This window comes from Variovorax sp. Soil_C_39, from assembly GCF_057656815.1.
The window spans coordinates 110,471-166,722 of sequence record NZ_JBDGJQ010000004.1 but is presented as its reverse complement, the minus strand read 5'-3'; the positions used below and the strand labels follow the sequence as shown (position 1 = coordinate 166,722).

At 68.9% G+C, this 56,252-nt stretch carries 52 protein-coding genes and 1 pseudogene (2 of these 53 running past the window's edge); 39 read left to right on the top strand and 14 right to left on the bottom strand.

Annotated features, from left to right (window positions below; translation table 11 throughout):
* The 13 genes from AC3A6J_RS12255 to AC3A6J_RS12195 all read left to right on the top strand — a co-directional run.
* Positions 1-566, top strand: partial view of a tannase/feruloyl esterase family alpha/beta hydrolase gene (locus AC3A6J_RS12255; protein ID WP_487860214.1) — the 3' end only. 1,006 nt of this gene lie to the left of the window's left edge; 566 of the gene's 1,572 nt are visible here — the last part of the coding sequence; its start codon lies beyond the left edge, outside the window; it ends in the stop codon at positions 564-566.
* A gap of 143 nt (positions 567-709) precedes the next feature.
* A complete protein-coding gene (locus tag AC3A6J_RS12250) occupies positions 710-2,632 on the top strand; it encodes a sensor histidine kinase (RefSeq protein ID WP_487860213.1) in 1,923 nt (640 codons plus the stop codon).
* A gap of 283 nt (positions 2,633-2,915) precedes the next feature.
* On the top strand, positions 2,916-3,671 hold the full coding sequence (gene aztA, locus AC3A6J_RS12245; RefSeq protein WP_487860212.1) for a zinc ABC transporter ATP-binding protein AztA: 756 nt from the start codon (positions 2,916-2,918) through the stop codon (positions 3,669-3,671).
* Positions 3,668-4,540 carry a metal ABC transporter permease gene (locus AC3A6J_RS12240; protein ID WP_487860211.1) on the top strand — a complete coding sequence of 291 codons (873 nt, stop codon included), beginning with the start codon at positions 3,668-3,670 and terminating at the stop codon, positions 4,538-4,540. Before aztA ends, AC3A6J_RS12240 begins: the two co-directional genes overlap by 4 nt.
* A 6-nt stretch (positions 4,541-4,546) precedes the next feature.
* Positions 4,547-5,443, top strand: coding sequence for a metal ABC transporter solute-binding protein, Zn/Mn family (locus AC3A6J_RS12235; RefSeq protein ID WP_487860210.1), 897 nt, complete (start codon positions 4,547-4,549; stop codon positions 5,441-5,443).
* A 74-nt stretch (positions 5,444-5,517) separates the two neighbouring features.
* Positions 5,518-7,614, top strand: a complete 2,097-nt coding sequence (locus tag AC3A6J_RS12230; protein ID WP_487860209.1) for a TonB-dependent siderophore receptor — start codon at positions 5,518-5,520, stop codon at positions 7,612-7,614.
* A complete protein-coding gene (locus tag AC3A6J_RS12225; RefSeq protein ID WP_487860208.1) occupies positions 7,614-8,600 on the top strand; it encodes an ABC transporter ATP-binding protein in 987 nt (328 codons plus the stop codon). Before AC3A6J_RS12230 ends, AC3A6J_RS12225 begins: the two co-directional genes overlap by 1 nt.
* A complete protein-coding gene (locus AC3A6J_RS12220) occupies positions 8,597-9,838 on the top strand; it encodes an ABC transporter substrate-binding protein (RefSeq protein ID WP_487860207.1) in 1,242 nt (413 codons plus the stop codon). Before AC3A6J_RS12225 ends, AC3A6J_RS12220 begins: the two co-directional genes overlap by 4 nt.
* Positions 9,835-10,923, top strand: coding sequence for a FecCD family ABC transporter permease (locus AC3A6J_RS12215; RefSeq protein ID WP_487860206.1), 1,089 nt, complete (start codon positions 9,835-9,837; stop codon positions 10,921-10,923). The genes AC3A6J_RS12220 and AC3A6J_RS12215 overlap by 4 nt, the downstream gene beginning before the upstream one ends.
* A gap of 71 nt (positions 10,924-10,994) precedes the next feature.
* Positions 10,995-11,912 carry a LysR substrate-binding domain-containing protein gene (locus tag AC3A6J_RS12210; protein ID WP_487860205.1) on the top strand — a complete coding sequence of 306 codons (918 nt, stop codon included), beginning with the start codon at positions 10,995-10,997 and terminating at the stop codon, positions 11,910-11,912.
* An 85-nt stretch (positions 11,913-11,997) separates the two neighbouring features.
* Positions 11,998-13,035: a Gfo/Idh/MocA family protein gene (locus AC3A6J_RS12205; protein WP_487860204.1), complete on the top strand. Its 1,038-nt coding sequence runs from the start codon at positions 11,998-12,000 to the stop codon at positions 13,033-13,035.
* The gene (locus AC3A6J_RS12200) at positions 13,032-14,072 is read left to right on the top strand and encodes a Gfo/Idh/MocA family protein (protein WP_487860203.1); all 1,041 of its coding nucleotides are present in this window, start codon (positions 13,032-13,034) and stop codon (positions 14,070-14,072) included. Before AC3A6J_RS12205 ends, AC3A6J_RS12200 begins: the two co-directional genes overlap by 4 nt.
* Positions 14,069-15,040: a Bug family tripartite tricarboxylate transporter substrate binding protein gene (locus tag AC3A6J_RS12195; protein WP_487860202.1), complete on the top strand. Its 972-nt coding sequence runs from the start codon at positions 14,069-14,071 to the stop codon at positions 15,038-15,040. The genes AC3A6J_RS12200 and AC3A6J_RS12195 overlap by 4 nt, the downstream gene beginning before the upstream one ends.
* Before the next feature lie 76 nt (positions 15,041-15,116).
* Here the strand turns inward: AC3A6J_RS12195 and AC3A6J_RS12190 are convergent, their stop codons facing one another.
* Together AC3A6J_RS12190 and AC3A6J_RS12185 are read right to left on the bottom strand one after the other, a co-directional pair.
* A complete protein-coding gene (locus tag AC3A6J_RS12190; protein ID WP_487860201.1) occupies positions 15,117-17,261 on the bottom strand; it encodes an amylo-alpha-1,6-glucosidase in 2,145 nt (714 codons plus the stop codon).
* 2 nt (positions 17,262-17,263) lie between these two features.
* A complete protein-coding gene (locus AC3A6J_RS12185; RefSeq protein WP_487860602.1) occupies positions 17,264-18,334 on the bottom strand; it encodes a glycosyltransferase family 4 protein in 1,071 nt (356 codons plus the stop codon).
* A gap of 207 nt (positions 18,335-18,541) precedes the next feature.
* Here AC3A6J_RS12185 and AC3A6J_RS12180 point away from each other — a divergent pair, with 207 nt between their 5' ends.
* From AC3A6J_RS12180 to AC3A6J_RS12165, 4 genes are all read left to right on the top strand, one after another.
* Entirely contained in the window at positions 18,542-19,213 is a 672-nt protein-coding gene (locus tag AC3A6J_RS12180; protein ID WP_487860200.1) for a diguanylate cyclase, read from the top strand.
* Between the two features lie 173 nt (positions 19,214-19,386).
* Entirely contained in the window at positions 19,387-19,713 is a 327-nt protein-coding gene (locus AC3A6J_RS12175) for a co-chaperone GroES (RefSeq protein WP_487860199.1), read from the top strand.
* A gap of 44 nt (positions 19,714-19,757) precedes the next feature.
* Entirely contained in the window at positions 19,758-21,386 is a 1,629-nt protein-coding gene (groL, locus tag AC3A6J_RS12170) for a chaperonin GroEL (protein ID WP_487860198.1), read from the top strand.
* A gap of 122 nt (positions 21,387-21,508) precedes the next feature.
* On the top strand, positions 21,509-22,312 hold the full coding sequence (locus AC3A6J_RS12165; RefSeq protein WP_487860197.1) for an SDR family NAD(P)-dependent oxidoreductase: 804 nt from the start codon (positions 21,509-21,511) through the stop codon (positions 22,310-22,312).
* 16 nt (positions 22,313-22,328) lie between these two features.
* Here AC3A6J_RS12165 and chrA read toward each other — a convergent pair whose 3' ends face one another.
* Entirely contained in the window at positions 22,329-23,570 is a 1,242-nt protein-coding gene (gene chrA / locus AC3A6J_RS12160) for a chromate efflux transporter (RefSeq protein WP_487860196.1), read from the bottom strand.
* Between the two features lie 94 nt (positions 23,571-23,664).
* A complete protein-coding gene (locus AC3A6J_RS12155) occupies positions 23,665-23,862 on the bottom strand; it encodes a hypothetical protein (RefSeq protein WP_487860195.1) in 198 nt (65 codons plus the stop codon).
* A gap of 399 nt (positions 23,863-24,261) precedes the next feature.
* Here AC3A6J_RS12155 and pabB point away from each other — a divergent pair, with 399 nt between their 5' ends.
* Together pabB and AC3A6J_RS12145 are read left to right on the top strand one after the other, a co-directional pair.
* Positions 24,262-26,457 carry an aminodeoxychorismate synthase component I gene (gene pabB / locus AC3A6J_RS12150; RefSeq protein ID WP_487860194.1) on the top strand — a complete coding sequence of 732 codons (2,196 nt, stop codon included), beginning with the start codon at positions 24,262-24,264 and terminating at the stop codon, positions 26,455-26,457.
* Positions 26,458-26,479: 22 nt separating this feature from the next.
* Positions 26,480-27,322, top strand: a complete 843-nt coding sequence (locus tag AC3A6J_RS12145; RefSeq protein WP_487860193.1) for a DMT family transporter — start codon at positions 26,480-26,482, stop codon at positions 27,320-27,322.
* 190 nt (positions 27,323-27,512) lie between these two features.
* Here AC3A6J_RS12145 and AC3A6J_RS12140 read toward each other — a convergent pair whose 3' ends face one another.
* A complete protein-coding gene (locus tag AC3A6J_RS12140; RefSeq protein WP_487860192.1) occupies positions 27,513-28,118 on the bottom strand; it encodes a helix-turn-helix domain-containing protein in 606 nt (201 codons plus the stop codon).
* A gap of 145 nt (positions 28,119-28,263) precedes the next feature.
* Positions 28,264-28,707 carry a chorismate mutase gene (locus AC3A6J_RS12135; protein WP_487860191.1) on the bottom strand — a complete coding sequence of 148 codons (444 nt, stop codon included), beginning with the start codon at positions 28,705-28,707 and terminating at the stop codon, positions 28,264-28,266.
* 387 nt (positions 28,708-29,094) lie between these two features.
* Here AC3A6J_RS12135 and AC3A6J_RS12130 point away from each other — a divergent pair, with 387 nt between their 5' ends.
* Positions 29,095-29,820: an acyl-homoserine-lactone synthase gene (locus tag AC3A6J_RS12130; RefSeq protein ID WP_487860190.1), complete on the top strand. Its 726-nt coding sequence runs from the start codon at positions 29,095-29,097 to the stop codon at positions 29,818-29,820.
* Here the strand turns inward: AC3A6J_RS12130 and AC3A6J_RS12125 are convergent.
* A complete protein-coding gene (locus AC3A6J_RS12125; protein WP_487860189.1) occupies positions 29,741-30,448 on the bottom strand; it encodes an autoinducer binding domain-containing protein in 708 nt (235 codons plus the stop codon). The two genes, AC3A6J_RS12130 and AC3A6J_RS12125, sit on opposite strands and share 80 nt — an antisense overlap.
* Positions 30,449-30,757: 309 nt before the next feature.
* On the opposite strand from AC3A6J_RS12125, the gene AC3A6J_RS12120 reads away from it, so the two are divergent.
* Positions 30,758-31,732 carry a GlxA family transcriptional regulator gene (locus AC3A6J_RS12120; RefSeq protein WP_487860188.1) on the top strand — a complete coding sequence of 325 codons (975 nt, stop codon included), beginning with the start codon at positions 30,758-30,760 and terminating at the stop codon, positions 31,730-31,732.
* Positions 31,733-31,798: 66 nt separating this feature from the next.
* Here AC3A6J_RS12120 and AC3A6J_RS12115 read toward each other — a convergent pair whose 3' ends face one another.
* The 5 genes and pseudogenes from AC3A6J_RS12115 to AC3A6J_RS12095 all read right to left on the bottom strand — a co-directional run bounded on the left by AC3A6J_RS12115 (position 31,799) and on the right by AC3A6J_RS12095 (position 37,194).
* Positions 31,799-32,200, bottom strand: a complete 402-nt coding sequence (locus AC3A6J_RS12115) for a DUF6194 family protein (RefSeq protein WP_487860187.1) — start codon at positions 32,198-32,200, stop codon at positions 31,799-31,801.
* Between the two features lie 333 nt (positions 32,201-32,533).
* Entirely contained in the window at positions 32,534-33,550 is a 1,017-nt protein-coding gene (locus AC3A6J_RS12110) for a hypothetical protein (RefSeq protein WP_487860186.1), read from the bottom strand.
* A gap of 275 nt (positions 33,551-33,825) precedes the next feature.
* The gene (locus AC3A6J_RS12105; protein WP_487860185.1) at positions 33,826-34,944 is read right to left on the bottom strand and encodes a Fic family protein; all 1,119 of its coding nucleotides are present in this window, start codon (positions 34,942-34,944) and stop codon (positions 33,826-33,828) included.
* Between the two features lie 871 nt (positions 34,945-35,815).
* Positions 35,816-36,292 (bottom strand): annotated as a pseudogene (locus tag AC3A6J_RS12100) (ParB/RepB/Spo0J family partition protein); the annotation flags it as partial.
* Positions 36,293-36,384: 92 nt separating this feature from the next.
* Positions 36,385-37,194 (bottom strand): ParA family protein, encoded by an 810-nt coding sequence (locus tag AC3A6J_RS12095; RefSeq protein WP_487860184.1) that lies wholly within the window; start codon positions 37,192-37,194, stop codon positions 36,385-36,387.
* 401 nt (positions 37,195-37,595) lie between these two features.
* On the opposite strand from AC3A6J_RS12095, the gene AC3A6J_RS12090 reads away from it, so the two are divergent.
* The 17 genes from AC3A6J_RS12090 (at position 37,596) to AC3A6J_RS12010 (ending at position 53,356) form a co-directional block, all read left to right on the top strand.
* Positions 37,596-37,946, top strand: coding sequence for a hypothetical protein (locus tag AC3A6J_RS12090; protein ID WP_487860183.1), 351 nt, complete (start codon positions 37,596-37,598; stop codon positions 37,944-37,946).
* A gap of 6 nt (positions 37,947-37,952) precedes the next feature.
* Positions 37,953-38,423, top strand: coding sequence for a TrbC/VirB2 family protein (locus tag AC3A6J_RS12085; RefSeq protein ID WP_487860182.1), 471 nt, complete (start codon positions 37,953-37,955; stop codon positions 38,421-38,423).
* Positions 38,424-38,439: 16 nt separating this feature from the next.
* Positions 38,440-38,805, top strand: coding sequence for a VirB3 family type IV secretion system protein (locus tag AC3A6J_RS12080; RefSeq protein WP_487860181.1), 366 nt, complete (start codon positions 38,440-38,442; stop codon positions 38,803-38,805).
* Positions 38,806-38,819: 14 nt separating this feature from the next.
* The gene (locus tag AC3A6J_RS12075) at positions 38,820-41,339 is read left to right on the top strand and encodes a VirB4 family type IV secretion/conjugal transfer ATPase (RefSeq protein ID WP_487860180.1); all 2,520 of its coding nucleotides are present in this window, start codon (positions 38,820-38,822) and stop codon (positions 41,337-41,339) included.
* Positions 41,324-42,058, top strand: a complete 735-nt coding sequence (locus AC3A6J_RS12070; RefSeq protein WP_487860179.1) for a TrbJ/VirB5 family protein — start codon at positions 41,324-41,326, stop codon at positions 42,056-42,058. The genes AC3A6J_RS12075 and AC3A6J_RS12070 overlap by 16 nt, the downstream gene beginning before the upstream one ends.
* 16 nt (positions 42,059-42,074) lie before the next feature.
* The gene (locus AC3A6J_RS12065; protein WP_487860178.1) at positions 42,075-42,317 is read left to right on the top strand and encodes a hypothetical protein; all 243 of its coding nucleotides are present in this window, start codon (positions 42,075-42,077) and stop codon (positions 42,315-42,317) included.
* A gap of 10 nt (positions 42,318-42,327) precedes the next feature.
* On the top strand, positions 42,328-43,383 hold the full coding sequence (locus AC3A6J_RS12060) for a TrbL/VirB6 family protein (protein ID WP_487860177.1): 1,056 nt from the start codon (positions 42,328-42,330) through the stop codon (positions 43,381-43,383).
* Between the two features lie 142 nt (positions 43,384-43,525).
* The gene (locus AC3A6J_RS12055) at positions 43,526-44,248 is read left to right on the top strand and encodes a VirB8 family type IV secretion system protein (RefSeq protein WP_487860176.1); all 723 of its coding nucleotides are present in this window, start codon (positions 43,526-43,528) and stop codon (positions 44,246-44,248) included.
* The gene (locus AC3A6J_RS12050; protein WP_487860175.1) at positions 44,245-45,081 is read left to right on the top strand and encodes a TrbG/VirB9 family P-type conjugative transfer protein; all 837 of its coding nucleotides are present in this window, start codon (positions 44,245-44,247) and stop codon (positions 45,079-45,081) included. The genes AC3A6J_RS12055 and AC3A6J_RS12050 overlap by 4 nt, the downstream gene beginning before the upstream one ends.
* On the top strand, positions 45,078-46,388 hold the full coding sequence (gene virB10, locus AC3A6J_RS12045; protein WP_487860174.1) for a type IV secretion system protein VirB10: 1,311 nt from the start codon (positions 45,078-45,080) through the stop codon (positions 46,386-46,388). Before AC3A6J_RS12050 ends, virB10 begins: the two co-directional genes overlap by 4 nt.
* A gap of 1 nt (position 46,389) precedes the next feature.
* Positions 46,390-47,427, top strand: a complete 1,038-nt coding sequence (virB11, locus tag AC3A6J_RS12040) for a P-type DNA transfer ATPase VirB11 (RefSeq protein ID WP_487860173.1) — start codon at positions 46,390-46,392, stop codon at positions 47,425-47,427.
* On the top strand, positions 47,396-49,285 hold the full coding sequence (locus AC3A6J_RS12035) for a type IV secretory system conjugative DNA transfer family protein (RefSeq protein ID WP_487860172.1): 1,890 nt from the start codon (positions 47,396-47,398) through the stop codon (positions 49,283-49,285). The genes virB11 and AC3A6J_RS12035 overlap by 32 nt, the downstream gene beginning before the upstream one ends.
* A gap of 19 nt (positions 49,286-49,304) precedes the next feature.
* Positions 49,305-50,384: an LPD7 domain-containing protein gene (locus AC3A6J_RS12030; RefSeq protein WP_487860171.1), complete on the top strand. Its 1,080-nt coding sequence runs from the start codon at positions 49,305-49,307 to the stop codon at positions 50,382-50,384.
* Positions 50,377-51,111, top strand: a complete 735-nt coding sequence (locus AC3A6J_RS12025; RefSeq protein WP_487860170.1) for a TraX family protein — start codon at positions 50,377-50,379, stop codon at positions 51,109-51,111. Before AC3A6J_RS12030 ends, AC3A6J_RS12025 begins: the two co-directional genes overlap by 8 nt.
* 360 nt (positions 51,112-51,471) lie before the next feature.
* On the top strand, positions 51,472-51,726 hold the full coding sequence (locus AC3A6J_RS12020) for a DUF1488 family protein (RefSeq protein ID WP_487860169.1): 255 nt from the start codon (positions 51,472-51,474) through the stop codon (positions 51,724-51,726).
* A 62-nt stretch (positions 51,727-51,788) separates the two neighbouring features.
* Positions 51,789-52,214 carry a CopG family transcriptional regulator gene (locus AC3A6J_RS12015; protein WP_487860168.1) on the top strand — a complete coding sequence of 142 codons (426 nt, stop codon included), beginning with the start codon at positions 51,789-51,791 and terminating at the stop codon, positions 52,212-52,214.
* 32 nt (positions 52,215-52,246) lie between these two features.
* Positions 52,247-53,356 (top strand): extracellular catalytic domain type 1 short-chain-length polyhydroxyalkanoate depolymerase, encoded by a 1,110-nt coding sequence (locus AC3A6J_RS12010; RefSeq protein WP_487860167.1) that lies wholly within the window; start codon positions 52,247-52,249, stop codon positions 53,354-53,356.
* A 28-nt stretch (positions 53,357-53,384) separates the two neighbouring features.
* Here the strand turns inward: AC3A6J_RS12010 and AC3A6J_RS12005 are convergent, their stop codons facing one another.
* Positions 53,385-54,362, bottom strand: coding sequence for a ferritin-like domain-containing protein (locus AC3A6J_RS12005; RefSeq protein WP_487860166.1), 978 nt, complete (start codon positions 54,360-54,362; stop codon positions 53,385-53,387).
* 89 nt (positions 54,363-54,451) lie between these two features.
* On the bottom strand, positions 54,452-55,315 hold the full coding sequence (locus tag AC3A6J_RS12000) for a helix-turn-helix domain-containing protein (RefSeq protein WP_487860165.1): 864 nt from the start codon (positions 55,313-55,315) through the stop codon (positions 54,452-54,454).
* A 115-nt stretch (positions 55,316-55,430) separates the two neighbouring features.
* On the opposite strand from AC3A6J_RS12000, the gene AC3A6J_RS11995 reads away from it, so the two are divergent.
* On the top strand, positions 55,431-56,252 hold the 5' portion of the coding sequence (locus AC3A6J_RS11995) for an FAD-dependent oxidoreductase (RefSeq protein ID WP_487860164.1). 591 nt of this gene lie beyond the right edge of the window; the window shows 822 of its 1,413 coding nt (coding positions 1-822); its start codon is at positions 55,431-55,433; the stop codon falls past the right edge of the window.

Here is a 56,252-nt window from a genome sequence, read left to right as displayed (position 1 = left end):
CCGGCTCCGCGATCGGCGGCACCGGGCTGCAGTTCCAGTTCGGCAGCGGCCTGGTGAAGTACTGGGTCACCGGCGATCCGGCCTTCGACGTGCTGGCCTTCGATCCCGAGATCTACACCGCGGGGCTACGCCTGGCCGCCACCACGCTCGACGCCACGCCCGACCTGCGTTCGTTCTTCGGCCGCGGCGGCAAGATGATCCTCGTGCACGGCACGCACGACTGGGCGATCAGCTACAAGGGTTCGATCAAGTACTTCGACGACGTGGCGACGGCAGTGGGCGGCGCATCGACGCGCGATGCGTCGATGGAGTTCTTCCTCCAGCCCGGCGTCCAGCATTGCGCGGGCGGCGTGGGCCCGGACACCGTCGACCTGGTCGACGCCGTGGTGAAGTGGCGCGAGAGCGGCACCCGCCCGTCGACGCAGGGCATCGTCGCGAAGAAGCTCGATCCCGCGACCCAGGCCGTGGTGCAGGCACGGCCGCTCTGCAGGCACCCCGCCTTCCCGAAGTACAAGGGCAGCGGCGACCTGAACCTAGCCGAGAGCTACAGCTGCCAGGCCTCGTGACGCGCTGAAGAAGCCAGTGCGCGGGGCGCGGCCGCATAGACTCGGCCGATGCACAGCGCCCCCGCCCTCGACATTCATTCAGCTGCCTCGCTGTCCGAGGCGCAGGCTGAAGGCCGCGTCGATGGCGCCAGGATGGCCGACAGATGAACCCGTGGATCGCGGCGCTGGGGCTGGCCTTGCTGCTGGCCGGTCTGCCGGCCGCAGCAGCGCCGGCGCAGAACGCGGAGGCGGTCCACATCACGCGGGCCGCGCTGCTGTCCGTTCCGGGCACGGGCTATTCGGCTGCGCCGAGGCGCGCCGAGGAAGCCGGGCTTCCCACTGACGGATGGCAGCAGGTCGACCTGCCGCACACGGCGAAGCGCGAGCTGGTGCCCACCTCGGCGGGCGGCGTGCACACCGTCACCGACTGGTACCGCATCGACCTGGCCGAGCTCGCCCCCTCGGCGTCGCAGCAGCCACGGCTTCTCTACCTTCCGCGCTGGAAGACGCTGGGTCGCATCGCGGTGTACGGCGACGGCATGCTGCTCTACCAGTCGCAAGGCAGCGCCGTGCACAACGGCTACAACCACCCGCTGCTGCTGCCGCTCAACGCGGCCGCCGACACGCCTGCGCCGACGACGGTGCTGATCCGCGTCGACCGCCTGCGCAGCAGCGGCAGCGGCTTCTCGACGGTGTGGGTGGGCGACCAGGCCGCGCTGAATTGGCGCTACCAGGTTCGGCAGCTGCTGCAGGTGCACCTGCCTTTCGTGGGCGGTGCCGCGTTCCTGGCGGTGGGAATCTTCGCGCTCGCGGTGTGGCTGGGACGGCGGCGCGAGACGCTCTACCTGCTGTTCTTCGCGATCTCGGCGCTGGCCTTCGCGCGCATGCTTCACTACTTCGTGAGCGGCGACTACCTGCCGGTATCGGACGAATGGTTCGAATGGATCACGGTCGCCTCGCTGCTCTGGCTGATCATCCTCATCCACCTGTTCCTCGAGCGCCTGCACCATCAGCCGTCGGCCTGGCTGACGCGCGCGTCGGTCGCGCTGGCGCTGGCCTGCAGCGTCGCGACGCTGCCGGGCGTGTCGGCCGCGGTGCCGAGCCTCTACCTGTTCACGCCCCTGCTCAATCTGTCTGTGCTGCCGGTGGCGGTGCTGATCTTCGCCGTGAACCTGCGCAAGGCGCTGCGCGCCAGGTTGCCCGAGGGGCGGCTGGTCGCGGGCTGGGCCGGCATGGCGGTCGCATTCACCGCCTCCGACGGGCTGCTGCAGAACAACCTGGTCAGCCCCGAGAGCGTGTACACCTCTCCCTACGCGATCATCGGCCTGTTCTTCATCTTCTCGTACATCATGTTCCGGCGCTACACGGGTGCGTTCGACGAGATCGCGCGCTTGAACGAAGGCTTGGCCGAACGCCTCGAGGCGCGCGAAACCGAGCTCGCGCAAAGCTACCAACGACTGCGCGCGGTCGAGAACGAGCAGATGCTCGCGGCCGAGCGGCGGCGCCTGATGCAGGACATGCACGACGGGCTCGGCTCGTCGCTGATCGGCGCGATCCGCTCGGTCGAGCACGGCGCCATGACCAGCGCCGAGATCTCCGGCGTGCTCAGGGGCTGCATGGACGACCTGAAACTCGCCATCGATTCGATGGAGAGCGTGGATGCCGATCTGCTGCTGTTGCTGGCGACCTTGCGCTTTCGGCTGGCGCCTCGCATCGAGAGCGCCGGCCTTGCGCTGCGTTGGGAAGTGCAGCCCGTGCCCCCTTTGCATTGGCTGAACCCCGGCAGCGCGCTGCACATTCTGCGCATCATGCAGGAGTGCGTGGCCAATGTGCTGCGCCACACGCGGGCCAGCACCATCCGCTTCAGCACCGCGGCCGATGCCGAGGGCGTGCGCGTGGTGATCGAGGACGACGGCGAGGGCTTCGCCGTGGCCGAGGCGCTGCAGCGCAGCGGCCGCGGCCTGCGCAACCAGCAGCAGCGCGCAGCAGCCATCGGCGGTACCGCGACCTGGGAGTCCGGCAGCGCCGGCACGCGCTTCACGCTCTGGTTGCCGCTTCGCCAAGAGACCGGCACCGAGACGGCCTGAGTACCGCCTGAGCGTTTGCGCCGGGTGCGGCAGCCTGCTCGCGCACGCCCGGCCGGCGCAGATCATCCGCTTTACTGCGATTGCGTTCGCAATTGCAATAAGATAGTGGCCATGAACCGCTTGACACGCCAACAACGCATCGCCGCACCGAATGCTCCGGTCATGCGCCGGCAGACGCTGGCCCGATGAGCAGCCTGCTGACATCCGGCGCCTGGGCAAGGGTGCTTGGCGCATTGGCGATCGTCGCGCTCCTCTGGCTGGCGGCCGCCTGGGCGCTTGCGCGATGAGTCCGCAATCAGCCACGGCGGCGATCCGGCTGCGCAAACTCACCGTCGCCTACCGCGGCCATCCCGCCGTGCACCACCTGTCGGGCACGTTCGCCGCCGGGTCGCTGACCGCGATCGTCGGGCCGAACGGCGCGGGCAAGACCAGCCTGCTCTCGGCCATGATGGGCCGCATGCCGCCGGCCGAGGGAGACGTGACGTTCGATGTCGGCTGTGCGGGCCGCATCGCCTGGCTACCCCAGCAGTCCGAGATCGACCGCAGCTTTCCGATCCGGGTGTTCGATCTGGTCGCGCTCGGCCACTGGGCCCGCAGCGGGAGCTTCCGCAGGCTCGATGCGGCGCAACGCGACGCCGTGCACCGGGCCATCGCCGCGGTGGGGCTCGAGGGTTTCGAGCGGCGCGGCATCTCGGAACTCTCGGCCGGCCAGTTCCAGCGCGTGCTGTTCGCGCGCGTGCTGCTGCAGGACGCGCCGGTGATCCTGCTGGACGAGCCCTTCAACGCCATCGACGCGCGCACCACGGCCGACCTGCTGGCGCTGGTGCGGCGCTGGCACACCGAGCAGCGCACCGTGGTCGCGGTGCTGCACGACCTCGATCAGGTGCGCGCACACTTCGACTGCACGCTCCTGCTCGCGCGTCGCTGCATCGCCTGGGGCCCGACACCCGAGGCGCTGAGCGCCGGCAATCTGCTGCGCGCGCGCCAGGTGGCCGAGGCCTGGGACGAACGGGCGCCGGTCTGCAGGAAAGCGGCATGACGCTGTCGGCGCTCCTCCTCGAACCCTTCGCCGAGTACGGTTTCATGCGCCGCGCACTCGTTTCTTCGCTCGCGCTCGCCCTCGGCAGCGCACCGATGGGGACGCTGCTGGTGCTGCGCCGCATGAGCCTGGTGGGCGACGCGATGGGCCACGCGCTGCTGCCGGGTGCCGCCGTCGGCTTCGTGCTTGCGGGGCTCTCGCTGCCGGCGATGAGCATCGGCGGCTTCTTCGCGGCGCTGGCTGTGGCGCTGGCCGCGGGCTGGGTCGCGCGGGCCACGTCGCAGCGCGAGGACGCGAGCTTCGCCGCTTTCTACCTGATCGCGCTGGCGCTCGGGGTGCTGCTGGTGTCGGTACACGGCAGCAGCGTCGACCTGATGCACCTGCTGTTCGGCAGCGTGCTGGCCGTGGACGACGCGGCGCTGCTGCTCGTCGTGAGCGTGGCCAGCGTCACCCTCGTCGTGCTCGCCGCGATCTACCGCCCGTTGGTGGTCGAGTGCCTCGACCCGGGCTTCCTGCGCAGCGTCGGCGGACGCGGCGCGCTCGTGCATGGCGCCTTCCTGGTGCTGACCGTCGCGAACCTGGTGGCAGGCTTCCAGGCGCTCGGCACCCTGATGGCGGTCGGCCTGATGATGCTGCCCGCCACGGCCGCGCGCTTCTGGGCCGCCGAGGTCTGGAGCCTGGCGCTCGTCGCGGCGCTGATCGCCGCCTTCTCCGGCTTTGCCGGCCTGCTGCTCTCCTACCACGCCCAGTGGCCCTCGGGCCCCGCGATCGTGCTGGTGGCCGGCGGCGCCTACCTGGTTTCCGTCGCCGCGGGTCCGCGCGACGGCGTTCTCTGGCGCCTCTGGCGCCGCTCCCACCTCAGTCACTGAAGAAACATGAATCCTTCCCGCCGATCCTCGATCGCCGCGCTGCTCGCGCTGGCCACCACCGTTCCCGCATGGGCGCAGAAGCCGCCACGGCCCCTGCGCGTGGTGGCGAGCTTCTCGATCCTGGCCGACATGGTGCGCGAGGTCGGCGGCGATGCGGTCGAGGTCAGCGCGCTGGTCGGGCCCGATGCCGACGCCCATGTGTTCAGGCCCAGTCCGGCCGATGCACGCCGCATCGCAGCCGCGGATCTCGTCGTGGTCAACGGCCTGGGCTTCGAAGGCTGGCTCGATCGGCTGGTCCGGGCCTCCGGATACCGCGGCCCCACCGTGGTGGCGAGCGAAGGCATCGCCACGCGCAAGCTCGGTCGCGGCATCGACCCGCACGCCTGGCAAGACCTCGCGAACGCGCGGCGCTACGTGGAGAACCTGCAACAGGCCCTGGCGCAGGCGCGGCCCGAGCAGTCACCACAGTTCGAGCGGCGCGCTGCCGAGTACATCGGGCGCCTCGATGCGCTGGGGCGCGAGATTCGCGCGCGCTTCGACGGCATCTCGGTGCACTCGCGCCGCGCCATCACGTCACACGATGCCTTCGGCTATTTCGGCGCTGCGTACGACGTCCGCTTTTTCGCACCGCGGGGCATGAGCACCGAGAGCGAGGCCTCGGCCGCCGCCGTGGCCCGGCTGATCGACCAGATACGCAAGGAGAAGGTGCGCGCGGTGTTCGTGGAGAACATCTCCGATCCACGTCTCGTCGAGCGCGTGGCGCGCGAAGGCGGCGTTCACTTGGGCGGTCGCCTCTATTCCGATGCACTCTCGTCGCCCGGCACCGAGGCCGACACGTACCTGAAGCTCTTCGCGCACAACGCGCGGACCATCGCCGACGCGCTCTCGCGAGGCCAGCAATGAGCCGTTCGTTCCACCTCCGCGACGACGCCCCATCTCGCGCTGCAGGCCAGGCAAGCAGGCCGCAGCCCATTGCCATGCTGGCTGCCACGATGTGCCTGTGCATGACCCAGGCCCAGGCGCAGACGGAAGACACGCCAGCGGCGCTCGGCACGGTCACGGTCACCGGCACCCGCGAGCGCGCCTACCGTTCGGTGGTCGCGCCGACCGCGAACAAGAGCGACACCACGGTCAAGGAAACGCCCTTCTCGATCCAGACGGTCACGCGCGAGTTGATCGAGGACCGCGGCATCACCACCTTCGGTGAAGCCGTGCGCACGGTGCCGGGCGTGACGCCGCAGGTCGGCTGGGGCGGCAGCAACGATCGCTTCAGGTTGCGTGGCTTCGCGACTACGGCCAACCTCAAGAACGGGTTTCGCCGCAGCGTGTTCGCGCCCGTCGACGAGCTCGCCAACATCGAGCAGATCGAGGTGCTCAAGGGTCCGGCTTCGGCGCTGTACGGCCGCTTCGAGCCCGGCGGCGTGGTCAACCTCGTCACCAAGAAACCGCAGGACCGGGCCCGCACCGGCTTCGAGCTCACCGCTGGCAGCGACGACTTCTACCGCGCCACCTTCGACAGCACCGGCCCGCTGAGCGACACGTTGCGCTATCGGCTGACGGGATCGTGGCAGGACAACAAGAGCTTTCGCGACTTCGTGGGCGCGCGCACGGCCTTCGTGTCGCCGGTCTTCCAGTGGCAGCTCGGCGCCCGCACGCGCCTGACCGCCGAACTCGAACTCGGCCGGCGCAATGGTTCCTTCGACCGCGGCTTCGGCAACAGCCCGCAGTTCCTGCGGGTGCCGATCCACACCAACTACGCGGAGGCCGACGCGCGCCTGAAGAACGAAAGCGCGCTCGGCTCGGTGGTGCTCGAACACCGCTTCGACAGCGGCTGGGACCTGCGCACGGGCGTGCAGGCCTCGTCCGCCAAGACCGACGCGCTCTGGTATCCGTATGGCTTTCAGGCGCTCAGCGGCGAAGATGGCCTCGATCCCCAGGTCAACCGCCGCAAGCAGCGCAGCATCGACGAGCAGACCGACGTGACGCTGATGGCCGAGATCTCACGGCGCTTCGAAACCGGCGCGCTGAAGCACCGCGTGCTGCTGGGCATCGACGCGAATCGCGACCGATGGGATTTCACGGCGGACGCGAACCTCGGTCCGTTCGGCTTTCCCACGAACCTGCCGATCAGCCTGTACCGGCCGGTCCACGGCACCACGGTGGGGGGCCCGCTGCAGCCCTACGACGCGTCGAACTACAAGAGCCGCAACGTGGGGCTCTACGCCCAGGACGAACTGCAGCTCGGTTCGCAGTGGCGGCTGCTGCTGGGGCTGCGCTACGACCGCTCGCGCACCCAGGCCCGTGCGCAGTACCTGCCGGTGTCCGGCACGCTCGTGCGCTCCGACGACGCGGTGTCCCCGCGCGCGGGCCTGACCTGGACGCCTTCGGCGGCAGCTTCGTTCTATGCGAGCTGGTCGAAGTCGTACCTGACCGAGCCTTTCAACGGCATGCTGCGCGACGGCGCCCTGCCCGCGCCTTCGCGCGGCAGCCAGGTCGAGATCGGCACCAAGCTGAGCCTGCTCGACGGCCGGCTCGAGCCGACGCTCGCGGTGTTCGACATCCGCCGCCGCAACGGCGTGGTGTCGGACCCCGACGACTTCAACTACGTCGTCCAGGTCGGCGAGCAGCGCAGCCGCGGCTGGGAGCTCGACGTGCCGTTCACCGTCACGCCGCAATGGCGGCTGCTGGCGAGCTACACCCAGCTCAAGGCCGAGATCAGCAAGGACAGCGACCCCGACATGATCGGCAAGCTGCTGGCCAACGCACCGCGCCGCAGCGCCAGCTTCTGGTCGACCTACGACTTCCGCGGTGCGGCCACGGGCCTGAGCGCGGGACTCGGCGCGATCTACGTCGGTGCACGCCAAGCCAACACCGGCAACACCTTCGTGCTGCCTTCCTATGTGCGCTGGGACGCCAACCTCGCCTACCGGTTCGGTGCGGCGCAGCGCTACAAGCTGCAGCTGACGGTCCAGAACATCGGCAACAAGCGCTACTACGACTCCGGCGGCGCCTTCGTGCCGACGTTCCCGGGCGCACCGCGCAGCATCATGGCCACCTTCGGCATGACGCTCTGATGGCGCTGCTTGCGCGAGGCCTGGCGGCCGGCTACGGGCGCACGACCTTGCTCGGCCCGCTGGACCTTAGCCTTCCGGCGGGTCGGCTGGTCTGCCTCATCGGTGCCAACGGCGCAGGCAAGTCCACGCTCATCCGCACGCTGTGCGGCATGCAGCCGGCACTCGCGGGCGAGGTCTGCATCGACGGCACGCCGCTTGCGGTGCTCTCGCCGGCCGCGCGGGCACGCAGCCTGTCCGTCGTCCTCACCGAGCGGGTGCAGGTCACGCTCATGACCGGCTACGAGCTCGCAAGCCTCGGCCGCTATCCGCACCTGGGCTGGAGCGGCCGCCTCGGCGCGCAGGACCATGACGCCGTGCGCGCGGCCCTGGCACAGGCCGGCGCTGTAGCGCTCGCGGATCGGCTGGTGTCCGAGCTGTCCGACGGCGAGCGCCAGAAGCTCATGATCGCGCGGGCGCTCGCACAGGAGCCCCGGCTGCTGGTGCTCGACGAGGCCACCGCCTTCCTCGACCTGCCGCGCCGCATCGAGACGATGCAGTTGCTGCTCGACCTGGCGCGCCGGCAACAAATCGCCGTGCTGCTGTCGACGCACGACCTCGAACTGGCGCTGCGCTATGCCGATACGCTCTGGCTCATCGACGGGCAGCGGCAGGTCCACGCGGGGGCGCCGGAGGACCTGGCGCTGAGCGGACTGCTCGGCGCCACCTTCGCGGCCGAGGGACTGGCTTTCGACCTGGAGCGCGGCGAACTGGTGGTCGGGCGCGGCGGCGATCGGCCCATCCGGCTCGAGGGCGACGGCATCCCGGCCGCATGGGCGCGCCGCGCGTTGCAGCGCGCGGGCTTCGTGATCGACGCGCAGGCACTGGACGCGGTGCATGCCATTGCCGAGCGCTACACGCTGCGGCCGGCCAAGGGCGAGCCCCGCCACTACCGCACGCTGGGTGCCCTGGTGGAAGGGCTGACGTTGCACACGCAGGCATCCGCATGAGAACTGCACGTGCGTCTGCGGCGTTCGGCTGCGCGGCGCTGCTGTCGGCCTGCATGCAGATCGCGCCGCCACCGCGCGCGCCCTGGCCATCGGTCGAGGTCGGCGAAGACGGCCCGGCCCGGAACCTGGACGCGGCCTGCGTCGCCGACTACCGCCCCGGCGTCGACTACTTTCCGCAGAAGACGCGCTTCACCCATTCGACCCAGCTGCAGGTCGAGTACGCGCCGCACTACAAGCGCGTGCGCTTCACGCCCAGCGTCGCGACCGGCGAAGTGATCGAGTTTCTCCTCGTGCAGTGCGGCACGCCCACGCCGCCGCACGGACCGCATGTGCCGGTGGTGGAGGTGCCGGTGCGGCGTTTGGTGACCGGCAACTCCGCCATGCTGGGCGCGCTCGACGAACTCGGCCTGGTGGATCGGCTGCACGGCTCGGAAAGCACGCGCGGCGCCACCGTGCCCGCCGTGCGCGAGCGCATCGCGCAAGGGCTGGTGCACGAGATGTCGGGCTACGGCCACGCGTCGATCGAACCGGTGATGGCCGTGCAGGCCGACGTCTACCTGAGCTTCTACTCGGCCTACCCGCAAGGCAATATGCACCCGCGCCTGTGGGAGCTCGGCGTGCGCGCCATCCCGCAGGCGGATCACCACGAACCGCATCCGCTCGGGCGCGCCGAATGGCTCAAGCTGCTGGCGCTGCTTTCGAACCGCGAGGCGCGCGGCGACGCGAGCTTCGCCGAGATCGCGGCGCAGTACGCGCATTGGAAGGCGGTCGCCGCGCAGGCGCGTTCGCGTCCGCGCGTGATGGCCGGGTTCGCGAGCAGCCGCGACACGATCGAGGCCTTCGGCGGGCGCAATCACCGCGCGCAACTGATCCGCGATGCCGGCAGCGAGTATGTGCTCGGCGACGATCCCCGAACCAGCAGCCTGGTCTACGAGCCGTTCGAGAAGGTGTATGCCCAGGGCGCGGATGCCCCGGTCTGGCTCGGCACGCTCGGCGGCCAGGCCGACCGCGAGACATTGGTGGCAGCGAATGCGCTGCACGGCTGGTTCGATGCCGTCGGCGCAGGGCGGGTGTACGCCTGGGACCGCGGCTACACGGGGGCATGGGCCTATCCGTACCAGGACCAGGGCATGACCCGGCCCCACATCCAGCTCGCCGAAGCCATCGGCGCCTTGCACCCGGAACTCGTCGACGACCAAGCCCCGGCCCCGGCCCAGTTCCTTCGCCGCCTGCCATGACCCCATCCTCTCTCGCACCCTCCCCCGCCGCGTCCCCGCGTGCGGCCTCGCCCGGCCGGCGCGCCCGGCGCTGGTTCCCCGCACTCGCGGTGCTGCTGGTCCTGCTGTTCGTGGCCGAGCTGTCGCTGGGCTCGGTCGCGATCCCTGTCGGTGCCATCCTCGAAATGCTCACCACCGGTTCGAACGGGCAGCAGGTCTGGCAGAACATCGTGCTGGGCTTCCGGCTGCCGCGCGCGCTCAATGCGCTGTTCTCCGGCGCCGCGCTGGGTGTGGCCGGACTGCTGCTGCAGACGCTGTTCCGCAATCCGCTGGCAGACCCGTTCGTGCTGGGCATCGTGCATGGCGCGCGGCTCGGCAGCGCGCTGCTCGTCACCTTCGCCGGCGTGGTCGGCAATGCCTTCCTGCTGCGCTACGGGCTGATCGGCGACGTCGGGCTGGCCGTGGCGTCGGTCTGCGGCTCCGCGGCCGTGCTGGGCCTGCTGGCCGTGCTGTCGCGCCGCGTGGGCACGGTCACGCTGCTGATCATCGGCCTGATGCTCGGCTACCTCGCCGTCGGACTGATCAGCGTGCTGATGCACTTCATCGACGAGACCCAGGCGCGGGCGTTCAAGGCCTGGGACGATGCGAGCTTCGCGGGTGCGACCTGGCAGCAGCTGCGCATCCTGATGCCCGGCATCGGCATCGGCCTCGGGGCCTGTGCATTCCTGGTCAAGCCGCTGAACGGGCTGCTGCTCGGCGAAAGCTACGCGGCGTCCATGGGCATGCCGGTCGCGCGCGTCAAGCGCAGCGCGCTCATCACCACCGCCTGGCTCAGTGGTCTGGTCGCGGCCTTCTGCGGTCCGGTCGCCTTTCTGGGCCTGGTGGCGGCGCAGCTCGCGCGAACGCTGATGCGCTGCGCGGACCACCGCGTCCTGCTGCCCGCGGCCGGGCTCGTCGGCGCCGTGCTGGGCCTGGCCGCCGACCTGGTGCTGCACCTGCCGTGGAGCCGCCACGTGTTCCACCTGAACGCGGTCATCGGCCTTGTGGGCGCGCCGTTGGCGCTGTACATGCTGTACCGCACCCGCGCACTGCACAAGGTCGACTAGAAGCGTTTCGCTTTCCGGACTTCGTGGGCGGCAGACAATACACGCGCACGTAACCCGACCCGAGGCGCATCATGGATCTACGTCAGCTCAGCTACTTCATCGCCGCGGCCGAGGAGCGCAACCTTGGCCGAGCGGCAGAGCGACTGCACATGTCGCAGCCACCGCTGACACGGCAGATCAAGGCACTCGAGGAACAGGTTGGCGCGCCGCTGTTCGAGCGCACGCCGCGAGGCATGTTGCTGACGCAGGCCGGCGAAGCGTTGCTGCAGGACGCGCGCGACATCTTCTCGCTGGTCGACCAGGCCACCGATCGCGCACGGCGCGCGGGCGACGGCACCACAGGACGCATCGACGTGGGGCTGCACGGCTCGGCGATGTTCGGCGTCGTGCCCCAAGTACTGACCCGCTTTTCGGACATGCACCCCGGGGTCGAGGTGTCGCTGCACCAGGGACAGACTCACCAGCAGGTCACCGCGATTCGCCAGCGCCGCATCCTGATCGGCTTCGAGCGCATGGTGCCAATGGACGATGACCTGGCCGTCGAACTCGTGGCGCGCGAACGCCTGCTGGTGGCCATGAGCAGCGCGCATCCGTTCGCCCAGCGCAGCGCCATCCCGGTGGCGCTGCTGCGCAACCAGCCGATACTGACCGCATCGTCGCGCTCGGCGCCGGCGATCACACTGCGCCTGTGCCGGGCGGCGGGTTTTGAACCGCGTTTTGCCGCTCAAGCCGGCGATCTCATCATGGCCACCATGATGGCAGGCATCAGTCGCCAACTCGCACTGGTGCCGGAGTCCATGACCAACCTGCGGCTGCCGGGCGTGACCTACCTGCCGCTCGAAACCGCAGGCGAGCCGGCGCACATGGAAGTGCACTGCTTCTATCGCAAGGAGGAGGCATCTCCGGTGCTGCAACGCATGCTGGAGGTCGTGCGCGCGTTCGCTGGCGACGCCGTGCCTTTGGCCGATCGAAGCGCGGTAAACCCTTAGCCGGCAGCCCCCGATACCGCCAAGGTATCGCTCCGATCCAATTTGGAATTGGACAGCGCGGCCGTACGACTCGAGACTCCGCCGCATGATCACGTTCGCAGTTATCGGCATCGACCACCGGCACGTCTTCCACCTCATCGAGGGCCTGCTCCAGGCCGGTGCAACTTGCGCAGGCTACCTGTCCGCTACCTCAGACCCGCGCGTTCTCGACGGCGTGCGCAGGCGCTTTCCTCAGCTCGAAGAATGCGAAAGTGCCGATGAACTGCTGCAGAACCCGGCCATCGACCTGATCGTCACCGCCGGCGTGCCTTCGGAGCGTGCCCAGATCGCGATCACCGCGATGAAGCATGGCAAAGACGTACTCACCGACAAGCCTGGCGTGGTCAGCGCCGAGCAGTTGGCGCAGGTCGAAGCCACCGTGCGCGACACCGGACGGCTCTACGCGATCTGCTTTTCGGAGCGGATGATCGTGCCCTCGGTCGCGACGGCACAGCGGCTGATTGCAGACGGCGCCATCGGCCGAGTCATCCACACGCTGGGCATGGGCCCGCATCGGCTCAACCAGGGCATCCGCCCCGCGTGGTTCTTCGACAAAGCCAGCAGCGGTGGCATCCTGGCCGACATCGCGTCGCACCAGATCGACCAGTTCCTGGTGCTGACTGGATCGAGCGACGCCGAGGTCAGCTTGGCCAGCGTGGCGCACTTCGGCCGCACGACGACGGCGGACTTCGAGGACTTTGGCGAAGTCGCGCTGGTTTCGCGCGACAACGGCGCGCGAGGCTACGTGCGCGTCGACTGGTTCACGCCCGACGGCATGCCGGCCTGGGGCGATGGCAGGCTCTTCATCACGGGCACCGAAGGCTCGATCGAACTGCGCAAGTACATGGACATCGAGGGCCGCGCCGGGACCGACCATCTCTTTCTGGGCGACCGCACCGGCACCCGCCACATCGACTGCACGAGCGAGCCGATCACCTTCTTCACCAAGCTGGTCGAAGACATCGAGCGCCGTACACAAACCGCCATCCCACATGCACACAGCTTCACGGTGAGCCGGCTGGCGCTCGAGGCGCAAGCCAAAGCCGAAGGCAGAGCCGGCGCACAGGTGGAGAGTGCGCGATGACGCGACTCGGCGTTGGCCTGATCGGCCTTGGTCCGGGCTCGGAACCGCACCTGGCCGCCTTGCGCGAGCTGCAAGATCGCGTCGACCTGCGTTGGGCCTTTTCGCACAGCGACCCGGCGAAGGCCGAAGGCAAGGTGCCCGCCCACACGCGGTTGACCAACGACCTCGCGCAGGTGCTGCAAGATCCCGAGGTGCGGCTCGTGATCGTCTCCACGCCCGCGCACACCCACCTGACCATCGCGGGTCAGGCCCTTGCGGCGGGCAAGCACACCTTGGTCGAGAAGCCGCTGGACGTGAGCCTGGCCAAGGCCGAAGCGCTGGTCCGCCTCGCAGCAGCCACGGACCTGTGCTTCGGCGTGGTGCTGCAGCACCGCTTCCGGCCCGGCGCAATCCGGCTGCGGGAGTTGATCGCGTCATCGGCACTCGGCGTGCTGCAGGCAGGCGTGCTGCAGATCCCCTGGTGGCGCTCGCAGGCCGGCTACTACGACCAGCCCGGGCGCGGCTCGGTCGCACGCGATGGCGGTGGCGTGCTGTTGACGCAGGCCGTGCATGCACTGGACCTGTTCCGCAGCCTGGTCGGTGTGCGCGACGTGATCGCCTCGCAGGTGCGCACGACCGACATCCACCGCATGGAAACCGAAGATTTCGCGGCGGCGCTGCTCACCCTGGGCAACGGCGCACCCGGCGTGCTGATGGCCACGACCGCGATGTACCCGGGGCGGGCCGAGTCGCTCGAACTCATCTTTGCCCGGGCCACAGCATCGCTGGTGGGCGGAACCCTGCGCGTGCAGTACCACGATGGGCGCACCGAGCTCGTCGAAGGCGAGGCCAAGTCGGGCAGCGGCGACTCGATCATGGATTTTTCGCCAGCGGCGCATTTGGCGCTGCACAGGGATTTTCTTGACTCAATCGCCGAAGGCCGGGCCCCCGCCGTCAACGGCGACGAGGCGTTGCTGACGCACCGGCTCATCGACAAGATCATCGTGGCCGCCGCCTTCGAACCCAGTTCCCCCAACCATAAGCAGAGGCAAATATGAAGACATGGACAACGTTGGCACTCGTGTTCGCGACTTTCGCGTGCACCACTGGCGCGGCAACCGCGGCGGACGACTTTCCGAACAAGCCGATCAAGATCGTGGTGCCCTATGCGCCCGGTGGCACCACCGACGTGCTGGCCCGGCTGCTGGGCCAGCGTATGGCAGCTGACCTGGGGCAGGCCGTCGTCATCGACAACCGGCCGGGCGCAGGCGAAGCGATCGGCGCCGGCGTCGCAGCCAAGTCCCCGGCCGACGGCTACACACTGTTGCTGTCGACCATGACGACGCAGGCCATCAATCCCGTCCTGTACCCAAAACTCAGCTTCGACGCATCGAAAGAGCTGACCGCCGTGGGTCGCGTGGCCGACGTGCCCGCCATGATTGCGGCGAACCCTTCTGTGCCGGCCACCAACATGGCCGAGTTCTTGGGCTACCTCAAAGCCAATCCGGGGCGCAACTTCGCGTCCCCCGGCGCGGGCACGCCGAACCATCTGGCGACTGAGCTGTTCAAACGGGCCGCGGGCGTGAACGTCACGCACATTCCTTACAAGGGTGGCGCGCCGGCCGTGCAGGACCTGATGGCGGGGCAAGTGGATTTCATGCTCATCCTCGCACCGGAAGCCATGCCGTACGTGAAGTCCGGAAAGCTGAAGAGCATTGCAATGACGACACTACAGCGCTCGCCCATGTTCCCCGGCTTGCCGACCGTGGCCGAATCGGGCATCAAGGACTTTGAGCTTGTTGTCTGGTACATCCTCCTTGCACCCACCGGCACGCCAAAGGACGTCGTCGCTCGCTTGAACAAGAGCCTGAACACCACGCTGAACGACAGCGCGATGAAGACCAAGCTCGCCGAACTGAGCATTCAGCCGACCGGCGGGACCACGGAAGACGCAACGGCCTTTGCGAACAAGGAGGCGGCGAAATGGAAACGGGTCATCGAGGAGTCGAACATCAAGATCGACTAAGAGCAGGCGCAGTTGCGACGCGTTGAACGGCGAAGGTATCGCCGCGAGCAGCATCATCCGACGGGGTTCGAGTTTCTCAGATCTGCAGGTTCACCTGCACCTTCGGCCCGCCGGCCGACGACTGCGCGACCGTGACCGCGCGCCCGTCGATGCGCTGGAAATGCAGCTCCACGCGCGCATCGCCCACGCGCAAATGCCTCAGATGCAGGTGGTCGATGTCGCTCGGCAGCCGCGGCTGCACGATGTTCACCTGGCCGCGGATGCCGTCGACCTCGAGTCCGAGGCAGGCCTGCAGCAGCATGAACACCGACCCCGCCGCCCAGGCCTGCGGCAGGCACGCCACCGGGTACGCAATCGGCGGATCGCCGGGCTGGCGATCGAAGCCGCAGAACAGTTCGGGCAGCCGCATGCCGAAGTGGGCGGCCGACTCGAACAGGTTGTCGAGGATGCGCACCGCCCCCTCGCGCTCGCCGTAGCGCGCCATGCCGGCCGCGCACAGCGCCACGTCGTGCGGCCACACCGAGCCGTTGTGGTACGACATCGGATTGAAGCGCACGGCCTCGTTGGGCAGCGTGCGGATGCCCCAGCCCGACGCGAAGGCCGGCGAGAGCAACTCGCGGCCGACGGCGCGCGCCCGCTCGCCGGCCGGGAGCCCCGCGAACAGCAGGTGCCCTGCATTGGAGGCTCGCACGCGGCAGGGCTGGTTCGCACCGTCGATGGCGAGCGCATAGAACTGCGGCCCGTCGAGCCAGAAGCGGCGCTCGACGGCTTCGCGCAGGGCCTCGGCACGTTCGCGCCAGCGCGCAACGCCGGGGTCGTCGCGCCACTCGGCAATGAAGGCCATGCCAAGCAAAGCCGAATAGGCATAGCCCTGCACCTCGACCAGCGCGATCGGGCCTTCGGGGGTGCGGCCGTCGGCATGGAAGATCGAATCGTGGCTGTCCTTCCAGCCCTGGTTGACGAGGCCGCTGGCCTCGCCGCGCTGATAGGCGAGCAGGCCGTCGGGATGGCGCGCCATGTTGCGCTCCATCCATTCGCAGGCGGCGCACAGCGCACCCCAGATGCGGTCGATGGTCGCGCGGTCGCCGGTGCGCTGCGCATAGGCGCCGGCCAGCGCCACGAAGAGCGGCGTGGTGTCGACGCCGCCGTAGTACTGGCCGAACGGCAGTTCATCGACCGCGGCCATCTCGCCCTTGCGGGTCTCGTGCATGATCTTGCCGGGCTCGGCATCGCGAAAGCTCGACGTCTGCTGCGCCTGGCGCGCCGCGAGAAACTCGAGCACGCCCTGCGCGAGCCGCGGATCGATCCACAGCGTCTGCAATGCCGTGACGATCGCATCGCGGCCGAAGGGCGTCGAGAACCACGGGATGCCCGCATACGGATAGGGCCCGGTCGGAAGGTCCGTCGTGAGCAGCGCGAGGTCGGCACGCGAGCGGTCGAGCCAAGCCTGGAACAGGCGCCCCGAGGCCTCGAGCCGGGCGCCGCGCCGCTGGCGCGCGCGCATGCGCCAGCGGGCGAGCACCCCGGCCTCCCTGAAGCGCTCGGCGCTCGGCGTGGCGGGTTCTGCGCCCACCTCGACGAACAGCGTCCAGTGGCCATGCGCGGCGAGCGGCACACCGAACTCGGCGCTGCCCGCATCGAGGCGCCGCGGCAGTTGCGAGAAGTCGATGCAGGCACGGCGCAGCACGCCGTCGAGCCCCTGGTAGCGCAGCGCCACGCCCTGCGCGCGCAGTTCGGGCGTGCCGAACTCGCCGCGCCGCGCGCGCTGTTGTCCGCGCACCTCGAACATGTCGCGGAAGTCGGCGCCGAACTGCAACGCGAGCGGCGCCTCGGCCGGTTGGTCGCCGTAGTTGACGAGCCGGATGCGCTCGAACAGCCGCGCGTTCCAGAGAAAGCGCTTGCGCTCGATGTGGATCACGCCCTGCGGCATCGAGGTCGATCCGAGCACCGGCAGCGGCCGGTTGGTGAGATTAGCGGTGAAGAAGACATTGTCGGCGCCCACGCCGCTCGACAGCAGCGACGGCCTCGCGCCGTCGAGCCGCAGCACGAAGCTCGAGAGCATGCGCATGTCGTCGTGGAACAGGCCGTCGACACCACCGCCGACATCGCCGTGCGCATCCATCACGAAGTAGGTGTCGCCCTCCTTGAGCACGAAGGCATGGTGCACGGCGCGCTCGGGCGCGGCTTCGGCCTGTTCGGTGGCAGCCACTTCGGCATTCATCGCTAGGCGGCCTCCTTGTAGAGCCGGTGCTGCGGCGGCAGCACGCCGCCGCCCACGAGCCGCAGGTACTGCTCGACGTAGGCGCTCGCCATCGCGCGGGCCGAGAAGCGTTGCTCGAAGGCCTGGCGCACGCGCCTGCGGTCGAGCCCGCCGATCGCATGCACCGCCTCGACGGCCTCCGCTTCGCTCTCGACGATCCGGCCGCTGATGCGCTCCTCGATCACCTCGGGCACCGAGCCGCAGCGCCAGCCGATCACCGGCGTGCCGCAGGCCATCGCCTCGATCATCACCAGGCCGAAGGGCTCGGGCCAGTCGATCGGGAACAACAGCGCGCGCGCACCGCCGAGGAACGCGGCCTTGTCCGCATCGCCGATCTCGCCGACAAACTCGATCAGCGGATGGTTCAGCAGCGGGCGGATCACCTGCTCGAAATAGCGCGCGTCGGCCGCATCGACCTTGGCCGCGATCTTGATCGGCAGGCCCGCGCGCCTCGCGATCTCGATCGCGCGGTCGGGCCGCTTCTCGGGCGAGATGCGACCGAGGAACGCGAGGTAGCCGGCGGGCTCGGGCGAGAAGGCGTAGGGCGTCTCGTCGAGCCCGTGCGGAATGGTCGCGAGCCAGTTCGCAAACGGCAGCGGCTTGCGCTGGTGCCTCGAGATCGAGACCAGCGGATAGCGGTTCCAGCGCATGTAGGCGCCGGGCAGGTCGGCGATATCGAGGCGACCGTGCAAGGTGGTGAGCGTGCGTTCCGCCATGTCCTCGAAGAACGGGAAATGCAGCAGGTCGACATGGAAATGCAGCACGTCGAACTCGTGCGCACGTCGTCGCACCTCGTGCAGCATGCTCAGGTGGCTGGCCAGATCGGACTTGAGCGGGGCCGGATCGAGCCGCAGGGCCTGGGCACGCATCGGCGCGAGCCTGGCCCGGGTCTCGGTGTCGGCCGAGGCGAACAGCGTCACCTCGTGGCCCTGATCGACCAGGGCATTGGCCAGGTGGGCGACGACCCGTTCGGTGCCGCCGTAGAGCCGCGGCGGCACGGCTTCGTAGAGAGGGGCGATCTGCGCGATCTTCATCGTCAAGACAATCTCCTCGCAAGGGAATGAATGGACAAGAAACAAGGCGGAGAAAGGAGGCGTGCGACGCCACGCGCCGAGCTTCCGGGCGGCTATTTTGCGACGGCCGCGCGGGATTTCAAGAGCCGCTTTTCGGCCGTGCGCCGCTTGCGCGCAGCGCGCGCTTGCCCTAGATTTTTTATGGCAAGTGCAAGGAGGCTTTCTCGAATGAACATTCTCGAAACCGTGGCCGACCAGTCCGATGCGATGGGGCTGCCGCTCTATGCGGTGACCGTCACCGCCGTGGCGCGCGAAGAGGCGCCCGCATTGCTGTCGCTGCACTGGCACGGCTTCTTCCGCCAGACCCCGCTGCGCCTGCCAGGCGTCGAACTGCCGGTGCGTCCGGTGCCGCAGTCGATGGCGCAGGTCGACCTGTCACCGGGGCCGCCGGGCCTGTTCGACGAACTCGAGCGCTCGCTGCTCGAGGCCGCATGGCAACTCGGCGCCTGGGACGTCGAACGCATCGAGCGGCCGGCTTGGTGGCGGCTGGGCGCGCCCGCGACCGAAGTCAGCGACGGCCGGCGCGCGTTCGGCTACTACGACGACGACGGCGCGAACGATTCAAGCAGCAGCAGTGCACATGTGATTGCCGAGGCGCCCGACCGCGAGGCGCTGATGCGCCTGGCCGCGCACCGCGGCTACCTGCGCTGGCTGTTCCGTCCGCGCAAGCACGGCCTCTGGGCTGCCGTGGCAGACGATGACGACGCCACGCTCGACGACAGCGGCGGCCGTCCGCTGCCCTGCCCGGTCATGCCGCAGCCGCCGCATGCCGACGCGGCGTCGCACCGCACCGTCTACCGGCTCGGCCGCGCGGACCGCATCGTGCTCGGCGGTCGCTGAAAAAAATCGTCACAAAAATTTTTGGCGCGCGGGGCCTTGAAGCGCCGCGAAGGCGCCCATAGCTCTCGCGCGCCGGCACTTCGGTGCCGGGGGAACGAACCCATTGCCGCACCGGCCGCACGCCGGCGCGGGGTTCTCTTTTTTGATGACCTGCATCGCTTAGGAGATTGAACATGAAACTTCATCCTCTCTACGACCGGGTGATCGTCAAGCGGATCGAACAGCAGCGCAAGACGGCTTCCGGCATCGTGATTCCCGACTCGGCGGCGGAGAAGCCCGAACAGGGCGAGGTGCTCTCGGTGGGCCAGGGCAAGCTGCTCGCGGACGGCACGCTGCGCCCCCTGCACCTGAAGGCCGGCGACCAGGTGCTGTTCGGCAAGTACGCCGGGCAGACGGTCAAGGTCGACGACGAGGAACTGCTGGTGCTGCGCGAGGACGACGTCCTTGCCGTCGTCGAGAGCAGCAGCAGCGACCGCGGCGGCCTCAAGCGCGTCGCCTGACATCCCGAAAAACCTATCGTTGTGACACGAGGAGTGATGAACACATGACTGCCAAGGACGTCCGATTCCATGACAACGCCCGCCAGCGCATCGTCGCGGGCGTGAACATCCTGGCCGACGCGGTGAAGGTGACGCTCGGCCCGAAGGGTCGCAATGTGCTGCTCGAGCGCAGCTTCGGCGCGCCGACCATCACCAAGGACGGCGTGTCGGTGGCCAAGGAGATCGAACTCGCCGACAAGTTCGAGAACATGGGCGCGCAGATCGTGAAGCAGGTGGCCTCGAAAACGGCCGACGTGGCCGGCGACGGCACCACCACTGCCACCGTGCTCGCACAGGCCATCGTGCAGGAGGGCATGAAGCACGTGGCCTCGGGCATGAACCCGATGGACCTCAAGCGCGGCATCGACAAGGCCACGGCCGCCGTGTTGGAGGAACTGCGCAAGCTCTCCAAGCCGATCTCCACGGGCCGCGAGATCGCGCAGGTGGCCGCGCTCTCGGCCAATGCCGACGAGGCGATCGGCAAGATCATTGCCGACGCGATGGAGAAGGTCGGCAAGGAAGGCGTGATCACGGTCGAGGACGGCAAGTCGCTCGACAACGAGCTCGACGTGGTCGAGGGCATGCAGTTCGACCGCGGCTACATCAGCCCTTACTTCATCAACGACCCCGAGAAGCAGGTCGCGCACCTCGACGATCCGCTCGTGCTGCTGCACGACAAGAAGATCTCCAACATCCGCGAACTGCTGCCGGTGCTCGAGGCCGCGGCCAAGGCCGGCAAGCCGCTCCTGATCGTGGCCGAGGAGGTCGAGGGCGAAGCGCTCGCGACGCTGGTGGTCAACTCGATGCGCGGCGTGCTCAAGGTCGCGGCCGTGAAGGCGCCGGGCTTCGGTGACCGCCGCAAGGCGATGCTCGAGGACATCGCGGTGCTCACGGGCGCCACGGTCATCTCGGAAGAGACCGGCAAACAGCTCGACAAGGCCACGCTCGAGGACCTGGGTCGCGCCAAGCGCGTCGAGGTGCACAAGGAGAACACCATCATCATCGACGGCGCGGGCGACCAGGCGCACATCGACGCACGCGTGAAGTCGATCCAGGCGCAGATCGAGCAGGCCACGAGCGACTACGACCGCGAGAAGCTGCAGGAGCGCGTGGCCAAGCTCGCGGGCGGCGTGGCCGTGATCCGCGTCGGCGCCGCAACCGAGGTCGAGATGAAGGAAAAGAAAGACCGCGTCGACGATGCGCTGCATGCCACGCGCGCGGCCGTCGAGGAAGGCATCGTGCCAGGCGGCGGCGTGGCGCTGCTGCGTGCGCGCGCTGCGCTCGCCGAGCTGAAGGGCGCCAACGCCGACCAGGATGCGGGCATCCGCATCGCGCTGCGCGCGCTCGAGGCGCCGCTGCGCGCGATCGTCGCGAACGCCGGCGTCGAACCCTCGGTGGTGGTGGCCAAGGTGCTCGAGGGCAAGGGCAACCACGGCTACGACGCGTCGACCGGCGAGTACGGCGACCTGGTCGCGCTCGGCGTGGTCGACCCGACGAAGGTCACGCGCACCGCGCTGCAGAATGCTGCGTCGATCGCAGGCCTCATCCTCACGACGGACGCGACGGTGGCCGAGCTGCCGAAGCCCGCCGAAAAGGCGCCGGCAATGCCGCCGGGCGGTGGCATGGACTTCTGAGTCCGCTTCGTCGCGTCGCTCTTTTTCTCCAAGGGCCAAGCGGCGTCCCGGCAGGGGCGCCGTTTTTTTTCAGCTTGCCGCCTTCGGCATCCACGTATCCAATCCGCTTTTTGGGAGACGCCATGACAGACACATCGAACGACACCGGCCCGTCCGGCGGCCGGCTGCACGGCAGGACCGCGCTGGTCACCGGCGCGGCACAGGGCATCGGCAAGGCCATTGCGCTGCGGCTGGCGCAGGAAGGCGCCGACATCGTGCTGCACGTGCGCAGCGACGACGACCGCGCGCGCGAAGCGGCGCGAGAGATCGAGGCGCTGGGGCGCGCCTGCGAAGTGGTGGCCGCCGACATGGCCGACACGGCGGCCGTGCGCCAAGTGATGCCGCGCGCACTCGCGCGCTTCGCGGCCGTCGACATTCTCGTCAACAACGCCGGCATCGAGCGGCATGCGAGCTTTCTGGAGGCGAGCGAAGAAGACTACGACGCGGTGCTCGACGTGAACCTCAAGGGCCCGTTCTTCCTGATGCAGGCGTTGGCGAAAGCCCTGGCAGCCGCAGGCCGCCCGGGTCGCGTGATCCACATCAGCTCGGTGCACGAGGAGCTGCCCTTTCCCAACTTCACGGCCTACTGCGCAAGCAAGGGCGGCCTGAAGATGCTGATGCGCAATGCCGCGATCGAACTCGCGCCGCTCGGCATCACGGTGAACAACGTGGCGCCCGGTGCGATCCGCACGCCGATCAATGCGAAGCTGCTCGACGATCCCGCGAAGCTGCAGCGCCTGCTGGGCCAGATTCCGCTCGGGCGCATGGGCGAGCCGGTCGATGTGGCGGGCGCGGTGGCGTTCCTCGCCTCGGACGACGCGCGCTACATCACGGGCAGCAGCATCGTCGTCGATGGCGGACTGCTGTGGAACTACCAGGAGCAGTAGCAGCAGCCTGGGGCCGTCAGCCGAAGAACAGCCACCCGGCGGCCGCCGCAAGCCCCACCACGAGCACCGGCGAGAGGCGCGCATAGACGAGCAGGCCGAAGGCGGCCAGCGCCAGCGCGAAGTCGGCGCGGCCGTGAATGGCGCCGGTCCACACCGGGTCGTAGAGCGCCGACAGCAGGATGCCGACCACGCCCGCATTGACGCCGGCCATGGCCGACTGGACGGACGTGCGCTGGCGCAGCGCATCCCAGAACGGCAAGGCGCCCACGACCATCAGGAAGCCCGGCAGGAAGATCGCCACCAGGAACAGCATTCCGCTGGCCCAGCCCGGAACCGGCCCCTGCATCACGGCCCCGAGGTAGGCCGCGAAGGTGAAGAGCGGGCCAGGCACCGCCTGCGCCGCGCCGTAGCCCGCGAGGAAGTCGGCATTGCTCACCGCACCGGCGGGCACGAGCGTGGACTGCAGCAGCGGCAGCACCACATGCCCGCCGCCGAAGACCAGCGCACCAGCGCGGTAGACGCCGTCGACCAGCGCCCAGAGTGAGGAGCCGCTGGCCGCGGCCAGCAGCGGCAGCCCCACGAGCAGCACGGCGAACAGTGCCAGCGCGACGACGCCGGCGCGCCGCGTCACGCCATAGCCGATGTGGCTCGGCGCCTGCGACTGCGACTGCTTCAACAACCACCAGCCGATCAGGCCGCAGACGAGGATCGCGCCGACCTGGGCGAGCGCCGACGGCAGCAGCAGCGTGAGCAGCGCGGCGAAGATCGCGAGGCCGGCGCGCGGCCGGTCGGGGCACAGCGATTTCGCCATGCCCCAGACCGCCTGCGCGACCACCGCCACGGCCACCACCTTGAGCCCGTGCACGGCACCCGAGGCGGCGACGTTGCCGTAGCGCGAGATGCCGTAAGCGAACGCGATCAACGCAAAGGCCGAAGGCAGCGTGAAACCGGCCCAGGCCATCAGCGCGCCGAGCCACCCGGCGCGCGAGAGGCCGAGCGCCATGCCCACCTGGCTGCTTGCGGGTCCGGGCAGGAACTGGCACAGCGCCACCAGGTCGGAATAGCTGCGGTCGTCGAGCCAGCGGCGCCGCTCGACGAACTCGGTGCGAAAGTAGCCGAGGTGCGCGATCGGCCCGCCGAACGAAGTCAGGCCGAGCCGAAAGAAAACCCACAGCACTTCGAACGGCCCGCCGGGGCGGCGGGCGGTACGAGCGGGTTCGGGAAGTGAAGAGGAAGAGGTTGGATCGGGGAGTTTCATTGCAGCTGGCACGTTCTTCGCGGGCAGCGCACCCTGCTGTCCGCCCGGCCCTGCGCATTGTGAGCGCGAATCGCCCGTCCCGGTCCCTGCCGGATCAGCCGGGATCCCGGCCGCCGTTTCGCTCTGCCTCTTCCTCGAGCGCACTGCCGCCGGTCGACTCCGACACGTCGATGTCCTCGCTGTCCTCGCGCGTCGGAGATCGCCTCTCGGTCTTTGGGGGCGCGGGTGCCGGCGAATGTGGCTGCGAAGCGGCCCCATCGCTCGGCTGGGTCGAAAGCGGATCGTTGTTCATGTCGCAGCTCCTGATTGCGGCAAGCTACGTCGGTCGGCGATGGGCGCGTGTAGGTCTGCGCCTCGCCGTGGCTGCGCTCCAGGCACGCATACCGCATCTCCCTCGGCCTCGCCTGCGCCTGCGCCTTCGGTTCGGGCTAGCACTTGCCCGGCCCGGTGGTCATCCAGGTCCTCGGATCTGTTCGACGCGTCCGGGCAGTCCGGCGCTGCGATCCGGCTGTCTCGACACTGGACCGAAGCTGCAAGCCGGCGCAAGCGCATCAAAGCGTGCTCCCATGCTGCCGATCTGCCGTGCTCCCCCGTTCTGACGGCCGGGCTGCGCCTCGCACCTATCAACACTGCCAGTTGCCCGGGACCACGCCGCAACGAACCATGTGACGTTTCGGCGGAAGGACCCATCATGCGCACGCTGCTGATCGACAATCACGACTCGTTCACCTACAACCTCTTCCAGTACCTGGCCGCGTGCAGCGGGCAAGTTCCGCTGGTCGTGAAGAACGACCAGATGAGCTGGGACGAAGTCGAACGGCTGGAATTCGACAACATCGTGATCTCGCCGGGTCCGGGACGCCCGCAGCGGCCCGCCGACCTGGGCATCTCCGCGGATGCGCTGCAGCGCTCGTGCAAGCCCGTGCTCGGCGTCTGCCTCGGCCACCAGGCCATTGCCCACCACTGTGGCGCCACGGTCGACCTCGCGGCCCGCCCTATGCACGGGCGACTCGACCGCGTCTCCCATGCCCAACGTGACCTGTTTCGCGGCATTCCCGACCGCTTCGAGGCGGTGCGCTACCACTCGCTCGCCGTCACGCAGCTGCCCGCGTCGCTGCAGCCATTGGCCTGGACCGCGGACGGCACGCTCATGGCGCTGCGCCATATCTCCCGCCCCTGGTGGGGCGTGCAGTTCCACCCGGAGTCGATCTGCACGGAATTCGGTGCCAGGCTGCTGCGGAACTTCCTCGAGCTGAGCGAAGAGTGGTGTGCCGAACTCGCGCGGCGCGAGGCAGTAGGCCATGTCGCGCCCGGTTCGCGCGCCGGCCTGTCACGACCTTTCTCGCTGCACGCGGACTGCATCGACAGTGCGGCGCGCGCGGAAAGCGTGTTCATTGCCGCGTTCTCCCAAAGCGAGACCTCGTTCTGGCTCGACAGCAGCCTGGCCGAGCCAGGACGGGCGCGCTTTTCGTTCATGGGCGATGCGTCGGGACCTCATGCCCAGGTGCTGACCTACTGGACCGCTCCACGCGAACTCCTGATACGCCGGGGAGCCGTCGTGCAGACGCGCAACGAAAGCATCTTCGACTATCTGCGTGACCATCTGCCGAACTCCCCGCCCGTGGGACCGAGTCTGCCATTCGAGTTCGCCGGCGGCTACGTGGGCTTTTTCGGCTACGAGCTCAAACGTGAACTCGAAGGTCAGTACCGGCATGACGCCACGACGCCGGACGCGGTGTGGCTCATGGCCGACCGGTTCCTCGCGTTCGACCATGCCGAGCAGCAGATCTGGATCGTCTGTCTCGACGAAGGCACGCCGTGCGAGGACAACCTCAGGTGGATGCACACCATGCACGAACTGCTCACGCGTGCGTCGCCCGCGGACATGCAGGAGGCCGCTCGGCAGGCGCCGCCGACGGGTGGTGCACAGGGATTGAAGCAGCTTCGGTGGCAGGTGGAACTACCCTCGTACCGCGACCTGATCCTGCGGTGCCAGCACGAGATCCTCCAAGGCGAGACGTACGAGGTCTGCCTGACCAATCAGCTCGTCGGCGAAGGTCGCATCGACTCGCTCGCGGTTTACCGCGTCCTGCGCGCACGCAATCCCGCGCCTTATGCGGCCTACCTGCGCACGGGCGGCTACGTTGTGCTCTGCGCCTCGCCCGAACTCTTCCTGCGCATCGGCAGCGACAGGACGGTCGACTCCAGGCCCATCAAGGGTACCGCGGCGCGCGGCGCGACGCCCGAGGATGACCTCGCCCTCGCCGAGGCGCTTCTCGCCGACGAGAAGACGCGCGCGGAAAACCTGATGATCGTCGACCTGCTGCGCAACGACCTCAACCGCGTCTGCGAGATCAACAGCGTGCACGTGCCCGGCCTGTTCGAAGTGGAGACCTACGCCACGGTCCACCAACTGGTCAGCACGATCAGGGGACGGCTGCACGAAGACCTCGGTGCAGTGGAATGCGTGCGTGCCGTGTTCCCGGGCGGCTCGATGACAGGTGCGCCCAAGGTACGCACGATGAAGATCCTCGATGAGCTGGAGGGCGCCGCGCGCGGCATCTACTCCGGCAGCCTCGGTTATCTTTCGCTCAACGGCACCGCCCAGCTCAACATCGTGATCCGCACGATCGTGGTTGCGAACGGCCTCGTCTCCATCGGCGCGGGCGGCGCGATCGTCGCGATGTCCGATCCGGACGAGGAGGTCGACGAGATCGTCCTCAAGGCCCGCGCGCCCTGGGACGCACTTCGGGAATGCGGCGCCCCGCTGGGGCCGACGCCGGGCACATCCCCACCCGACGAACGCGCGGGGGGTCCGTCGCTCGGTCCGGCCCCTCCGGACGACGCGGAACAGGCCGGAAACGACCCGCCATCCGGCCGTGGCTAGCGCGGCGGCGAACCGCCGGGGCGTGGCCCTCATGCTTGTAGCGATGGCGTGCTACATATCGAACGACACCTTCGTCAAGCTCATCGCCGACCGGCTTCCTCCGGGGCAGATCCTTGCCGTACGTGGCGCATTTGCGAGCGTCCTGGTGATTTCCGCCACTGCCCGCGCGTGGGGCGGCTGGCATCACCTCCTGCAGCCTGTCATGGGCGTGCGGTGCGCGCTGGAGGTGGCGACGGCGCTCGCCTCCGTCGTCGCGCTCTCGCTGGTGCCGCTGGCCGTCGTGACATCGCTCATGATGACCGCACCATTGCTCATTGCCATGGCCGCGATGGCGCTGCGATGGGAGCCATGGCGCAAATGGCGCGTGCTCGCCGCAGGAACCGGTCTTGCGGGAACCCTGCTTGTCGTCAGGCCATCGCTGGAGGTCGACGTTCCGACCGTCGGCATCGTCTGCGCGCTCCTGTGCGCCGTCTCCCTCGCCGCTCGGGACCTTGTGACCCGGCGCATGGCCGCCTCTATCCCCTCGGCGGCGATCGCGAGCGCCACCACGCTGGCGGTCGCGATCGTCGGCGGCCTCATGGGCCTCGGGGAGCACTGGCGCGCGCTGGAACCTCATGAGCTTGCGGCGCTCGCTGCCGCCGCGGCATGCGCCGCAGCAGGCAACTACGCGCTCATTGCAGCCTGCCGTGGCGTGGACCTGTCGATCGTCACGCCATTTCGCTACAGCATCATCGTCTGGGCCGTGCTGCTGGGCTACTTCGTCTGGGGCGAAGTGCCGGACCTGGGCGCGATCGGCGGCATCGTGCTGATCGCGGTGGCAGGCGCCTGTGCGGCATTCTGGAGCCATCATGACCGGGGGAATTGAGCCAGCGGGTACCTGCGGGGCCCCGCTCGTGATCCCTGACCTCGTCGTCCACGACGGAGCCAATCGCCACGAGACACTGCACGCAACCTGAGGCGCGTCGCTTGGCTGCGCGCGCAGCGACACCGCTGCAACCCTCTTGGAGCGACAGTGCAGCGGCACGATCCAGGGGCTTTCCAAAGCCGACGGAAGGTCAGTCGCGCAGCGAGAACACGACACTGAGGTAGGCGACGGGCGGTTCATGGATGGCCTCGATGCCGTGCAGCGCACTCGCCTCGAACAGCAGCGAGTCGCCGCTGCCGAGCTCGACCACCTTGGCGCCATAGCGATAGCTCACTCGCCCCGAAACCATGTACAGGAACTTGAGCCCGGGATGCTGGAAGCTCACGTAAGGCTCGGCCTCCTCTTCGAGACGCACGAGGTACGGTTCGACGAAGAGGTTGCCCGACAGCAGATGCCCGAGCAGCTCGTAGCCGTAGCCGGCGACGGCGCCGATGCGGTCGATCCGAATGCCCGTGCCTGCCGGCACATGGCAGAAGTCGGTGCGGTCGAACTGGTCGGAGAAAAAGCGCGACATCGACACGTCGAGGCCACCCGCGATGCGATCGAGCGTCTCGACCGAAGGCGACACCAGGCCGCGCTCGATGCGAGAAAGCATGGACCGGGAGATGCCGGCGTTCTGCGCGAGTTCGCCGCCAGAGGCACCCGAGGCGATCCGCAGGGCCTTGATCTGTGCGCCGATGCGCGACGCCGGGGCGCTGCGTGCAGGCAGCGCTGGCGCACGAGCGCGTTGAAGCAACGACGCCGGTAGCCTGAGGGGCCGGGCGGTGGGAAAGGGCGATGCCACCTGCTTGCGTGCCATCGGATTCAATGCGTCCCTGCGTCGCTTGGCCTGCGCGAGTGGCGTGCGAAGGTAGCGTGAGCCTTTTGTCGGACCGGCGCCATCAGGCACTCCGCCGCGCGCGGCAGATCTCGTCCTCGAGCCGGCAGCTTTCCGCGATGACGAGGTTGTAGACGGCGCGCACGAAGCCCGGCCGAAGGCCATGCACGGCGGCAAAGGCCGCCGCCCGCAGATGAACGAACCCGATCCTCGCCGGTTGAAGCATCGGGATCGCATGGGCCTTCTTGTGCAATCCGATCCTCGTGCAGATCTCGAGCCGCTGTCGCAGGTTCTCGAGCAGCCGGGCATCGATGGCATCGAGTTCCGACCGCATGTCTTCGAGCCGGCGCTGGGCATCGTCCGGTGCAGTGGTCGAGCCGGAACCGGACGCACCCTTCGGGCGGTCCGGTGGTGAGGTTGCGCACAGAGCAATGTGTGTCATGGTGGTCTTGTTGACAGAGTTTCGAACAGGGCTGCGGGTCGGGCGCCAATGCGCGGCGTGCGTCATGCGGAATCAACTCAACGGTCCGGTATGTGCCCGGTACATGGACGAAAGCGAATGCCGGCGATAGATGATTCATTTCGCCGGCCTTGTCATCAAGGCTTGCATGTGGAACAACAGAGACCCCGATCTGCAGCGGCCTTGCAGGAGGTCTCAAATCATCCATCCTCCTCGGAGGCCGAGGCTGCCGGAGACGCGCGGCAGTGATGCTTGTTCATCTCATGCAATGTGCAGGCGCCGCGGCGTGGCGTGCGTGGATTGATCCGAGCACGGCACGGCATCGGATTCGCCTCCCGTCGCGCCGCGCCGAGCCACGCCGGCACTATGAACATTGGTAGTGCCGGCGCCGCTGTCATCCCGATGTAATGCAGCCTCACGCAGAAAGGGGACGCCATGGACATCATCGCTGGAACGCCCGAGCAATTGCCGTCGGAGTTGCTCTCCGACATGGCCCGCTACCGGTACGAGGTCTTCGTGGAGAAGCTAGGCTGGGACCTGCCGACGCGTGGCCGTCTGGAACTGGACCAGTTCGATCGTCCCGACACCTGGTACCTCATCGCGCGCGACGCGGCGGGGGCCATCGTCGGCACGGCGAGGCTGCTTTCGACGCAGCGCCCCTATCTGCTCGCGTCCGTCTTTCCCGAACTGCTGGGCGGTGCGCCGGCGCCGAACAGTCCCCGCGTATGGGAACTCTCGCGCTTCGCCGCTGTGGACCTCGGCGCAGCCCGTCGAGAAAGCGGTGGTGCCGACGTGCCTTCGACTGCGCTCGCGCTGCTGGCGCGGGCGATGCGCGTCGTCGCCAGGCAGCGCGCACGGCAACTGGTCAGCGTCTCACCGGTCGGAATCGAAAGGATCCTGCGCAGGGCCGGCCTGACTCCGCGACGCGTCGCGCCGCCGCTGCGAATCGGTGACCAGTACCTGATGGCCTGCCTCATCGATGTCGATGCGCGCTGGTGCCCACCGGGCGAGACGATCTGCGCGCCGGCGGCGGCAGCGCAGGCCCGCTCGCGGCGCGCCCCGCTGAGCGCCGCCGCGAGCTTCAAAGTAGGCCCAGGCGCGCCGCGCGCGCCACGGTCGCGTTCTTGTTGTTGGCCCGCAGCTTTGCCATCGCGTTCTTGACATGAAAGTTGACCGTCGCTGTCGAGATGTTGAGGATGGCCGCGATCTCTTCGCTGGTCTTGCCGTCGGCCGTCCAGCGCATCACCTCCCACTGCCGCGCAGTCAACGGCTCCATGTCGGCCAGTGGGCTCCTGCCGAGGTACGGCGAGAGCGCGCAGTGAGCCGTGTTCACCAGCCATCTGAGCAGCGGGTCGTGCGCGCGCATCTCCGACTTTGTCAGCCGGTCGCTCGAGCGCGCGAGCGACAGCATACCGACGCGCCCGTCGGGCTCGAAGACCGACTGAGCCCAGCCGACACGCAAGCCGAACGATCGGGCCTCATCCCACATCTGCGGTGCCTTGCCGAAGAGTTTGTCGCTCCAGACCACCGGCTGGAGGCTGCGCGTTCCATGCACGACGGTGGGGTCCACCTCCACGTAACCCGCATCCATGTAACGCTGGCGCCATCCCTGGTCGTAGTTGCTCAACATCTGGATGTTCAGCCGAGTGAACGGGAACGGCATGCGGATTCCGTAGGCGCAATGCTCGAACCCCAGGTGCCTGGCAGCGATCGTGATCTGCTCGAATGCGCCGTGCGCATCGCTCGCCCTGGTGAGCCGCGCAAGCACCCGTTGCGTCCAATCTTTCATGCGGCGCCTCCGCGCCCGTGGCTTGGCGATGTGCCTTCGCGACGGGGCCGCCATGGCGGGCCCAACGCACGGCCGCAGGACTGGCGTGGAGGTCGGAGCGACGCACTGGGATTCATGGCCACTGATGCCGTTCGACAACTATGATCGGCGCAGTCTAGAAGCTGGCTGCGTGCGCAGCCCACAGATTCACCACGATTTCTGCCAATTGGGAGACTGTCCCGCTCCGACACGGCAACGGCCGATCGAATCGGCCTTCCAGGACACTGCCGGGCCGCGACCGCTCCATGAGGGGAACATTGCCCACCAGTGATGCACACGGTCTCGTTCCTGCTGCTCCCCGGATTTTCGCTGCTGGAAGTCAGCGGCGCACTTGAGGTGCTCAAGATCGCGAACGGCCTCGCCGAGATGACCGCCTGCACAGGCCCCTACCATGTACGGCTGATCAGTACGGAACGCGAAGCGGTGCAGAGCTCGAGCGGCGTTGCCATTGCCGCAGCAGCATTGCCGCGGCACTTGGGCAAACCTCCGCAGACACTTGTCGTCGCCGCCGGTCCCGGCGCAGCAACCGGAACCTTCCAGCGCGAGGCCTGGGCACGCGCTCGCGAATGGCTCGCACGCCATCAGGCACATGTGGAACGGGGGGCCGTCTTCGGGACGGCGGCACTGCAGCTTCTCGCGGAAGCCGTGCGCACGCCCCCGGCCCGGCTTGGCGCGAGGAGCCCCGAGGCCCGCCACACCGGCTCCGCGGCTGCGGACCGCAGCCGCTGGGTCTCTAGCACCTGCGCCACAGGCATCGACGTGGCGCTCTCGTGGATCGAGCAGGACCATGGAAGACGCTGGGCCGAGGCCATCGCGGCGCGGCTGCCTGCGCCGGGCAGCGCGGCCTACGCCCCCTCGGGCTTTCGCAGCATGCTGATCGAGCGGCCTGCGCGCGAGGAGCGCATCGCACAGCTGCACCTGTGGATCACGCTGCATCTGCGCGAGCCGCTCACCGTGAAGCGGCTGGCGGCCCAGGCATTGATGTCCTGGCGCACCTTCGCGCGCTACTACCGGCGCACGACGGGCTTCACGCCGGCGCGTGCCGTCGCGCAGATCCGGCTCGATGCGGCATGCCGCCTGATCGAGTCAAGCACGCGCCCACTCAAGGCCATCGCTGCGCAGTGCGGGTACAGCTCGCACGAGGTGATGCGGCGGGCCTTCGTGCGCAACCTCGGCATGGCGCCGGCCGAGTACCGGCGGCAGCAGGCGCTGGCCCAGGCAAGATATAGACAAGGCGGCGCGTGAGATGCGAATCGAGCGAAGCCACGTAGGTTCGGGCTTTCTTGCCTGTGCCGCGATTGAAGGCTAGTACTAGCGCGTGTCCCTTGCGGCCGCAAGGGCGCGGGCCTTGCTGATCAACGGCTTGACGATGCCGAACGTTTTTTCGCTCGGGTTGATCACGCTGATCCAGTACATCTTCGCGTAGAGCGGATGGGGCATCAGTTCGTCGAGCGCGGTGAAGTCCACACCGGCAGCCTTCGGTGCGCCGAACAGCGCACGAAACGTTTCCTTGTCGATGCCGATGTTGAGGCGAAAGACGCCCGATCGGTTGAGGTTGGAGGCACTGTCGAATTCGTCGTCCCTGGTGACGATGGTCGCGAAGGGGAACCTGTTGTCGGTGCCGTGGAGGAGAAAGGTGTTCTCGTCTGCGACCTGGAAGTGGCCGCCGCCGAGTGACTCGATGATGTATTGCGTGATGTCGTCTTCGCTCATCGGATCGCACGTTCAATCATGGGTTCCATGCCGCGGGCGCGTTCGCCCGCGACGAGGTCGATCGAGCAGAGCGCTGCCGCTGATGCCGCGCGGGAGCCCCGGCTGCCCATCCGAGCGGCATGAAGTCGGTCCGGCGCAGTAGGTCGTTCTGGCAGATGGTCAAGGGCTCGTCGCGATCGCTGGAGAACGCCAGCGCAGCGCCGATTGCCGCGCCCTTGCCCAGAACGCCTAGAACAATATGGCGAGCAGGATGATCACGGGGATCGGAACCCCGAGCAACCAGAGCAGAAGTGAAGGCATGGTGATCTCCTTGTGATTGATCGAACGGCTTCTTCAGAGGTCGCGACGGCGCCCGCCATACGTGGCGGCGAAGCTCGCAACGAAGGCGCCGATGAAGAGCGACACCACCATCCACAGCGAGGCGTACGCCGACGCCTTGCGCGCCGCATCGGCGGCCTGCTTGGCCTTCGCCTGCGCGTCGTCGCGCGCCGCACGGGCCTTGGCGAAGATGTCGTTGACCCGCTTCTCGGCTTCGGGCTGGCTCAGGCCCGTGCGCTGGGCGACGAGCTGGGCTGCGTAGCGCGTGTCTTCCGCGGGCAGCGCGCCATCGCGCATGCCGTTCGCGAAGATGCGGCCGATCTCCGCGTGGGCCGCTGCCGCATCGGGCGGGGGCGGCGGCGCCGTCGTGGCGACGGGCAGCGATGCGGAGGCAGTGCTCGCCTCGTTGGGTGCCGCGGGTACCGGGGGTGCGGCGGATGCGGGGGCCACCGGGGGCACGGAGCCAGCGCCGCGCGGCTCCTGGCGGAACAGCGCATCGATGTGATAGCCCATCGGGCCGGGGCCGCTGCTCGACGCCGCTTGCGATCCACCGGCGCCCGCGCCAGCCACCGTCGCAGCCGCGGCGGCACCGCCTGCAACCGTGGCGCCCGCCTGAGCGCCCGTGCCCAGCATCGAGCCCACCACCGAGCTCAGTAGCCCCGCCGTCAGCAGCGTGGCCACGGCCCATGCAAGGAAACCATGTGCCGTGTCGCGGAAGAAGACCTCGTCCGTGTGGATGCCGGCCCATTTGGTGCGAAGCCGGCCGGCCAGGTAGCCGCCCAGGCCTGAGGCCGCGAGCTGCATGAAGGAAAGCCAGAGGATCGTGGCGATGCCGATGGTCGCCGCGCTGGCGCCCTGGCTCGACCAGGGGCTGATCGACGACATCCCGAGCCCGGTACCGAGCAGCAGGAGGACGAGCGAGAGCGACGCGGCGCCTGCGGCGCCGGCGAAGATCGCGCCCCAGGACACACCGCTCTGAGAGGTCGACGCTTCGACCACGCCGACCGGGGGATTGACGCCGTACTGGGCCATGGCAGCTCCTTTTTTTGTTGAGCTGAGACTTTTTCCCGGGCGTGCGCTGCCATCCGTCGGCATCATCCGCAAGGCTGGGTAGGCAGTGATCCCGAGGGCAGGACCAGCGATCTCTCATAGCGGCATGACCGCCGGCCTCCGATGGAATCAACACCCGACAGCTGGCGCTTGACCTCCGGGCGCTCGCGCACTTTCAGAAGACTGACCGGCGGATGCGCCGCGCCACCGCGCAAGTACTCCTGGCAGTCGGCCTCGCCTCCGACGGTCTCCGTGGCCTAGTGGCCCGCGAGCTCGTAGCCGGTGCTGCGCCCGCCGCCGGGTGATTTCTTCAGCACGCCCAGCTCCAGCAACTGCGTAATATCGCGCAACGCAGTATCCGGCGAGCACTTGGCGATGGCGGCCCACTTGCTGCTGGTGAGTTTGCCCTCGAAACCGTCGAGCAGGCGGTTGAGCAATTTCACCTGCCGTTCGTTCAACGGCACGCCCGCCCAGCGTTGCCAGAAGTGCGCCTTGGCGAGCACGAGATCCAGCGTGATCTGCGCGCTAGCGATGGCGCGTTGCAGCGTGCCGAGGAACCAAGACAGCCAGCCGGTCACGTCGAGCGTGCCCTTCTGCGTACGCTCCAGCACGTCGTAGTAGTCCTTGCGCTCGCGCTGGATCTGCGCCGAGAGGCTGTAGAAGCGCTGCGGGCTGCCGTCGGCGCGGGCGAGGAACAGGTCACCCACTGCGCGCGCGATGCGCCCATTGCCGTCATCGAAGGGATGCAGCGTGACAAACCACAGGTGCGCGAGGCCTGCCTTGATGAGCGCCGGTTCGCCGGCGTCCTCATTCGCCCACAACAGAAATCTCGCGATTTCGCCGGACAGCACAGCGGCGGGCGGCGCCTGGTAGTGAACCTTGCGACGGCCCACCGGGCCAGACACCACCTGCATCGGCCCATCGGCATCGTCGCGCCACCGGCCGATGGAGATTCTGCTCATGCCCGAATACCCAGTCGGAAAGAGCGCCGCATGCCAGCTGAACAGGCGCGCGACGGTCAGCGGTTCGGCACTACGGGAAGTGGCGTCGAGCACCATCTCCACGACACCTTCAACATGCCTGTCCACCGGCGCGACCGCGCCGATGTCTACACCCAAGCGACGCGCGATGGACGAGCGCACGGATTCGACGTCGAGCACCTCGCCTTCAATTTCGCTGGTCTTGACCACGTCTTCGGTCAGCGCGGCAAGGCTGGCTTGCCCGCGCAGCGCCAGTCCCACGTCGGCCAGACGCCCGAGCAGCATGCCCTGGGCGCGGCTGACCTCGGTCAGAGGCTTGGTCAGTGCTGGTAGGTCGTAGCGCCAATCAGGCCAGTCGCCCGCCTCCCAAAGGTAGAGGTTTTCTCCGTAAAACATGCGGAGATTAAACACGGGATTCGCCGTAACCGCAATATTTGCCGCGTTATGTGCGGAGAATGCCGCCGCCAATCACCGCATCGGCATAAGCCGACCTCCGGGTTTTCGACCACGAGCTGCATCGTTCTATTACTCATATCTGCAGGCCGCTCACGAGCACATCGAACAACGCGAGCGAACGGCCACGCCCAGCCTTTCATTGACCAGTCTTATCTCCTTGTAAAACGGACTTGAGGTAGACCCCTCGGAACTCATGAGCTCCTTGATGAAGCGGTACAAGAAGGAGTCGCGGACCAAGACGGCTGCCGGGTAGGACATCTCGGCGTCTCGTGCTCGCCCTCTTTGCTGGGTGGCGGCACCTCCATCCGACCGCCATGGTTCGCGCGGCACTGCAACGTCTTGAGCTCCGCAATCAGCGAGAGCATGTGGACCGTCTTTTCATCATGGCGCGACTGTAAGTGAGCGTCCTTCTAAAAAGAAGGAGAAAGTTCACATATTCGCCAGTTGCATTTGCCGCTTACGGCCGCCGCGACGACTCTTCTTCCGTGGCCCAGCACACGAGCCGCAGTTCCTGGAGCCTCACGCAGTCGCTGGAGCCATCGCCGAAGCGGACTTCCGCCATGTCGTTGTCGCGGGCCTTGAGCCTGAGCGTTCCTCGCCGGCCCTTGTGTTCGACCACCAGCACTGTGCGGCCGCCACTGCTCGCATGAACGGGCCGGATGGGAACGTTGGCGGACGGCATGGACGGCTGAAGCGGCCGACCGCCACTCGTGCGCCCGAGCGCCGCCTCCACCGTGCCGCGCGTGATGGAACCATTGCCCTGGAGCAGTGCTGCGGCCTTCTCCGGGTCGGTCCTTGCTACCAGGGAGAGCTGGTAGATCACGCGCAAATCGGTCCCGAGGCGGCCTGAATCGAAGGCCGAGCGCACCTCCGCAGGCGCCCCGATCAGCGCCGCCGCCTCGGAAATGAAGGACCGCGGCTTGTTCAGCCTGCGCGCGATCTCCGCGCGCGTGTGCCCCTCGCGCTCACGCTCGGCGATGAAGCGCGCGAGGTCGAAGGGCGACATGTTCTCGCGGTGCAGGTTCTCTGCGGCCTGGGCGTATGGATCGATGCGTGCGTCGAGGAACGCGGGGATGGACGTCAGACCCGCGCTGAGCGCGGCGCGCACGCGCCGCTCGCCGCGGTTGACGACGTACCGCCCCGTCGCGCCCTGCGTATGACGCAGCGACACCGGCTCCAGCACGCCGTGCGTGCGGATCGATTCCGCAAGCTCGGCGAGCGTCTGCGTGTCCACCGTGCGCCGCGGCTGTGCCGGATCGAAATCGATCAGCGACAGGGCAACCTGCATCGGCGCGCCTGCGTGCGCCGGCACCGCCTCGGCGAGGAGATCGCCGGCCTTGAACTGCGCGAGCATGCTCAAATCCAGTCCGCCCGCCGTACTCACGGCACACCTCCATCCCCGTGTGCGTGCGCCCGCGTGTCGGGCTCCGTCGCGCACGGGCTTGCGATGCGCTGCCAGAGCAAGTCGAATACCGTGAGCAGCTCGGCGCCGGATTCCCGCGCCGAGCTCTTCGCGAGCTTCCACACCGGAACGCCCTCGGCGAGAGCTTCAGGAATGGCCGAGCGCGTAGAGATCTTCGCCGGCAGCACGAACTCGGTGTAGTTCGATACGAGTTCCTGCAGCGCCGCCTTCTGGCGCACGGAGTGCGGATTGAAGCGGTTGGCCACGATGCCTGCAAGCCGCAGCCGCGGGTTGTAGCGCCGCTGCACGCCGAAGACGGTCTTGAGCATGTCGGTGACGCCGTCGATGCTGTACTCCTCGAGCTCGATCGGACACAGCACGCTGTCGGCCGCAATGAGCGCAGCGCTCATGCGCAGGCCCAGCGCGGGCGGCGTATCGATCACTACCCAATCGAACACATGGTCAAGCACGGCGACGTGCCCGCAGAAGGCGGGGATGACCCCTTCGGGCTCGGACAGCTCGATGTCCGCGAGCGCCTTGCTGCCGCCGAGCAGCGTGATGCCAGAACCTTCCGGCCTCGACCAGGCGAGGGGCTCGGGTGAAAACAGCGCGCGGGCCTCCACGCCGCTCGCGAACCGTCCGAGCGACTTCGAGCTGTTGCACTGGGTGTCGAGGTCGATCAAGCACACCCGCATGGCCTGCCGTTCGGCCAGCCAGTGCGCGTAGAGCACGCTCAGGGTCGACTTGCCGACCCCACCCTTCTGGTTGCTGAAGACGATCACGCCCATCCATGACCTCCGTTCGATCGGTGAAGATTTCCTCCGGTGATGTAGCCGATAGCACGCGAACGAGCCACTCTCAACTTTGATAGTGGCACCCCAGGCCCGCGGTCCTACCATGCCGCCCATCCAAGCATCGAAGACATGCTTGCGGACTCCAGGGCGGCGCGGATCGTCGCTCCTGGCCGGCGCGCGTCGTGTCTTCGTTCAGATTGTTCGTTCGCAGTGCCCATGGCTCCCCGTGGCGCTGCACCGCACTGAATGGAGCATTCGCCATGCAAGCTCGGGAGCTGCACTGCACCGCCAGGCCAGCGAAATCCCTGGGGTGGCTGCCACTGGCAGCCTGCCTGGGCCTCGCCCTTTTCATCGTGCCCGCACGGCCCGGGGCGACTGCCGTGGTGGACGCGTCCATGCAGACATCGCGTGACGACGAGCGGGTTCGCATCCTGCGCCATGAGCTCGCTCGTACCGAAGCGCTCGCGGCGCAGCTCGCGCAGCGCGAGGCCGAACGTCTCTCGGCAGGGGATGCGGCGGGCGCACAGGAGGCCCAAGTGCAGCGCTTGCGCGCCATGCGCGACATCGACGCGCTCGAGCGCGAGATCGCCGCGGCCACTGAGCGCTCGCCGCGCACCTCGAAGGACACGGCAGCGCGCGGGCGCGCGGCGGCCGGATCCCCGCGGCCGGCGTGGTGGGATGTGTACGGCCGCCCCCGGCGTGGAGGTGCCGCTGCGTCGCTGGTTTCCGATGAAAGCAAGGAGTAGTTCCGAATGCCTGCCTTGACCCGCTCCCACACCTGCGCTGCCATCCCATTCCCTGCGCGCCGGCGGCGTCCTGCGCCCTACGGTGCCCGCCTCGCGGCGGCCGTGCGCTCGCAACGGGTGCGGCTCGAACAGCCTTCTCGCAACGGTCGTTCGTTGCGCAGCACAGTTGAGGTCGTCCGTCCGGTCGGCAGAGAGCGTCCATGGCGGCGGATCCTGCGCAGGTGCTTGGTCTTCACGCTGCTCGCACCGTGTCTTGCACTTGCGGGCAGCCCGTTCGCCACCGGGGCCGCCGCAACACAGACACAGCTCGTCGCGATACTCACGCCACTCGCCGCCGTCGCGGTCATGGTCGCGGGCGTGATGGCCTGGTTCGGCCGGATCAGTTGGTGGTGGATGGTCGGCGTCGTGATCGGCACCGTCCTCGTCTTCGGCGGACCCCAGATCGTCTCGTGGATCCGCGGCATGTTCGGCGTCTAACCCAGGCGAGGCAGCCATGGACCGCAACCAGGGTCTTGTCGCGGACACGCTCTTCGTCGGAATGACGCGGCCCTCGATGGTTTGGGGCGTCACGTACTCGGCCATGATGTTCAATGTGGTGGTCACCGCCGAGTCGTTCATCGTGACCAAGAACCTGGCATGGCTGCTGGCCTTTCTGCCGCTGCATGGGCTGCTCTATCTGCTGTGCCTGCACGAACCCCGCTTCTTCGACCTGCTGCAGCTCTGGGGGCGGACCCGCTGCCCGGCATGGCTTGCGGGCAACCTGCGCCATTGGCGGGCCAGCTCCTACAGCCCGCTGGTGCTCGACCTGCCCGACGCACGGGGCCGCCGGCGTCGTCCGCCGGATGGCGTCCGGATCTAGCAGGAGCGCGCGCCATGCCTGCGCTGCTGAGGAACCAACGCCTGCTCCGCCGCGAAGCAAGCGCTGCGTCCATGATCCCTCTGCTCGCCCACCTCGACACGCATGTGGCGAAGACGCGCGCGGGCGACTATGTACAGACCCTGCGCCTGGGTGGCGCGAGCTTCGAAAGCGCCGACGACGAAGATCTCAACGGCTGGCACGAGCGCCTCAACATCCTCTGGCGCAACATCGCCTCGCCGAACCTGGCGCTCTGGACGCACGTGATCCGCCGGCGCGAGACGGGATATCCGCACGGGCGAACACTCCCGGGCTTTGCCGCCGAGGTGGAGCAACGCTACCGCCGCAAGATCGCCGGCGAGCGCCTGATGGTCAACGAGCTGTACCTCTCGCTCGTATTCCGTCCCCAGCCCACGCGGATCGGACATGCGGCCCTGCGGTTCCTCAAGAAGGCCGATCCCGACGCGGAGCGCGCCGAACTCGAGGACTCGCTCGAGGAATGCACGAAGAAGCGCCAGGAGCTGCTGGCCGCGCTCGAGCGCTACGATCCGGAACCGCTTGGCGTCTACTTCCGGCCCGAGCGCCACACGCGCTATTCATCGCTGCTCGAGTTCCACGGCCTGCTCATCAACGGCGAGTGGCAGCGCATGCCGTTGCCGCGCGCACCGCTCGACGAGGTTCTCGCGACGAGCCGCCCCTTCTTCGGCAACGAGGCGATGGAGTACCGCACCGGCACGCAGACCCGGGTGGGCGCCTTCCTCGGGATCAAGGAATATCCGACCCCGACCGCGCCGGGCATGTTCGCCGCGCTGCTCACCGCCCCGTTCGCTTTCGTGCTGACCCAGAGCTTCACCTTCCTCGGCAAGGCCACCGCCACCGACATGGTGGGGCGCCAGTTCAACCGCATGGCTGCCGCCGGCGACATGGCGGTGTCGCAGGCCGACGAGCTCAAGGATGCGCTCGACGACCTGATGAGCAACCGCTTCGTCGTCGGGGACCACCATCTCACGCTGCAGGTCCTCGCCGATAGCGACGACGGGGTCGGCGACGCGCAGGGCCGTGCGCGGCTGAAGCAGCTCAACGACCATGTCGCGCGTGCACGCTATCTGCTCGGCGACACCGGCATGGTGGTGGCGCGCGAGGACCTCGCGCTCGAGGCTGCGTTCTGGGCGCAGCTTCCCGGCAACTTCGCGTACCGCACACGCAAGGCGCCGGTCACGAGCCGCAACTTCGCGGCGATGTCGCCGTTCCACAATTTTCCGACGGGCCGTGCAGTCGGCAACTACTGGGGCGAGGCGCTCGCGATGCTCGTCACGCGCGCCGGCTCCCCGTACTACTTCTCGCTCCATGCGAGCGACCCCCGGCGCGCCGATGGCGGCAGCCGGCGCGACGTCGGACATGTCACGGGGGTGGGCCCCGTCGGTACCGGCAAGACGACGCTGCTCGGCTTCTGCATGGTGGCGATCCACAACCGCTTCGATGCGACGCAGGTCGTCTTCGACAAGGACGAGGGCCTGCACATCCTCGTGCGGGCGCTCGGCGGTCAGTACCTGCCGCTCAAGAACGGGGTGCCGACCGGCTGCAACCCGCTGCAGCTCGACGCTGCGGTCGCAGACAACGTCGAGTTCATGCGGCAGTGGCTGCGGCGGCTCGTGCTGCGCTCGCCGAAGGAGGTGCTCAACGCTCGGCAGGAGGACGACCTCGACCAGGCGCTGCGCGGCACGCTCGGCCTGGAAGCCCGGTTCCGCCGGCTGTCGCGGTTGGTCTCGTTCCTTGACGTGACGGACTCCGAGGGAGTGCACGCGCGGCTTCGGAAATGGTGTGCTGCGGAGGCAGGCGAGTACGCGTGGGTGTTCGACAACGCGCGCGACGAGGTCGCGCCGCTGCTCGGGCGCCATTCGCTCGTGGGGTTCGATGTGACCGACTTCCTCGACAACGACGTGGCGCGCGCGCCGCTCACGATGTACCTGTTCCACCTTGTCGATCGCATGGTCGACGGGCGGCCCCTCGTGTGCTGGATGGACGAGTTCGCGAAGCTGCTCGCGGACCCGGCGTTCGCACACTTCGCGAAGAACGGGCTCGAGACCTGGCGCAAGAAGAACGCCAACATCGTCACGTTCACCCAGAGCACGAGCCATGTGCTCGACTCCGGCATCGCGCGCGCGATCGTCGAGCAGACACCGACGAAAATCCTTTTTCCGAACCCCGAGGCGGACCACCGCGAATACACCGAGGGCTTCAACCTCACGGAGCGGGAGTTCGCACTTCTCAAGGAAGAGCTCGAGCCGGGTTCCCGGCAGTTCCTCATCAAGCAGGGCCACGCCAGCGTCGTGGCGCAGCTCGACCTGCACGGCTTCGACGACCTTCTGCATGTGATCTCGGGGCGGACGGCGAACGTGCGGCTCATGCGCGAGCTCATCGACCGGCACGGTCCCCGTCCCGAGCAATGGCTGCCGCACTTCCGCGCCGCAGTGGCCAGCCCCGCATCTGCCACCTTCTTTTCGTTCAAAGGAGATCCACCATGCGCAAACCCCTGATCGCTCTCTCGCTCGCCGCCGCGGCGGCGCTCTCACCGCTGCACGCGCGCGCCGGCATGCCCGTGATCGACTTCGCCGCGGTGGCGAGCCTCGCACAACAGCTCATGGCCTGGCAGCAGCAACTCTCGGGCATGCAGAAGCAGTACGAGCAGCTGCAGCAGTCGAAGGACCAACTGACCCAGACCTACCAGGCGATGACCGGTGGCCGCGGCATGGAGCAGCTGCTGGCGACACCGGCGTCGGCGCGCAACTACCTGCCGGCAAGCCACGGCGAGCTGATGAACACGCTCGGCGGCACCCCGGGGAGCTACGCGGGGATCGCCGACCAGGTGCAAGCAATCATGAAGGCCAACAGCATCCTGTCGGACCCTCAGATGCAGGCGCTGAGTCCCGAGATGCGCCAGGTCGTGGAACAGGGACGCCAGGCATCCGCGATGTTCGGCGGGATGACCCGTGCCGCGTACCAGAACACCAGTGAGCGGTTCGCCGCACTCCAGCTGCTGATCCGGCATATCGGCAGTGCCCAAGACCCCAAGGCCATTGCGGACCTCCAGGCCCGCATCCAGTCCGAGCAGGCCATGCTCACGAACGAGCAGACGAAGCTGCAGAGCCTCTACCAGATGGCGCGGTCCGAGGAGGCCATGCGCCGCCAACGGCTGCGGGAGCGCGCGGCCGCTGATATCGGCTCGGTGAAGACGCTTCCGGTCGTCCACTATTGAAACCGGGAGGGCGCAGATGATGCCGAAGACTCCATGGATCCTGCTCGGCGTGGTTGCTGCCGTTGCGGGCACTGGCGCGGCCTACGTCGCGCTGCAGCACCGATCCGGGGTGGATCCGAGTGCATGCGCGCCAGCCTCTTCGGTCGCGGTGCCAACCTCCGACGAGCGCGCCGATGAACTGACACGTCGGCGATTGGAAGGGATTGGCGACATTCGAGATCTGAAGCCTGTGCCGCTTCCGCTCGGCGGCGCGAAGTAGCGGAGCGGCCATGGGATTCTTTGCGCAGTTCTTCGCCTGGCTCAATGCGCAGGTCGCGGACTACATCGGTACCAACACCGCGCGCGTGGCCGCCGCGCTCGAGCCCGCCGCGGTCACCCTTGCCACGGTCCACGTCATGATCTGGGGCTTCCTGAGCCTGACCGGACGCATCCAGGAGCCGGTCTGGGAAGGCGTTCGGCGGATCCTGCTGATCGCCCTCGTTCTCGGGGTCGGCCTCCGGCTCTGGGCCTACAACGACGTGATCACGAACACGTTCTACACCGCCCCCGACCAGCTCGCCGCCGCGGTGATCGGGGCGCCGAGCGTGGTCAGCCTCGTGGACCAGGTATGGATGGATGGCAGCATGGCGGCGCAGCATCTGCTCAACAAGGGCAGCATCCTCGATGGCAACTTCGCGTACTACATCGCGGGCTTCCTTATCTACCTGCTCGTCGGACTGGCCGTGGTGGTCACGGCCTTCATGCTCGCGTTGGCCAAGGTCGCGCTTGCAGTGCTGCTCGCGCTCGGGCCGCTCTTCATCGCGATGCTGTTCTTCGACGCAACCAAGCGCTTCTTCGAGTCCTGGGTGGCGCAGCTCGCGAACTATGCCCTGGTCGGCGTCCTGACACTGTTCACGGCGGCGCTGCTGCTTTCCGTCCTCAAGGCGTACGCCGCAGCCGCCTCGGCGGCCGGCAGCGGCATCACCATCGCGGAAAGCACGCGCGTGTGCATGACCGCGGCCCTGGTCTTCCTCGTCATGCGGCAGGTCATGCCGATCGCGGCGGGGCTGGCGAGCGGCGTCGGGCTCAGCACCTATGGCGTCGTGAGCGGTGCGATCCGATGGGGGATGGGCACAACAAGACGGTCCGCGCATGAGTTCGGCCGCGGGCTGCTCGACGGCATGCAGGGGCAGCCCGGCGGACGGTGGGACTCACTGCGGCGGCTCGCCGGTCGCCGCGTGGGCGCTGGCGTGGCCGGCAGCTGGCAGCGGGTTGCCGGTCTGCGTCGCGGCGACGCGGTCGTGCCGCGTTCGCAGGTGATGACGCGCGCCGGTTCGACGCGCTGATGGAGGTCATCCGTGAAGCAACTTGCCGCGCTGCTGTTCCTCGGTCTGCTGCTGGGCTGTGGCACGCGCCCACCGCTGCCGCCCGACTGCGAGGGTGCCCTGACTCCCATCAACGCGCCTGCGGGCGCGACGGAGGCGGACCATGGACCGCGATCCGGGCCTTGAGCGGTACCTGTTCGAGGCACGAAGCTGGGAGGCGGACCGTGCACGACAGGCAATGCGCGCCTCGCGGCTCGCATGGACCGTGGCAGGCGCTGCCTGTGTGGTCGCTGCGCTGTCCGTGGCGGCGGTCGCCGGGCTTACGCCGCTGAAGCAGCCCGTCCCGGTCGTGATCAGGGTCGACAGCAGCAGCGGCATCGTGGACGTGGTGCCGACTTACGAGGGCACCACCGACATTGAGGAGGTGGTCACGCGCAACCTGCTGTCGACCTACGTGATCTCGCGCGAGCGGTACTTCTACGGCACGGCCGAGGCGGACTACGAACTGATCGCGGCCGAAAACTCGCCGCGCCTCAATCAGGAGTGGTCGGCGCTCTGGAACGCGAGCAATCCGCAGTCCCCGCTGAATCTGTTCAGGGACGGGACGACGGTGCGGGTGCAGGTGCGCTCGGTGAGCTTCCTCCGGTTCGGCAGCGGCAAGGACCGGCTCGCCCAGGTTCGCTTCAGCCGCTACACGCGCGCCGGCGGCACCGGGGAGGAACAGGTGAGCCACTGGGTCTCGACGATCGAGTTCGCCTACGGCGCGCCTTCCAAGGACGACAAGATCCGTTCGCTCAACCCGCTCGGCTTCCGGGTCCTCGAGTACCGCCGCGAATCCGAGGTCGCGGCCGGCCCGTCGCACTCTGCGAAGGCGGACGTGCGATGAAGAGGGCGGCCGCAGCGCTCGTCGCGGGCGCCCTGCTCGCAGTGCCTGGGCATGAAGGCGCGCACGGCGCCACCGTGCCCCCGCCCGGTGCGATCGACCCGCGCGTGCGGGTGGTCGCCTACGACCCCCGCGACGTCGTGGCTTTGCACGGGTACGTCGGCTACCAGATTCATCTGCAGTGGGCCGAGGGCGAGGAGTTCGTCAATCTGGGCTCGGGCGACAACGGCGCGTTCGACGTAGGTGCGGAGCGCAACCACTTCTTCATCAAGCCCAAGGAGGCGCGCGCATCGACCAACCTGACGGTGCTGACCAATCGCCGTGCGTACCACTTCGACTATGTGGTGTCGGCCCGTGCGCCGACGGGCACGGCGGCCAGGCGCATGGTGTATTCGATACGCTTCAGCTACCCGGAGGACGAGGCACGCGCTGCGGCCGTGGCGCGGGAGCGCGAGGAGGTCGAGGAGCGGCTCCGGCTGGCGGCGGGCGCCCGGCGGCGCAACACCGACTACTGGTTCTGCGGCAGCGAGGCTCTGCGGCCGGCGGGGGCCTTCGACGATGGCGTGCAGACGCGGCTTCGTTTCCCGCGGCAATCGGAGATGCCGGCGCTTTTCGTGCGCAACGACGACGGCAGCGAGTCGCTGCTGAACTTCCATGTCGAGGACGACGAGGTGGTGGTCCATCGCGTCGCGCGCCGCATCGTGCTGCGCCGCGGTGCACTCGTCGGCTGCGTCGTCAACCGGTCTTTCGCAGCGGGCGGTGCGCAGTCGCGGTCGAAGACCCATGTGCCAGGCCTGGAACGTGCAACGGCCGCGGCCGAAGGAGACGGACCGTGACCTGGAGGCGTCGCAGAGGCAGCCCCGACGCGGCAGCCGTCGGTGCCGTGGACCAGGAGACCGGCGAGATCCTGGGTGCGTCCGGCAGCGCGCCCGATGGTGACGCACGCGCGGCGGCCGACGCGCACGCCCGCGGTGTGGAGGGCGAGCGGACGATTGCCTCGGTCAACCGCGAGAGGTCGATCCAGTCACGCATCAGCACGGCACTCGCACTCGGCACCGTGGTGCTGCTCGGCGCGAGCTTCCTGTTCTGGTACTACAACACGCAGTTCGCGCGCACGCGCGATGCCGAGGAATCTGCCAGGAAGGCGGCGGCGGCGCGCGCCGCAGGCGAGATGAAGCTGCCGCCGCTCGGGCGCATCGACCCGCCGGCGCCAGCCACGCCCGCGATGCCTGCGGCTGCGCCCGCGTCCGCCGCACCGGCGGCGCCGGCTGCAAACCCCGCGACCAGCGGGCCCGTGTCCAAGAGCCCCGAGCAGCTGGCGCTCGAGCGCCGGCTCGGGGCGCCCGTGCTGCGCCGTGCGCCCACCGCGCTGCCAACGGTCGCTGGCGCTGCCGGCGCTCCCGCCGCGTTCCAGCCGCTGTCGATGGCCGGCATGTCACCGCCGGCCGGTGCGCCGCAAGGGGCGGGAGCCGCGGTCGATGTCGATGGCGCCGGCGCGCTCGCGGATCGGCTCGCGCCGACGCGCACACCCGCAGTGGCCGCCCGAATGCTGCCGACGCGCCGCTTGCTGCTGCCCAAGGGCGCCTTCATCGACTGCACGCTCGAGACTGCGATCGACTCGAGCTACGCCGGCATGACCACCTGCGTCGGGGCGAGCGACGTCTACGGCGCGGACGGGCAGATCGTGCTGCTCGAGCGCGGCACCAAGTACGTGGGGGAACAGCGCGGCGAGCCCCGCCAGGGACAAGGGCGGGTCTTCGTGCTGTGGAACGAGGCCCGCACGCCTGCGGGCGTGGTGGTTCAGCTCGCATCGCCCGGCACCGACGAGCTCGGCCGCAGCGGCCTGCCCGGCTTCGTCGACACGCACTTCTGGCAGCGCTTCGGCGCCGCCATCCTGGTGTCGGTGATCGACGGCGCGATGCAGGCAGCCGCGGCCCGCCAGCGCAGCGGCCCTCAGGTCGGCGGCGGCGTGGTGCTGAACCCGCAAAGCGGCCGCGACGTGATGGCCGAGGTGCTGCGAAACACCGCGTCGATACCGCCGACGGTGATCAAGAACCATGGCGAGCGCATCCAGATCCTCGTGGCGCGCGACGTGGACTTCCGCAGCGTCTATGCACTCCGAACCGATGGGGCGGGGCGCTGAGATGCAGCCGGAAGAGCCCTCCTCGCTCGCGCTCTTCCTCGGGCCGCTCGCGCCATGGCTGGACGATCCGGAAACGACCGAGATCTGCATCAACCAGCCCGGTTGCGCGTTCGTCGAGCGTGCCTCGGGGTGGAGCCGCGAGGACCTGCCGTTCGCCACCTTCGACTGGTGCGTCTCGGTCGCGAAGCTCGTTGCGAACCACACGCGCCAGCGCATCTCGGCGCACGAACCGCTGCTGTCGGCCACGCTGCCCGGCGGCGAGCGCATCCAGATCGTGCTGCCCCCGGCGACCGAGCCGCGCACGGTCTCGATCACGATCCGCCGGCCGTCGAACGTGCTCTGGACGCTCGAGCAGCTCGAGACGCTCGGCGTGTTCGAAGCGACCCGTTGCGCACTGCCGGCGCGTGCTGCCGGGGCGGCGGGGGACTTGTCGGCGGCCGACCGCGAACTCGCGGGCCTGCTCGACGCGCGCGATTTCGTGAGCTTCCTGCGGCGCGCCGTGCAGTTGCGGCGCAACATCCTGCTGTCGGGCGCCACGGGCTCGGGCAAGACGACGGTCAGCAAGGCGCTGATCCTCGAGGTGCCGGGTGACGACCGGCTCGTGACGATCGAGGACGTCATGGAGCTGTCGCTGCGCAACCAGCCCAACCATGTTCGGCTCTTCTACTCTCAGGGTGCGCAGGGGCAGGCCGCGGTCACACCGGGCCAGCTGCTCGCGAGCGCCAAGCGCCAGCGGCCGGACCGCATCTTCGTGTCCGAGCTGCGTACCGGAGAAGAGGTCTACGACTATCTCGTCTCGGTCAACACGGGCCATCCGGGCTCGATCACGAGCGTGCATGCCGACAGCGCGGCGATGGCCTTCGTCGCGCTCGCGCAGTTGATGCGGCGCAGCCAGGCGGGCCAGGGCATGTCGACGCGCGAGGGTGTGGAGCTGGCGCAGCTCAGCGTCGACGTGGTGGTGCAGTGCGCACGCGAGCGGCAGCGCCGCGTGGTCCGGGAGATCTGGCATGATCCAGGCGCCAGGCACAGGCTCGGCTAGCGCTGCGAAGGTGCTCGCGGCGCTGCTGGTCGCGGCGGTGCTCGGCCTGCATCTCGCGGGCTACTTCTTCCTGCTCGCGATGCAGCTGCCGCCGCGCGACGCGACACCGCTGACGCTCTACCGGTACTGGCAGGCATACGGAGAGCGCGCAGAGGTCCGCCGCGCGCTGGTGATGGCGTTCGTCGGCAGCGAGGGGCTGGTCCTTGGACTCGCGGGCTTCGCGATGCTGCCGAGGCCGCGTGCGCTGCATGGAGAGGCCCGGTTCGCCCGGCGGCGCGAGATCGAGCGCGCGGGGCTGCTTGGCGAGCAGGGCATCATCCTCGGCCGCCTGGGCGGGCGCTACCTCGTGCTGCCAGGGCAGCAAGGCGTGGCGCTCGAGGCGCCGCCGCGCAGCGGCAAGGGCGTCGGCCTGGTGATCCCGAACCTGCTGAACTGGCCCGGCTCGACGATCGTCAGCGACATCAAGGGCGAGAACTTCCTGCGCACGGCGGGCTACCGCCAGGCGCATGGCCAGGAGGTCCATCTGTTCGACCCGCTGTCCGAACGCGAATGCTCTGCGCGCTGGAATCCGCTCGGCTATGTGTCGGACGTGCCCTACCGCTGCATCGACGACCTGCAGCGCATCGGCAGCATGCTGTTCCCGGACCCCGCGGCGGGCGATCCGTTCTGGACCTCGTCGGCGCGATCGCTCTTCCTCGGCATCGCGCTCTACCTGTTCGAGACACCAGGGGCGACGCGCACGCTCGGCGAGGTGCTGCGCCAGGGCATGGCGAGCGACGACGAAGGCTTCCAGAAGCACTGGAAGCGCGTGATCGATGCCTGCGAACGCGCGGGGTATCCGCTGTCGCAGGAGACGGTGCGCAGCCTCTACGACGTGATCGACCTGGCGCCCACGACCGCCTCGAGCATCCGCAAGACGTTCACGAGCCGGCTCGACCTCTGGCTCAACCCGATGATCGACGCGGCGACGTCGGCCAACGACTTCGACCTGCGCGCGCTGCGCAAGCGCCCGATCTCGATCTACGTGCAGATCAATCCCGACAACATCGCGCGGCTGCAGCCGCTGCTGAACCTCTTCTTCCAGCAGGCGATCGGACTGCAGACGCGCGAGCTGCCCGAGCAGAACCCGGCGCTTCGCCACCAGCTGCTGCTGATGCTCGACGAGTTCCCCGCACTCGGACGGATCCCGGTGATCGCGGAGTCGACCGCGTTCCTGCCGGGCTACAACGTGCGCACGGTGATCATCGTGCAGTCGAACTCGCAGCTGATCGAGAAATACGGCGTCGAGGGCGCCAAGTCGATCCGCAAGATGCTCGCTGCGCGCATCGTGTTTCCGCCGAAGGAGTTCGAGGACGCGGAAGCCGTCTCGCGCGAGCTCGGCACCTACACCGTGCGGCAAAAGAGCATCAGCCGGCCGCTGTGGGGCGGCGCGGGCCGGCCGCCGACCGTGAGCATCAGCGAGCAGCCGCGGCGGCTGCTGCTCGCGCAGGAAGTCAAGGCGCTCGGTGCCGAGCGCATGATCCTGTTGCACGAGGGGCTGCGACCGGTGCTCGCGCAACGGATCTACTACTTTCGCGACCGGCACTTCGCGCGACGCGAGCGCGCGCCGCCGCAGGTGCCCCCGCTCGAGATCGGGCGACCCCACAGCCAACGCTCGGCCGCGGCGTCCTGCCCCGCGCCTGCGCCGCCGCCCGGGGCAGGCGATACATCGGGCGTCGCACTCGAGCCCCGCGCCGATGCGCCCGGTCTGGACGCCTTCTCACTCGATTTCGGGGACGTGGAAATCCCGCGCAGCCCGATGAGCGACGCCGAGATCCAGGCGGCGGCGGCCCATTTCCTGTCGCGGATGCTGGATTGAGTCCACTTCGGAGACGACCATGTGCCCTGCAAACGACGAGCTAAATCCCGGTGCCGACGGCGATGCCGTGCGCGAGGTGCCGCCGCATCCGCAGCGCGCGGCAAACCGCCTCGTGCCCGATGCGGTGGCAAGGCGCTTCCTGCGCGTGGGCGACCGGTATTTCTGTCCCGACCGCACGCTGGCCTTCGTGGACGCGGGCACGCGGCTGCGGGTGCTGTCGCACGACCTCGAGGTCCTGCACGGCATCGTCGCGATCGTCCAGGCGCGCGGCTGGCAGGCGCTGCAGGTGACGGGCGCACCCGCGTTCCGCCGGCAGCTCTGGCGAGAAGCGACGTTGCAAGGGCTCGACGTTCGCGGCCACGAACCCGACGCGCAGGACCGCGAGGAGGTCGGGCGCGCGCTCGCGCGCGGTCCCGCCGACGTTTCGCCGTCCCCAGCGCAGTGGCCGCCGGCCGGTGCGGCGTCTCGGGGGATGGTTCGCGACGGCCTGCGCTCGCCGGTCGCCGGGGTGCTGCTGGCCCATGCCGCAGCGCCATACCGCTTCGATCCTGCACAAGGCGTGTCGTACTACGCCCGAATCCGGACGCAAGCCGGGGAGCGGACCGTCTGGGGCGCAGACCTCGAGCGCGCGATCGCCGAGTCGCGCTCCGGCGTGCAGGTCGGCGACGAGGTGGCGGTCTGGAGGCGCGGCGCGCAGCCCGTGAGGCTGCGCATGGCGAAGCGCAACGAGGCGGGCGAGCGCGTGGGCGAGCAGCGGCTGCGGGCTTCGCGCACCGTCTGGACGGTGGAGAAGCCGCGGTATGTCGAGGCGCTGCGGCACAAGGCCGAGATCGTGCGAGGCGTGCAGATGCCCGCCGGTGCCGCACTCGAGACGGACCCCGAATTGGCCGTGGCATTCGCAGGACTGCGGCTCGCAGCGCAGTTCGCCCGCGCGCTCACGCCGCGCGAGGAGGACCAGGTGCGGATCGTGGAAGCGATCCGCGCGGGACTCGCGCATGCGATCGCACGCGGGGATCGCATTCGCATGCCCGACGCGCGCGCGCATGGCCGCGCGCGCGTCGAACCCCCTGTGCGCGATGAGGCCCCCGCGCGTGCCTGAAGGTCGCGGCGCGCGGCAGCCGCGGCACGGCGCCGCGGCGGCGGAAGCAACCTCGTCGACCACCTGCGCGCCAGCCGGTCGGCCGGGAATAGCCGACGGCAGCCTCGAGGCGTTGAAGTGGCTCGCCGCGGGCCTGATGGTGCTCGATCACGCCAACCGGTTCCTGTTCGATGGCGTCTGCGCGGTCCTCTTCGACCTCGGGCGCCTTGCGATGCCGGTGTTCGGCTTCGTCCTCATGCACCACCTTGCGCGGCCCGACGCGCTCGCCGCCGGCGTGCACCGGCGGGCCATGGTCCGGCTGCTCGCCTTCGCCTTGCTGGCCACCCCAGCGCATGCGGCGCTGGCGGGTTGGTGGCCACTGAACGTGCTGTGGATGCTCCTGCTCTCGGTGGCGATCGTCTGGCTGCTCGAGCGGCGTCGGTACGCGCTCGCGGTGCTCGCCTTCGCCGTGGCAGGCCCGCTGGTGGAGTTCTGGTGGTTCGGTGTGCTCGCCTGCCTCGGCGCCTGGGGCTACTGCCGCCGGCCGACGGCCGCGCGCCTCGCGCTCTGGGCGCTCGCGCTGTGCGCGCTCTGGGTCGTGAACCGGAACCTGGCCGCGCTCGCGGCGCTCCCCTTGCTCTGGGGAGCAGCAAGGATCGAGGTGCCGGTCGCGCGGTGCCGCTGGTTTTTCTACATCTTCTACCCCGTTCATCTGGTGCTGCTGCGGGCGCTCCAGCATGCGTTCTGAAGCGGCAGTCCCGCCGGGCTGCGTACCGACGTGCGCCGCCGTGGACAGGGCTCGCACCAGGAGAACCGGCGCCGTGCCAACTTGCTTTGGTGTTCCGTGATCTACTCTGCGGAGACCGGCCTCCGCACATCGGGTGCTCCCGGCCCTGCCGTTCTGGCTGGCGCCCGCTCGCGGACGGAGGGCTGCCGACGATCGCAGGTGAAAACCCCTCGAAGGGACAAGCGGGCACCATCACGCGACGGCCGTCGAGGCCGGGTCCGGTTTTTCCACCCTCTACCTCTGCGAGACCCCTCATGAACCACCCCGCCTTCCTTCCGCCGCTGGGCCTTGCGCCCGGTGCTCCTCGTGGCCGCTGAACCGATGTCCGACGCGCCCTTCTTCCATCACGCCTCGGGCGCGGTCCGCTTCTCGGTGAACGTGGCGGGCCAACCGGTGGGCGCCAGCATCGGCAGCAACATCCTCCGCCACGTCTTTCGCACGGCCGAGGACGCAGACCCGCTCACCACCTTCGGCCAGCACATCGAGCAAATCCACGCGGCCGTGCGGCACCGGCTCGGCAACGGCTCCCTCGAACCCGTGCTCTTGCGCGAATACGACCTGCGCGCTCCGGGCTAGCGGGCGCCCCGGCGCAGCGGATTACCATCCACTTACCATCCACTTGGATGGTACAATGCGCCATGCCCGCGATTCGTTCCCCCTTGCCTGCCCCCGCCAAAGCGCCGGAATCCGAGAAGATCACCATCAATCTCGGCTTCGTCGACCTGGGCCACATCGACCTGCTGGTGGCCGAGGGCTTCTACTCGAACCGCACCGATTTCATCCGTACGGCCATCCGCACGCACCTGGCGTCGCACGCCGATGCGTTGCGCCAAGCGGTCTCCCGCAAGACGCTGGTGCTTGGGCTGCAGAGCTTTTCGGCCGCCGACCTGGAGGCGGTGCGCGCCGCCGGCGAGACGCTGCAGATTCGGGTGCTCGGGCTGGCCGTGATCGCGCCCGACGTGAGCCCCGAACTCGCGGCCGCCACCATCGATTCCCTCACCGTGCTCGGTGCCCTCCACGCGTCGCCGGCCGTCAAGGCCGCACTCGCGGGCCGCATCCGATAGCGACGCACGGCAAACTGACCAAACACTTTCCAATGAATCCACATCTCACCGGCCTGATGCGCAGCGCCGTCCACCTCACGCGCGGCGGCCGGCTCGTGGAAGCCACCGCCGCGATCCAGCGCGCGCTGCGCGGCGAGGCCGAACCGCCGTCGTCCGCCGCCACGCCGGCGCCGCGAAGCGATGCCGATGTCGTCATTGACGTGGAGGCGCGCGAGCTTTTGCCCGAGCGCGCGGTGCGCCCGCAGGCGCAAGCCAATCCCGCAGAGCCCGCGCAGGCTGCCAGCGCCGAGCGCTGGACCCGCGGCAGCTTCACGCATGCGGGCCGTGCAATCGGCTACCGGCTCTTCGTGCCGGCGCGCGCACCGGGCGACGCGCCCTCACCGCAGCCGCTGGTGGTGATGCTGCACGGCTGCACGCAGGACGCCGACGATTTCGCGGCGGGCACGCGCATGAACGAGCACGCGCGCGAATGCGGCGCGATCGTGCTCTACCCCGAGCAGACGCAGCGCGCGCATGGCCAGAAATGCTGGAACTGGTTCAAGACGCCGCACCAGCAGCGTGGACGCGGCGAGCCCGCGCTGCTCGCGGCGTTGACCGAACGGATCGCCAGCGAAGAACAGGCAGACCGCACGCGGATCTACGTGGCCGGACTCTCCGCCGGCGGCGCCATGGCGGACATCCTCGGCCAGTGCTACCCCGAGGTCTATGCCGCGGTCGGCGTGCATTCGGGGCTGCCGCGCGGCGCGGCGAACGACGTGATGAGCGCCCTTTCCGCCATGCGATCCGGCCCTGCCGGGGCAGAGCGCGACACCGCTGCGAGCGCCAGGCCGCCGACCATCGTCTTTCATGGCGATGCCGACACGACCGTGCATGCGCGCAACGGCATGGCGATCGTCGATGGCGCACTGCCGGGTGCGGTGAGCGAAGGCCGCTCCGATGCGGGCCGGCGCTTCACGCGCACGCTGTATGCGGCCTCGCAGACGCACGGCGAGGCCGAGCACTGGCGCCTTCATGCGGCAGGGCATGCGTGGTCCGGCGGAAACGCCGGCGGTAGCTACACACAGCCCGATGGCGTGGACGCGAGCCGCGAGATGCTGCGATTCTTCCTCGCGCACCGGTTGGGCGGTACCTCCGGCCACTGATGCCGGCAGGCGCGCCCGCCGTATCCGCTCAGGCGCGTGCTGCCGTGCGCGCTGCGTTGCGCAGGTCGCGGATCTCGTCGTGGTGGCTCTGCGCGGTACGGGCCTGCGCCTGCAACACCTGGCGCACGTCGGCGGGCAGCCGCTCGCGCAGCGCCTTTCGGTAGCGCGCCACGGCCACGTCCTCGCCGCGCTCGCATTCCTCGAGGATCGAAAGCTCGCTGTTCGCGCCCACCGCGTCCTTGATGTTGACCCAGCCGCGATGCAGCGCGCCCGAAGCGGTGCCGCCGTCGGTGGGCTTTCCGCCATAGGCCGTCACGAGCTGGGCCAGCTGGGCCGCGGCCTCTTGGCGCTGGGCGGCACGCGCAGTGAACAGGCTTTTCAGCTGCGCCGATTCCACCGCTTCCGCGCAGGTGCGGAAACCCGCTTCGCCGTCGCGCGCGTTCTCGATCACGTCGTTCAGCACGTCGACCACTTCGTCGTCCGCGAGCGGATCGCCTTCGGGGATCACGGTGTCCTCCTCGCGCATGTAGAGCCGGTCCGTGCGCTCCCACGCGGCATGTGCGGCGGGCCGCGCCTGGTCCCAGGTGAGCGACGAGCTGCCGCGCTGCGTTTCCCACTCTCGCGCGAGCGAGGGCTCCACGGCCGCGAAGTCGTCGTCGAGCGCGGCGCGGCCACGCCAGCCCAGTTCGTAGGCGGGGCCGTAGTGGTCGTAGCTCAGTCCCGGCTCGTAGTAGGGCTCGCGCGTGTAGGCGCCTTCCCAGTGCCCGTGCTCCACCGTCGGGTTGATGCGTTCGGCGACGGCTTTGCCGCCCATGCCGCCAGTCACGGCACCCACGAGCATGCCGGCCACGGCACCGGCAGGGCCGGCCATGGCACCGACGGCGGCACCCGCGAGGGCGCCACCCGCGGCGCCGGCGCCGGTGCCCACGGGATGCGCGCCCGGTTCGCCGGTGATGGGGTCGAGGTTGAGGTCGTCGCGCTCGGAGGGAGTCTTGCCTTGGTTCATGCGGATTCCTTGGATGATGGTGACTCATCATTCGGCGCCGGCAAGCAATGCAAGGTCGGCGACGGACGCGGCCTGCTGTAGTCCAGCCGTCAGGCGCCGGGTAGCGTGTCTTCCTTGGCCTCGACGCAGGGCAGCGCCTGCAGCAAGCCGTGCGCCGCAGCGGCGGCGGCAATGCCGAGCGCGGCCTCCTGCAAGGCGCGCAGGTGCCGGCGCACCATCGCGGCCTCGGTCATGGCGGCGCGGTTCCAGTTGATGTTCAACGCGCCGATCAAGCGGCCGGAATGGATCACCGGCACGGCGATGGCGTCGAGCTTGTCGTCGCGTGCCGGCCCGTTGAACGGGCCACCCCGGTAGATGCGGTGCCGCGCCGCATAGCCACGCTCGCGCGCCTGTGCGACGCGCGCCTCCAGATCGCCGGCTGCCAGTGCGTTCGCGTTGTGCACGTCACGACCGCCGCGCACGGCCTGCACCAGTTCGTCGCGGCGCTGGCGCGGCAGCGCCGCGAGGAATGCGGTGCCGGCCGCCGAGCCGAACAGGTTGACGCGCGTGCGGCCGCCTTTGCGGCGCACGTACAGGCGCGATTGCCGGATGCTCGATTCGAGCACCCGCATGAACGGGTCATTGGCGGTGTGGATCGCCAGGTCCGACGGCCATTCGACGGCCTCGCAGAGCCGGTCCATCCAGGGTGCGGCAATCTCCGCGAGCCGTTCGGTCGGAGACGTGCCGCTCGCCAGGACCTGCAGTTGCACGCTCGGGCGGTAGCGCTGGTCGGTCATGCCGCGATGCACCGCGTTGACGGCCATCAACGTCTTGAGCATGCGCAGCAGCGTCGGACCCGAAAGACCCGTTGCCCGCTGCAGCTCGACGAGAGACGCGCCCTGGGGCATGTCCTGCATCACGCGCAGCACCTCGAAGGCGCGCTCCACCGCGCGGATCGTCTTGACGCTTTCCACAGATATTCCACCAGGTGTAATGCCGTCGATTGTCGCTTTGTACCGTCCGCTCGCACGCCTACCTTTGCAGACCTGCGCGAAGGGTCGCGCAACCAGAGAGAGCAGGATCATTCAGATGGCCAGAGAAGAGCAGGCACTTGGAACGAGCAGCGCCGGAGTCCCGGTGGTGGCGGAAGCCGACGTGGTGGTGATCGGCGCCGGGCCCGGCGGCTTCGCGGCGGCACTGCGCGCGCGCCGCGAAGGCTGCAGCGTCGTCATCGTGGAGAAATTCGACATGCCGGGCGGCGTTCATACCTCCGGCCTGCAAAGCGCCGCCAACGCCGGCGTGGGCGGCATCCACACCGAGCTGATGGACCGCTTCGAGCGCGAAGGCTGCCTCTACACGGCCGACGAGCAGAACCTGCCCGACTGGGCCGGCAATCCGCTGGCGCACTACGACTACTACCTGCCGCCCGGCAGCGCGTTCAAGCGCACGTCGTTCAACCCCGATGGCGCCGGCAACGTGATGGTGCGCATGCTCGAGGAAGCAGGCGTGCATGCGATCTACGGCGCGGCCTTCGCCGACGTCGAGATGGTGCAGGACGGCGGGGGGCGGCGCATCACGCACGCCATCATCGAGACGGTGGCGGGCCGGCAGGCGATCCGCGGCAAGGTGTTCGTGGAAGGCACCGGCACGTCGGAGGTGGTGGCGCGCGCGGGTGCGCCGTTCGTGCGCGGCGGTGGCCGCCAGCGCGAGACTGTCGCGCGCGATGCCGAGAGCCGCCCGATCCCCGGCGGTCTGCTGTGGATCATGGGCGGCATCGACTTTGCGCGCACCGCGGCCTACCAGAAGCGCACCGGCGACTGGCACCTCACGGAACTGATCGCCCGAGCGCGCGCCGTCGGCGACATACCGCCCGAACTGTACCGGCCGCGCCTGGCCGACCAGGGCGTCTAC

Coding starts and splice junctions, on each gene's coding strand:
- AC3A6J_RS12250 (WP_487860213.1), top strand. CDS start 710: ATGAACCCGTGGATCGCGGCGCTGGGGCTGGCCTTGCTGCTGGCCGGT.
- aztA (WP_487860212.1), top strand. CDS start 2,916: ATGAGTCCGCAATCAGCCACGGCGGCGATCCGGCTGCGCAAACTCACC.
- AC3A6J_RS12240 (WP_487860211.1), top strand. CDS start 3,668: ATGACGCTGTCGGCGCTCCTCCTCGAACCCTTCGCCGAGTACGGTTTC.
- AC3A6J_RS12235 (WP_487860210.1), top strand. CDS start 4,547: ATGAATCCTTCCCGCCGATCCTCGATCGCCGCGCTGCTCGCGCTGGCC.
- AC3A6J_RS12230 (WP_487860209.1), top strand. CDS start 5,518: ATGCTGGCTGCCACGATGTGCCTGTGCATGACCCAGGCCCAGGCGCAG.
- AC3A6J_RS12225 (WP_487860208.1), top strand. CDS start 7,614: ATGGCGCTGCTTGCGCGAGGCCTGGCGGCCGGCTACGGGCGCACGACC.
- AC3A6J_RS12220 (WP_487860207.1), top strand. CDS start 8,597: ATGAGAACTGCACGTGCGTCTGCGGCGTTCGGCTGCGCGGCGCTGCTG.
- AC3A6J_RS12215 (WP_487860206.1), top strand. CDS start 9,835: ATGACCCCATCCTCTCTCGCACCCTCCCCCGCCGCGTCCCCGCGTGCG.
- AC3A6J_RS12210 (WP_487860205.1), top strand. CDS start 10,995: ATGGATCTACGTCAGCTCAGCTACTTCATCGCCGCGGCCGAGGAGCGC.
- AC3A6J_RS12205 (WP_487860204.1), top strand. CDS start 11,998: ATGATCACGTTCGCAGTTATCGGCATCGACCACCGGCACGTCTTCCAC.
- AC3A6J_RS12200 (WP_487860203.1), top strand. CDS start 13,032: ATGACGCGACTCGGCGTTGGCCTGATCGGCCTTGGTCCGGGCTCGGAA.
- AC3A6J_RS12195 (WP_487860202.1), top strand. CDS start 14,069: ATGAAGACATGGACAACGTTGGCACTCGTGTTCGCGACTTTCGCGTGC.
- AC3A6J_RS12190 (WP_487860201.1), bottom strand. CDS start 17,261: ATGAATGCCGAAGTGGCTGCCACCGAACAGGCCGAAGCCGCGCCCGAG.
- AC3A6J_RS12185 (WP_487860602.1), bottom strand. CDS start 18,334: ATGAAGATCGCGCAGATCGCCCCTCTCTACGAAGCCGTGCCGCCGCGG.
- AC3A6J_RS12180 (WP_487860200.1), top strand. CDS start 18,542: ATGAACATTCTCGAAACCGTGGCCGACCAGTCCGATGCGATGGGGCTG.
- AC3A6J_RS12175 (WP_487860199.1), top strand. CDS start 19,387: ATGAAACTTCATCCTCTCTACGACCGGGTGATCGTCAAGCGGATCGAA.
- groL (WP_487860198.1), top strand. CDS start 19,758: ATGACTGCCAAGGACGTCCGATTCCATGACAACGCCCGCCAGCGCATC.
- AC3A6J_RS12165 (WP_487860197.1), top strand. CDS start 21,509: ATGACAGACACATCGAACGACACCGGCCCGTCCGGCGGCCGGCTGCAC.
- chrA (WP_487860196.1), bottom strand. CDS start 23,570: ATGAAACTCCCCGATCCAACCTCTTCCTCTTCACTTCCCGAACCCGCT.
- AC3A6J_RS12155 (WP_487860195.1), bottom strand. CDS start 23,862: ATGAACAACGATCCGCTTTCGACCCAGCCGAGCGATGGGGCCGCTTCG.
- pabB (WP_487860194.1), top strand. CDS start 24,262: ATGCGCACGCTGCTGATCGACAATCACGACTCGTTCACCTACAACCTC.
- AC3A6J_RS12135 (WP_487860191.1), bottom strand. CDS start 28,707: ATGACGCACGCCGCGCATTGGCGCCCGACCCGCAGCCCTGTTCGAAAC.
- AC3A6J_RS12130 (WP_487860190.1), top strand. CDS start 29,095: ATGGACATCATCGCTGGAACGCCCGAGCAATTGCCGTCGGAGTTGCTC.
- AC3A6J_RS12125 (WP_487860189.1), bottom strand. CDS start 30,448: ATGAAAGATTGGACGCAACGGGTGCTTGCGCGGCTCACCAGGGCGAGC.
- AC3A6J_RS12120 (WP_487860188.1), top strand. CDS start 30,758: ATGCACACGGTCTCGTTCCTGCTGCTCCCCGGATTTTCGCTGCTGGAA.
- AC3A6J_RS12115 (WP_487860187.1), bottom strand. CDS start 32,200: ATGAGCGAAGACGACATCACGCAATACATCATCGAGTCACTCGGCGGC.
- AC3A6J_RS12110 (WP_487860186.1), bottom strand. CDS start 33,550: ATGGCCCAGTACGGCGTCAATCCCCCGGTCGGCGTGGTCGAAGCGTCG.
- AC3A6J_RS12105 (WP_487860185.1), bottom strand. CDS start 34,944: ATGTTTTACGGAGAAAACCTCTACCTTTGGGAGGCGGGCGACTGGCCT.
- AC3A6J_RS12095 (WP_487860184.1), bottom strand. CDS start 37,194: ATGGGCGTGATCGTCTTCAGCAACCAGAAGGGTGGGGTCGGCAAGTCG.
- AC3A6J_RS12090 (WP_487860183.1), top strand. CDS start 37,596: ATGCAGACATCGCGTGACGACGAGCGGGTTCGCATCCTGCGCCATGAG.
- AC3A6J_RS12085 (WP_487860182.1), top strand. CDS start 37,953: ATGCCTGCCTTGACCCGCTCCCACACCTGCGCTGCCATCCCATTCCCT.
- AC3A6J_RS12080 (WP_487860181.1), top strand. CDS start 38,440: ATGGACCGCAACCAGGGTCTTGTCGCGGACACGCTCTTCGTCGGAATG.
- AC3A6J_RS12075 (WP_487860180.1), top strand. CDS start 38,820: ATGCCTGCGCTGCTGAGGAACCAACGCCTGCTCCGCCGCGAAGCAAGC.
- AC3A6J_RS12070 (WP_487860179.1), top strand. CDS start 41,324: ATGCGCAAACCCCTGATCGCTCTCTCGCTCGCCGCCGCGGCGGCGCTC.
- AC3A6J_RS12065 (WP_487860178.1), top strand. CDS start 42,075: ATGATGCCGAAGACTCCATGGATCCTGCTCGGCGTGGTTGCTGCCGTT.
- AC3A6J_RS12060 (WP_487860177.1), top strand. CDS start 42,328: ATGGGATTCTTTGCGCAGTTCTTCGCCTGGCTCAATGCGCAGGTCGCG.
- AC3A6J_RS12055 (WP_487860176.1), top strand. CDS start 43,526: ATGGACCGCGATCCGGGCCTTGAGCGGTACCTGTTCGAGGCACGAAGC.
- AC3A6J_RS12050 (WP_487860175.1), top strand. CDS start 44,245: ATGAAGAGGGCGGCCGCAGCGCTCGTCGCGGGCGCCCTGCTCGCAGTG.
- virB11 (WP_487860173.1), top strand. CDS start 46,390: ATGCAGCCGGAAGAGCCCTCCTCGCTCGCGCTCTTCCTCGGGCCGCTC.
- AC3A6J_RS12035 (WP_487860172.1), top strand. CDS start 47,396: ATGATCCAGGCGCCAGGCACAGGCTCGGCTAGCGCTGCGAAGGTGCTC.
- AC3A6J_RS12030 (WP_487860171.1), top strand. CDS start 49,305: ATGTGCCCTGCAAACGACGAGCTAAATCCCGGTGCCGACGGCGATGCC.
- AC3A6J_RS12020 (WP_487860169.1), top strand. CDS start 51,472: ATGTCCGACGCGCCCTTCTTCCATCACGCCTCGGGCGCGGTCCGCTTC.
- AC3A6J_RS12015 (WP_487860168.1), top strand. CDS start 51,789: ATGCCCGCGATTCGTTCCCCCTTGCCTGCCCCCGCCAAAGCGCCGGAA.
- AC3A6J_RS12010 (WP_487860167.1), top strand. CDS start 52,247: ATGAATCCACATCTCACCGGCCTGATGCGCAGCGCCGTCCACCTCACG.
- AC3A6J_RS12005 (WP_487860166.1), bottom strand. CDS start 54,362: ATGAACCAAGGCAAGACTCCCTCCGAGCGCGACGACCTCAACCTCGAC.